The sequence below is a fragment of the Gilliamella sp. X-60 genome, from assembly GCF_057063585.1.
The window spans coordinates 57,672-98,635 of the sequence record NZ_JBXSQJ010000008.1 but is presented as its reverse complement, the minus strand read 5'-3'; the positions used below and the strand labels follow the sequence as shown (position 1 = coordinate 98,635).

Genomic DNA, 40,964 nt, shown 5'->3' with positions numbered 1-40,964 from the left:
AATTTGTGGTCGCTATGAACGGTGAATCAGAAGCCACTTTTAAAAAATACCGAGAGTTGGGATATGATGAGCATGAAAGAATGCAATTTGAGCTTATCCCTCTTAATCCCGATTACACAACAATGAGCACATTAAACCAACAAATCAGAATTGTTGGCACAATGGTTGAACATAGGATATTTAGACGTAAAAGATAATTGTTCTAAATAAAACATAGCTAACCGCTTTGGGATTTTTTATAAAAATTATATAACAAAAAAATTGTCTATAGCATAAATGCCGTTAAAAAAGAGCTTTTATTTAAAAATAATGAAATAAGTGACTGGATAAAAAATACAGTTCCAGATTCATTTATTGAAGATGAGATGTCTTCAATAAATTGTTACGGAATATTAATGAACTGGACTCAAAACCAGAAAATAAAGGAAAAAGCAAAAACTGACTTTGCTAATCTGGATAAAGCTGATGCATTCTTAATTGCTCACGCAATGAAAAACAACTATGTAATAGTAACAGATGAGAAGTTTGAAGAGAATGTAAAAAAACGAATAATAATACCTAATGTTGCTAATGCCCACAACGTAAAAACAATGACACTTTTTGACTTCTTAACCTTATATGCTGCACAAAAAAATTATTCAAAATAATAAATAACTTAAACCAACCATCCCACGCGTTTTTCACACCTAAAATCCCCCGCCAACCACTTCAAAACACGTCATTGATTAAAAAAACAAGAAAATTGATTATAGCCAAAATACATTTTACTTGTCTCGAATAAAACCAATCGTCGAGAGTTAATGGCTGAGCAACAGCGAATTATAGCGTTAGAAAAAGAAATTAAAGAACTGAAAATGGCGAATGGCATACTAAAAAAGGCGCATGTGTACTTCATCAACAATCCCAGTCGGTGAAGTACGCCTATATGAAAAATCATTTAACAGCCTATCCCATTAACAAAATATGTCCGTTGCTTGGCGCCAGTACGTCAGGTTATTATGCTTGGTTAAAGTGTAACTACCCCCTAAAATAGTACAGCAAAAAAATAGAAAATTTTCTATGATAAAAGTAAAAGAGGATCGAAACATGAAAAAGATGACAGAGCACCAAATCGTACCGATATTAAAAGAAGCAGAAGCAGGTATTTCTGTTAAAGAGTTTTGCCGAAAATATGGGATGGGCAATTCAATTTTTTATCAATGGCAGGAAAAATACGGTAGTATGGAAATTTCAGATATCAAACGCTTAAAAGAACTTGAGTCCGAAAATCGCAAAATTAAACAGATGGTTGCCGAGTTAAATTTAAAATCCCAGCTTCAGGAAGAAATCATAAAAAAGCGCTAATGCCCACCCAAGGAACGAAAAGCATGGGAAAAAGAGCTACAAGCCACTAAATCGATCTTAATTGCCATGAGCTGTGTATTGTGAGATTAAGTCGTTGTGCCTACTATTATCAGCCTGATATTTTGGATGATTCAATGATTACGCTAATATTAAGCGATATAGCGGAAAAACATTTACGCTGGGGTTTTCCTAAATGTTTTCGTCGTATTCGAAAACTCGACTATAAATGGAATCGTAAACGTGTTTATCGGGTGTATTGCGAATTAAAACTAAACATTAGAATAAAGCGTAAAAAGCGTATTCCCCCCTAACCCCTGAAAAGTTATTACTTCCTAATAAACAGGGTGAATGTGAATCAATAGATTTTATGAGTGACAGTAGTCAAAATCAACGCCGTTTTAGCACATTCAACGTATTGATGACTTTAACCGAAAAGCATTAGGCATTGGTATTACGGTCAGTTTGCCTGCGGGTAGAATCACTCGTTATCTGGGCCTGCTAGCTAAATATCACGGTTATCCGTTAAAAATACCGATTGATAATGGTTCAGAATTTACTGGAAAACGGCTACATTGAACGCTTTCGAACTGACGTGTTAATTTATATCTTTTTAACAATCTAGAGTAAGCAAGGAGAATGGCCGAAGAATGGCTAACGATCTATAATACTGAAAGACCGCATGAGGCATTAAATAATATGACGCCCTTTGAATATAAAACACAAAAACAAGTAGCATAATTTTCTACGTCAGTTGTGTACTAAAAATGGGGTATTTATGATGTCATTATCAAAGAGAAATGATGTCTATTATATCGACATCCGCACACCAAGCGGCGAACGAATTAGACGCTCTACTGGGGGTGAGTAATAAAAACCTCGCTCAGGAATATCATGACAAAGTAAAGCATAAGATGTGAGCAATAAGCCGACTTGATAAGCGTTTAGAACGTACATTTGACGAAGCTTTATTGTTACTGCTAAATGACGGAAAAGATCAAAACGATTATGCAAATAAAGTTCGTCATGCAAAATATTGGCGCGCTATTTTTGGTGGTAAAAACTTGTCATCGATTACCGGTGAAATGATAGATAATAATCTGCCAACACATAACGCGAAAAATAAAAAACCATTAGTACCAGCTGCAATAAACAAATATCGTAAAACGATATTGGGAGCGCTTAGTCTAGATCATAAAAACAACTGGATCAGCTCTATGCCGTATGTTGGAAAACAAAAAGAGCCAAATGTTAGGGTTAGATGGATCACAAAACAGCAAGCTCAAACATTGCTGAACAAGATATCAATTAATTGGTTGAGAGACGTTTGTTTATTTGCATTATTAACAGGTGCAAGGTGAACTGAAATTTTATCTATGACATGGGATAAGATAGATTTTCAAAACAAAATAGCAATAGTAAGTAATGATATTGCAAAAAACGGTAAGGCAAGAGCATTATTATTAAATAATGAAGCTATTGAGCTTTTAAAAAACAGAAGACTTATCAATAGCAAGTATATTTTTGTAAGTGCAAATAATAACCCATTAAAAGATATTGATCGACGAGCTTTTAATCGTGCTACGAAAATTTGCAATATTGATGATTTCCATTTTCACGATCTACGCCACACACGGGCGAGCTGGCACGTTCAAAGCGGAACACCTCTTTTTACATTGCAAGAATTGGGTGGTTGGGAAACGTTGGAAATGGTAAAAAAATATGCGCATTTAAACGCTGAGCATTTAAGCCATTTTTCAAATGCAGTCACAATTTGGTCACACAATCAAAATAAAGATAATCAAGCTTTGAGCTTGGCGGTTGCAAATGATTGATTATCCTAGATTTTAATGGCGTCCCCTACAGGATTCGAACCTGTGACCTACGGCTTAGAAGGCCGTTGCTCTATCCAGCTGAGCTAAGGAGACTTAGATAGGAATTATCGATTAGGGAAGTATTATATAAAGCTATTTTAATCCGTCAATGATTTTTAATGGTTTATTGCATTAGATTGATAAAATATCATCAATTTTGTTTTTTATTAGTTTGATATTGTTAATGAATTTAAACCTTATCATTAATTTAATTATCAACTCGATATGTATACCATTTTTTAATAACTTTTATCTTATTATTTATTAATAGTGTTATGTTTTAATAATTCGATTCTATTTTTTACGCTATTGCTGAGCTTTTTGGGCGGCTATTTAGCCTTGGCAATTTGCGCTTTTAGCATGGCTAGGCGGCTTTGTCCTTGTTGCATTTTTTTTTCGGGAGATAGTTCGTTACGTTGATCTTGCCAGACTAAGTCGTCTTGTGGCAGTTCTAATAAGAATCGACTTGGTTCAACTTGCATTGTTTCGCCAAATTGTTTACGTTGTCGGCTAAATGAAAATGTGAGCTCTTGTTGGGCTCGAGTGATGCCTACATAGGCTAGGCGGCGCTCTTCTTCAATATTGTCTTCATCAATACTGTTTTGATGTGGTAATAGTCCTTCGGACATGCCAACTAAATAGACGTAAGGAAACTCTAGCCCTTTTGAGGCATGTAGCGTCATAAGCTGAACTTGATCAAGCTCTTCTTCGGCTTCGTTACGTTCTAGCATGTCTCGTAAGGTGAATCTGGCAACAGCTTGTTCAAGTGTCATGGCTTCATCAATGTCATCGCCTTTTAACATGTCATTTAACCAGCTAACTAGCTGTTCGACATTGCGCATACGCATTTGCCCTGATGCAGGGGATGTGGATGTTTCATAAATCCAGCTTTCATAATTGATACCATGCAGCAGTTCATAAATCACGTCCATCGGTTCATGGTGCGATTTTTGAATAAGCGTATCAAACCAATGGATAAATACCTGTAACGATTCCATACGCTTACCAGAAAGCAGTTGTGTCAATCCCATATCATGACTTGCTTGATATAGGCTGACACCGCGGTAATTTGCCCACTCCCCTAGTTTTTGGATGGTTGCTGGGCCGATTTCTCGTTTGGGGGTATTGATAATGCGAATAAACGCATTATCATCATCAGTGTTAGTTAATAACCGCAAATACGCCATTAAGTCTTTAATTTCAACTCGCGCAAAAAACGATGTTCCGCCAGAGATTCGATAGGGTATGCGATATTGCATTAGCATCTTTTCAATTAGCCGAGCTTGATGATTACCGCGATATAAAATAGCATATTGACCATATTGACCGTTATGCGCAAAGCGATGACCAATAAGATCATTAATGACTTTTTCGGCTTCGTGCTCTTCACTATCAGCAGAAATGACTTTTAATGTTTCGCCATAACCTAATTCTGAAAACAGTTTTTTTTCAAAGATGTGTGGATTATTTTCGATTAAAATATTCGCCACTTTTAAAATTCGACCCGATGATCGATAATTTTGTTCTAGTTTGATGACTTCTAATGTTGGAAAATCTTGTTTAAGTAATACTAAATTTTGTGGCCTTGCACCTCGCCATGAGTAAATAGATTGGTCATCATCACCAACGACGGTAAATTTCGCTCGGTTGCCAACTAGTAATTTGATAAATTCGTATTGGCTAGTGTTGGTATCTTGATATTCGTCAACTAGCAAGTAACGAACTTTGTTTTGCCACTTTTCGCGGACTTGTTCGTTGTTTTTTAATAATAGCGTAGGTAGTAAGATGAGATCATCAAAATCTAAAATACTACACGCTTTTAGTTGTTTTTCGTAAAGTTGATAGCAATGTGCAAAGAGCTTTTCTTTGTTAGTTTGTGCCCTTGCCATGGCAGTGGTTGAGTCGATAATGTCGTTTTTCCAATTTGATATAGTGGCACGTAGTTGGTTGATAAGATCTTTGTCATTATCTAACCATTGTTGTGTGAGCTCTTTTAATAATGCTGTTTGGTCGTGATCGTCAAATAATGAAAAGTTCGACTTAATACCAAGGTGTTTATATTCTTTGCGAACGATATCTAATCCTAAGGTATGGAATGTCGATATTTTTAGCCCTCTGGCTTCTTGTTTGCTAAGCGATTGGGCTATGCGTTCTTTCATTTCACGTGCTGCTTTATTGGTGAAAGTGACGGCAATAATATGGCGTGGCAAATATTCTTTAACACGAATTAGATAAGCAATTTTGTTGATGATAACCCGAGTTTTTCCCGAACCTGCGCCCGCTAATACAAGGCAAGGTCCTGAAACATATTCAACGGCTTTTTGTTGACTTGAATTTAAACGCACAGAATAAAACCATTAAGAAAATTGTCGGCTAGTATATAACGATATACTAGCTATGTGCAATTAGCGCCATTATAAAGCGAATATGATTGCTTTTTTATAGAATATTATTCGATGAATGTTAAAGCCTGTTCCACTACCTCGACCCCAGCTCCTTTTTTATGGGCATTCTCACTAAGATAACGTCGCCATTGCCTTGCCCCTTTACGTCCATTAAATATACCTAAAGTATGGCGCATAATATGGTTAAGTTGTGCACCTTGCATTAGCTGCTGTTCGATATAAGGGTAAAGTTCACGAATGGCAGATAGAGGGTCGATGACGGAAGTATTTGTGCCAAAAATTTGCGTATCAATTTCAGTAAGTAATAGTGGGTTTTGATATGCTTCTCGTCCTATCATCACGCCATCAACATACTGTAAGTGATATTTTATTTCCTCAATCGTTTTAACACCACCATTAATGGCTATCGTTAAATCGGGATAATCTTGTTTGAGTTTATAAACACGATCATAGTCAAGCGGAGGGACTTCCCGATTTTCCTTTGGACTTAATCCCGATAACCACGCTTTGCGCGCATGTACAATAAATGTTTGGGTATAAGGCATAACCTTTTCAATAAATTGACACAAAAAAGCATAGCTATCTAAATCATCAATACCAATTCGGGTTTTTACTGTGACTGGGATATCCACCTGATCTTGCATTTGTGCAACACAGTCTGCAACTAAATCGGCTTTTCCCATTAAACAAGCACCAAACATACCATTTTGTACGCGATCGGATGGACAACCTACATTTAAATTTATTTCATCATAACCACGTTCTTGTGCTAATTTTGCGCATTGTGCTAATGCTTTAGGATCGCTACCACCTAGTTGCAAGCTAACTGGATGCTCTTCATGATTGAAAGCTAAATAATCACCTTTTCCAAATAAAATCGCGCCTGTGGTCACCATCTCGGTATAGAGCAATGCTTGTTTGGTTAAAATTCGATGAAAATAACGGCAATGCTTATCGGTCCAATCAAGCATAGGGGCAACGGAAAATTTATTTTTTGTTGAATTCATTGATACACCAATGTTTATAACTATTTTTATTGATTATCTTATAAGATTATTTTTGCCTATTTTGATATATTTTTCATTATCAGGTTCGCACGCCGATGGGACGAATAATTTAAGGCTATTAATTTATGGCTTATTATATCATAGATAAACATGTCCGTGCAGACGGAACACCTCGCTATCGCTGCACCGTTGAAATAAAAAAGCCAAGATCATTTATCGTGAGTCAAAGGTATTTAACGAGCAACAAATAGTAAAAACATGGGCGACAAACCAATTATCGAAAATAGAGCAATTCGGGACATTATTAAAAACAATATGCTATGTAAATTTTCATCAATAGTGATATTGCAAGTATGAAATCGGGGGTCTTTGCTCCTTTTTTAACTTTTCCCTTTTCTTTGCTTATGTTATTACTTGTTTCAACAGCAATACAGCGACTGTCGTCAAATATGCAATCCGGCCTGGTTTTTACATTTTAGTGTAATTTTATTTTGAAATATAAAAACAATTTAGTTGTTTTATAAGATAAAAGCTTTTATTGGAATATTTTAGTTTATGCTAGTATTGCTCAGGATTTCAATAAGCACCCAAAAACCCTTTTAATAAAAGGTCTGTACGTCCTATCGATTATAGGAACAATAGAAAAACGATTTGAACTAGAACCAGTATGCGAAAAACACCTAGACATTGATTAAAAAGCTGTTGCTCTACCAGCTACTCAAAAATAGAGCATCAATATAACAAACAAAAATGGATGCAAATCCAACAAATACAATTTCTTTTCAATTAACAAGATTATTAAAAATAACATATGCAATTTATTACGACTATGCAACAAATTTTTAGTGTTATTTTTATAATTGCGGACTCTTTTACCTGCCTAGGAATAATCTCTGCGATTATAGGTATTCCACAAATTATTGCTAGCGTCAAACTTTTCAAATCGGGAAGTGCATTTAGCTTAGCTGCAAATCTTCAAAAAAATTGATGTAGTCGATGCTCTTGAAAATCTATATGCTATTGGAAATATTTTATAATTACATTTATCGCTTCAATTATATTTCTTATTTTGCATATTTCCATTATTATCACTATCCTTTCTTGTTTAGGTAATGGCTATTATTAACAATTAAAATTGTAATTTTTTATGTATAAATAGTATAAATCAAAAAACCTCGTTTTTAAGCGAGGTTTTTGTTTTGATTAAGAATCAGAATCAAAATTATTATCTTCAGACTTAGTATCAATTGGGTCTGATATACCTTGTTTATTCATTTCTTCTAATGACTTAGATCCTGCTAACTCTGAATTTTTGATATCCTTTACAATGCCCATTTCATCAAAATATACAGCATAAGTTCTTTGGCTAACAGCATCATGCTGCGGTTGTTGACGAAAAACATAATACCAAACGTTATCACCAAAAACAGAAGTTAACATTGGCGATCCCATAATAAATACAACCTGCTCTTTACTTTGACCAACTTGTAATAGCTCAATGGCATCTTGTGTCACATAATTACCTTGGTTGATATCAGGTCTATATACCCAACGCTCAACAACCGAACAACCAGTTAATAAAACACTCGTTACAATTGCAAAGGCGGTAAATTTACGAAACAGCATCTAACTTTATCCATTAAAAAAATAATAGGCTATATTATCGCTGATATTTTGCCTGAGTGCTAGCCAAATTGATAAATTCTTTAACAATTAGCTAATAATCAAGTTATCATCAAGTAATAATGCGAATTATCACTTGACTTTTATCCTTGTATCCACCAACTTAATATAGTCATAATAGACGCTTTTTTTAAACAATTAAGGTACAAAATGAAACTAGAAACAATAGATCAAAAAGCAAGTTATGCTATTGGATTACAAATTGGGCAACAATTGAAAGAATCAGGCTTAAATAATTTAGAACTTAATGCGTTAAAACAAGCAATGGAAGATGTTTTAGCCGGTAATCCGCCTGCACTACCTTTGCAAGAACTACATGATGCACTACGTCATGTACACGAACAAGCAACAAAAGAAAAAGCCAAACAAGCAGAAAAAATTGCTCAAGCAGGTAAAGATTTTCTTGCTAAAAACCTTGATAAAGATGGCATTAAATCGACTGAATCTGGTTTACAGTATGAAATAATCCAACAAGGTGATGGCGCTTTACCTAAAGCAACAGATCGCGTCCAAGTCCATTATACAGGTAAATTGATTGATGGTACTGTATTTGATAGCTCAGTAGAGCGTGGACAACCGGCTGAGTTTCCTGTCAATGGCGTAATTCAAGGCTGGGTTGAAGCGCTACAACTGATGCCTGAAGGTTCAAAATGGCGTTTATATATTCCTCAAGAGTTAGCTTATGGTGCTCAAGGTGCTGGTGCATCAATTCCACCATACAGTGCATTAATTTTTGATGTTGAATTATTAAAAGTTTTGTAACCAAGAATGGACGCGACTTGGCGTCCATTTGTTTTAAGCTATTATCGTTTGGGAAGAAGATAGGTGCTAAATGCCGCTAGTAACAATAAAATACTTGCCGTACCAAACGCAACTAGATGAGTGTGTAAGTGATCGTAAGCCCATCCACCTAACCATGAACCAATCATCGCACCAATTTGATGCCCCAAATAGGTTAATCCAGAAAGTAATCCCACAATTTTTACTCCATAAATATCTGCTGTAATAGCTCCAGACATTGACAAAGCGCCAGCCCAAACCAAACCACCCACTGCTGCAATAGTAAAAAGCTGCCATTTAGTTGATGCTAAAACAAGAGCAATAAAACCTAAGCCTCGTATTAAATAAACCATCATCAAAATGTTTTTTCGTTGTACTATATCAGATAGATAACCCAAAACTAAGGTACTAAAAATAGCGACTAAACCAATTAAACCAATACCATTAGAACTGGTGATAGGATCAAATCCATGATCGATAAGCATTGGGACACCATGTGTCCCTAATAAATTCATACTGAAGCCACAGGTAAAAAGCCCAAAACTCAGTTGCCAAAATGGACGTGTTTTTAGTACATCTATAAGTTTGATACTAGGCTCTATTTTTTGATTGATAACAGGCTCTATCCTAGAATTTTCGATCTCAGATTGATTATCTTTCATAATAAACAAAGCAATAGGCAAGGCGATAATCATAAAAATCACAGCAAACGAAATTAGCGTTGTTTGCCATCCATAAATAGGAATGAAGAATGCAAAAACAGGTAACATCACTGCAATACCTGCCATACTTCCTGTTGATAAAATAAATAAGGCCAATCCTCTGCGTTTAATAAACCAACGCGCTACAATGGGCGTAAAGCTAACTGACCCCACAAAAGAAGTACCAAAAGATAATGCAATACCGAAAGATAGTAAAAAGCTCCAATAATCGGTTGAGTTAGCTGACCAAACTGTCGAAAGAATAATAATGATCGTGCCTAATATTAGGACAAAACGAGTGCTATATTTACCCACTAAATATCCGGCTATTGGCATTGCGATACCTGAAAAAAGCATACCTATAGCAATAATTCCAGAAAGGACGCTACGGCTAAAACCGAGATCATTTGCAATGGGAAGAAAAAAGACCCCCATACTCATTCTCAACCCACTAGAAAGCAAAGTGAGAAAAGATGCTGCAATAACGATATTCCAACCAAAATACCATGGAGATCGCATAATAACTCCTGATTATTTTTTATAGAAAACGGATCAAAAATTGTAGCATTAAAGTTTAGCTTATGTGTATAAGTTATTTATTTTCCGCTATAATATTTATTTATCTACATTCACAAAAAGTTAAGGAAAGTTATATGTCAACAAACATGATTCGTATCGCGATCACTGGCGCTGGTGGCAAAATGGGACGGCAACTTATCCAAGCTGTTTCGCAAATCGAAGGGGTTACCTTAGGTGCAGCATTTGAACGAGATGGTTCATCATTAATTGGTAGTGATGCTGGTGAACTTGCTGGGATCGGTACTTGTGGTATTACAGTCACCAATAATCTAGAACAAGCTAAAGACCAATTTGACGTATTAATTGATTTTACTAGACCTGAAGGCACCCTTGCACACTTAGCTTTTTGTGTTGAAAATAAAAAAATGATAATCATTGGCACAACTGGTTTTGATGAGGTAGGCAAACAAGCTATTGCTGATGCAGCTAAAAACATTGCTATTGTTTTTGCCGCAAATTTCAGTGTCGGTGTTAACTTAGTGCTAAAATTATTGGAAAAAGCCACCAAAATTATGGGCGATTATACTGATATCGAAATTATTGAAGCGCATCACCGTCACAAGGTTGATGCGCCGTCTGGTACAGCATTAGCCATGGGTGAAGCAATTGCAGAGGCTCTTGATTGTAACTTAAAAGATCGCGCTGTTTACTGTCGCGAAGGTCATACAGGTGAAAGGCCACAAGGCGCTATCGGCTTTGCAACTATCAGGGCCGGTGACATAGTAGGAGAACATACTGCTATCTTTGCCGATATTGGCGAACGTGTTGAAATTAGTCATAAAGCATCTAGCCGTATGACATTCGCTAATGGAGCTGTAAGAGCTTCACTCTGGCTTGCCAAACAACCCGTTGGTTTATACGACATGCGTGATGTTCTAAATCTCAATAATTTGTAATTTGAAAATGTCAGATGAAATTTGGATGCGCCGTGCATTAATGCTTGCTAATCGTGCCGAATCGATAGGAGAAATCCCGGTCGGTGCGGTGATTGTTGATGAAAATAATCAAATTATTGGTGAAGGTTTTAATCAATCCATTAGTAAGCATAATCCCACTGCTCACGCTGAAATAATAGCTATTGAACAAGCGGGTAAATTTTTGAATAACTATCGCATAATTAATACAACTTTATATGTCACTCTTGAACCTTGTATTATGTGTGCTGGCGCCATTATTCATAGCCGTATTAAACGTGTAGTATATGGTGCAAGTGATTACAAAACTGGCGCGGCAGGTTCTTTTATCGATATTCTTGCTCAGCAAGGTATAAACCATTATGCAGAAATTAAAGGCGGAGTACTAGCTAACGAATGTAGCGCTATTTTAAGTGAGTTTTTTAAAAAACGACGTTTACACAAAAAAATGATTAAAAATAGTTGTCAAAAAGTTTCAGGTAACTAGGTGTTTGAGTATAAAATATTAAAATCCATTCCCATGTTAGTTTAATAAAAAATGAGTTCGCTTATTCTTTTTATCAAGGAATATTGCTAGAATCTCATTTAATTTTTTAAAAGTTAATTTGAGTATTATTAATGAAAAAACACAAATTAGACATGATGATATCTACTGATGATATCCAAAAGCGCATAATCGAATTAGGTCAACAAATAAGTCAAGACTATAAAGATAGCCAAAATGAACTTATTTTAGTTGGCCTTTTGCGTGGCTCTTTCATTTTTATGGCCGATTTGAGCAGGGCAATTACGGTCGGACACGAAGTTGATTTTATGACAGCATCAAGCTATGGTAATGCTATTATTAGTAACCGTGATGTAAAAATATTAAAAGACTTAGACGAAGATATCCGTGATAAAGATGTATTGATTATCGAAGATATTATAGATACGGGAAATACACTCAGCAAAGTTATGGCTATTTTAAAATTGCGACATCCACGTAGTATTGAAATTTGTACACTACTAGATAAACCTTCACGGCGTGAAGTAAACGTTCCTGTTAAATATATCGGATTTTCCATTCCTGACGAGTTTGTTGTGGGTTATGGTATTGACTATGCTCAACACTACCGTCACTTACCCTATATTGGTCATGTCACTTTACTTGAATCTTAATATTATACGAGGTGTATGTGTCGCGATTTTCCTGTTCATTAGGTTTACTTTTAGCGATGGTAGCTACAGCAAGTTATGCTGATATGAAATTATCCATTAAGGGATTAACAGGAGAACTTGCTGATAATGTTGAGGCGCGTACTTCATTAATTACACCAGACAAAGTTAGTGATACCCCAAATTTTAAGCGTTATTTTGAAAGTGAAGCCCAAAAAGCACTACGCGCTTTAGGTTACTACTCCCCTACTTTTGAATATAACGCACAAAACCCTAAAGTGCTTGTTGTTAGTATATCGCCTGGCGAACCCGTATTAGTTGAGCAGCTCAATGTCAATATTACTGGGGACGGACAAAAAGATCCCGATTTTGAATATTTGCTAAAAAATAATTTACCCAAAATTGGCGATGTGTTAAATCATGGTATTTACGAATCATTTAAGAAAAGTCTGCAAAATTTATCATTAAAAAAAGGTTACTTTGATGCAAATATGCCTAAACATCAGTTAGCTGTCTTAATGTCTAAGCATCAAGCCTTCTGGAATATTGATTATACGACAGGTAGACGCTATCGATTGGGTAAAGTTACTTTTCATAATGCCAAAATCCGTGATGATTATTTAGCTAATATTGTGCCATTTAAAGAGGGTGAGGAATATACAGCCGAGCAGTTGTCATCATTAAATAGACGCCTTACCTCAACAAATTGGTTTAATTCGGTGGTGGTTGTCCCGGATTTTCCTCATTTAACAGAAGATAAAGTACTTCCCATCGATGTAGAAACTTCACCCCGTAAAAAAAATAATATGGATTTAGGATTAGGCTTTTCAACTGATAACGGTGTGCACGGTAAAATTGGTTGGAATAAACCTTGGATCAATAGCCGAGGACAAAGTTTTCAAAGTAACTTATCGCTATCTTCACCAGAACAACTGGTCACTATGAGTTACAAAATCCCGTTAAAAAAATCGCCTTTAGAGCAATATTACACTATCCAAGGTGGTTATAAAAAGATTGATAATAATGATACCTATTCGCGATCTTACACATTCGGAGCTTTACGCAACTGGGATAATTTTTATGGATGGCAAACAGCATTAGGTTTCAATGTGTTACAAGATGATTTTACCCAAGGTGATGCAAGTTTTAAAACATTTTTGTATTATCCTTCGCTTAGCTTATCAAGAATCCGTTCCGATGGTGAATTATTAGCGATGTGGGGCGATTCGCAGCGTTACTCTGTTGAAGCAGCTGGAAAGGAATTAGGTTCAGATATTAATTTTGTACGCTTTCAAGCACAGCAAACTTGGATTCGATCACTAAAAAAATCGCATCGATTTATAGCCCGCGGTAATTTTGGCATTATACAAGCAAACAATTTTGACCGAGTTCCACCTTCATTCAGATTTTTTGCCGGTGGTGAACGCAGTATTCGAGGTTACAGTTATCAATCTATTTCACCTAAGGATAAAAAAGACAAGTTAAAAGGTGCATCTAAACTCATTACCGGTTCGTTTGAATATCAATATAATTTATCTGGATCATGGTGGGGAGCTGCGTTTGTAGATACAGGCGAAGCTATAGACAAAGTTGATAAAACCAAATTTTATACTGGGACAGGATTGGGAATTCGTTGGACATCACCTGTTGGACCAATAAAAATTGATTTAGCAACACCGCTCAACAAAGACACTGGTTCTATTCACCTATACATTGGCCTAGGAAGCGAATTATAATATGACAACAAATTCTGTTAGAATAAAAAAAATTAAAAACCTGAAACGGATATATAAATGGAAAAAGCGAAGCGTTGCCATTTTATCTGTTTTCGTCTTTCTAATTGCCTTTGTTATTCTATTTATATACACAAGTATAGGGGTCAGACTAACCACTTATGTTTTAAATAAATTTTTACCTGAGTTAAAGATAACACAAGTTGAGGGAACCTTCCATAATCTGCATATTCAAGGTCTTTCGCTACAATTACCAGGTGTTAATGTTCAAGTCAATGATGCCTCACTTTCACTTACTGGACTTTGTTTATTAAAAACCGAAATCTGTATCAATCAATTTAATGCCAATGGTGTAAATGTTTCAATTAATACCGAACAAATAGATAGTTCACCTAGCGAAGAGCCCAGCACAGAAATACGTTTTGAACTTAAAACACCGTTACCTATAGATCTTAAAAATACCCACCTAACAGATATAAAAGTCACCGTTGATGATATGCAATTTGGTATGTCAGACTTTACTGGTAAAGCAACGTGGGTTAATAATCAAATTTATGTTTATCCGGCTGTAGCAACAGATTTAAGCGCTATTTTTGCGGATAATAAAATAACCAATGCACCCGTTAAAGCAACAGTTGAAGATATCTCGCTTAATGAAAAAATCAGCCAACTTTTTAATCAACCACTGATTGACTCATTACCTCAAGTTAATATTCCATTAAATATTAATGTGACAAGTTTAACCGGTAATAACTGGTTATTACATATGGGTGGGCAAGATTATCGATTCAATAACGTTGTCATTCAAACTAATATCGTTAATAGTCGTATCATTGTAAAACAAGTCGATACAGATGCTACCACCCCTTACGCAAGCGGACATGCTTCGGTTTCGGGCGAAATCACATTACATGACAATTGGCCAGTACTAGCGTTAGTGAAAGCAAGTACCGAACAAAACCAATTTGATGCACAGTTTTCAGGAAAATTGCTGGGTGAGTTGTTAGTCAATACAACCATGAACGGTTCAAATCAGATGAAACTAAGTGGACACATCAATTTTATTGAAAAATACCTACCTATCATGACCCAACTCGAAGGTAAGCATATTCAATGGCCAATGGAAGGGCAAGCGCAATATGAATTAAATGATTTTGATGCATCAATCAATGGTAATGTGCAGCAGTATCAAATGTCAGCTAAAGGTCATATAAAAGGAGAACAATTAGCCAATACTATGTTTGATATTGCTGGTACAGGCACCAATCAAGGTGCAATAATCGACCATGGCATAATTAAATTACCTCAAGGTGAAATTAATATAGCAGGAACTGCAAATTGGCAACAAGCCCTGCAATGGGATACTGATATAAAACTCAATAACGTTGATATCACCAAAGAATTACCAAATTATCCAATTCGATTAAACGGACAATTGAAAACAACCGGCTCGCTAGAGGGAGACGAATGGGCATTTAATTTGTCCAATTTACAGTTAAAAGGTAATATCAAACATGCCGATTTTTCGACATCAGGTAATCTATTTGTTAACTCTGAAAATAAAGCCACTGCAGATGATTTTGCGATTAAATGGGGGAAAAATCAGCTCAATTTAAATGGCTCAAGTGAAAGAGGCAGCTTACTTGCGAAGTTAAATTTCGAATCACTATCGCTATTGATTGAGGGCATGCAAGGATCAATTGCGGGCAATATTAAACTCAATGGCGCTGCTAGCAATACCACTATTGATACCAATTTGTTGGTTAACTCACTTTCTTTTGACACGATCAAAGTTGCTAAAGCCAATCTTGTTGGCAAAGTTGAATATAAAAATCAAGTCAGTGGTAACATCAAACTAACCGGTCAATCAATAGAATTGCCAAGCCAAACCATCAAAAAAGCAACTATTGATCTATCTGGCAGTGAAAGGCAGCATACTTTAACCGTTAATATTGATGGTGAGCCAGCATCATTAAAGACCTCACTAACCGGACAGCTTGATAAAGCACGCACAAAATGGAGTGCAACCATTCCACATGCCCTACTTAATTTAGGCAAGAACAATAATTGGCAACTCGCTAAATCTATGGATTTAGCTTATGATGTGAATAATCAAATTCCAACCATTAATTCCCATTGCTGGATAAATGGAAAATCAACTATTTGCCTTGATAAACAATTTTCGCTAACTAAAAACAGCGATACGAGTATTACTTTAAAAGAAATTAATCTATCTAAACTACCGATACCTAATGATGGTGAAACCAAACTTGCTGGTAATGTAAATGGTAAAGTCATCATCCAATTTAAAAATGACACTGAAATACCATCAATAAAAGCAAATATAACCAGCCATGATGTTTATATTCAACAAATGGTGACTTCGCAGTCGTTGCCACTGCCTTTCGATCTTTTTAAGATTGATGCAGAATTTAATGAACAACAAGCTAAATTAGATTGGATTTTTGGCCTAAATAAACTAGGAAAAATTAGCGGGAATATCGTTATAACAGATCCAATTAATCAAAAAGCATTAAGTGGCCAATTAAATATCGATCATTTGGCGTTAGCAATTATTAATCCGTTATTAGATAGCAAAGATTATGCCAAAGGAGCCATTAATGGTAAGGTTAAATTTTCTGGATCACTCAATGACCCATTGCTTACAGGTAACATTAACTTACAAAATAGTGAAATAAAATCAAGCCAATTACCAATTGATGTAAAATCAGCTAAGTTTGATGTCAATTTCACGGGTAAATCATCTACCTTAAAAGGTATTTTAGCTACACAAGCTGGCAATGTTAATATTAATGGTAATGCCAGCTGGAACACTTTTGATAAATGGCAAGCCTCGTTAACGGTTAATGGCGCTGCCATGGAAGTGTCTGTGCCACCAATGATTGCTATGACCATCGTCCCCGATATTAAAATCAGTGCAACACAAGATGAACTAGCATTATTAGGTAAAGTGAGCATTCCAAAAGGTAAAATAACGGTTGAATCACTTCCATCATCGAGTATTGATGTATCGCCAGATGAAGTAATGCTCGATATAAATCGAAAAGAAATTAATCCACAAAAATTTGGTATGAAAATCTTTAGCCATCTTGAAATTGCTATTGGTGATCAAGTTATGGTCGATGCTTTTGGATTAAAAGCCTCACTTAAAGGCAACTTGATTGCGGCACAAACCAATAAGGGGCTTGATCTGCATGGCGAGGTTTTGATTCCGACAGGCCGATTCCATGCTTATGGACAGGATTTGGTTATCCACAAAGGCATAATTACATTTTCAGGCTCGACAGATCAAGCCATGCTTGACATTGAAGCAATCCGTAATCCTGAATCTATGGATAATAGTAATATCATGGCGGGAATTCGGGTTACGGGATCCTCGGAATCGCCTAAAATTGAAGTGTTTTCAGATCCGGCCATGTCACAGCAAGAAGCCCTTTCCTACTTAATTCGGGGTCAAGGACTTGATAGTGCGGAACAAAGTGACAGTGACATGATGACCGCATTACTCGTTGGTATTGGCACAGCAAAAACCGGTAAATATATTGGCGATATCGGTAATGCATTTGGTATCAAAAATCTAACACTTGATACGCAAGGTGCAGGTAATAACTCTAAAGTTGTGGTGAGTGGTTACATATTACCTAACTTACAACTCAAGTATGGCGTAGGCATATTTGATTCACTGGCCACTTTTACTTTGCGTTACCGCCTAATGCCTAGTCTCTATTTAGATGCTACATCAAGCTTAGCACAAACATTAGATCTGATTTATCAATTTGATTTTTAAACCAAATAAAACTTATCCATCGTTTTACCTTGCCAATTACCTTGGCAAGGTTACACATCTTTATACCCAATTAACATTTCGCGTTTTACCCCAAATCCTTTGCGTTTGTGCACTTTGAATCCAGCATTCAGCAAATTTCGTCGCACAAATCCAGCCGCAGTAAACGTGGCAAAAGAACCATTTGTTGCCGTCAATGCATAACAATCTTTAAATAATGGTTCTGACCACATATCAGGATTTTTAGCTGGAGAAAATCCATCAAAAAACCAAGCATCAATCAATACATTTTGCTTCGCTAAAAAATCAGAAAAATGGCGAATATCATCATAACATATTGTTAAACTAACGTTGTCAAACTGGCAAGTAGACTCAATCAAACTAGCCTGAAGTTGTTTTGCTAACGAAAATAACATTTCATTTTTACAAATCACATTATCATGCACCTTTATAAGTTCATCTAATGATAATGGATACTTTTCGACACTGAAAAAAGCAAGATGTTTAAGTATATGATGCGGATGCTGACTTCTAAAATTTAAAAACGTTTGCCATAAAATCAAAAAACTTAGTCCCGAACCAAAACCTGTTTCACCAACAATAAATGTATTTTGCTTATGCTCTAAAAAACGCTGAGTTAAATCATTACTTTCAATAAATACGTACCTTGTTTCGTCAATAGCGCCTTCGGTATTAAAATATACATCATCAAAATGAACAGAAACAGGCATCTGATTTTCATTCCAAATAATCGTCGATTTATGCATAAATTTCCCTTTAACAACAGTATTTAACAAACTGTATATTAGTTTAGATTATGTATATAATACGTGAAGTTAACTTATGAGGTAAATTATGGTATTTCTCTTTCGCTTAATTAGTGTTGTTATTATTGGTATTGTCATTTGCGTGTTAGGCACTCTATTTTGCTTATTCAATCCAAGAAATCCTAAAAATGTGGCAAGATTTGCACATTTATTTAGTTTTTTCTTTAAACCAATATTCGGTGTGAAAGTTGATACTCGCCTCTCCCCTGATATTAGAAAAATGGGTAGCTGCGTCTATATTGCCAATCACCAAGATAACTATGATGTCGTTGTAGCAGGTGATGTGGTACAGCCTAAAACAGTCACGGTCGGTAAAAAAAGTCTGGCTTGGATTCCATTTTTTGGGCAACTTTATTACCTTACCGGCAATATTCTTATTGATCGTAATAATAAATCAAAAGCTCGCGATACAATTGAACAAGTTGTCAATGAAATCAAAAAACGTGGCATATCTATTTGGATGTTTCCAGAAGGTACTCGTAGCCGTGGACGTGGATTGTTACCGTTTAAAACAGGCGCATTTAAAGCCGCAATTGCAGCTGGTGTACCCATTGTGCCAATTTGTGTATCACAAACCAATGATATCAAGCTTAATCGTCTAAATAATGGGTATATTATTATTGAAATGCTAGATCCTATCGAAACAAAAGATCTGGGCAAAGAAGATGCCAGAGCCTTAATGGAACAGTGCTATAGCCAGATGGCAGCTAAAATAGCACAAATAAATGATGAAGCAAAACAGTTAAACAATCAAAAATAACTCATGAATAAACAAGATCGTAATTTTGATGACATCAGCAATAAATTTGCACAAAATATTTATGGCACAACCAAAGGCAAAATTCGCGAAGCGGTAGTATGGAAAGAACTAGAAAAAATTTTATCAACTTATCCAACCAATAAGCCACTAACCATACTTGATGCCGGCGGTGGGCAAGGCCAAATCGCCTGCAGACTTGCCAAGCTTGGACATCAAGTAACACTCTGTGATATTTCTGAACAAATGCTGGCAGTGGCAAAACAAAAAGCTCAAGCAGAAAAGGTAAATATAAATTGTCTTTGCTGCCCTATTCAACAGCTTGATAACTTAATTAGCCAACAGTTTGATTTAGTCATTTGTCATGCAGTTTTAGAATGGATAGCTGAGCCAATTGAATTAATAACATCATTAAAAAAACATCTAAACCCTGAGGGTTATTTATCGTTAATGTTTTATAACTATCATGCGCTTTTATTTAAAACCGTTACATTAGGCAATTTTGGTTACACGCAATCGGGTTTAGCTAAACGCAAAAAAAAGACACTTTCTCCTGATTTTCCAAGAGTTCCAACAGACGTATATCACTGGCTGACACAGTTAGATTTTACTATCTTACAAAAAACAGGGATTCGCATTTTTCATGATTATCTTACCAATAACTCCAAGGCCGAAACTCACTTTGAGCAGTTATTAGAACTTGAACAAAAGTATTGCCAAATTGAACCTTATCTTAATTTAGCAAGATATATATTAGTTACCGCAAAAAATAAAATAAACTCATAAATAAACCCGTACTCACCATGCATTTTTAAATGATTACTCGAAAATTTTGCCATAAATCGGTATGATAAGCAGATTAATTTTATTGGTTAAGGAAAATAAGCATGATTTTTGTAACTGGCGGTGCTGGATTTATTGGTAGTAATATTGTGAAAGGTCTAAATGATCTAGGACATAAAGACATTTTAGTTGTTGATGATTTAACCGACGGCACTAAATTTGCCAATTTGGCTGATCTAGATATTGCCGATTATATGGATAAAGACGAGTTTATCGCAGCTATTATTAGTCATGAAGATCTCGATATTGATGTTGTTTTTCACCAAGGTGCTTGTTCATCAACCACTGAATGGGATGGTAAATTTATGATGGAAAACAACTATGACTATTCAAAAGACTTACTGCATTACTGTTTAGACTTCAACATTCCATTTTTATATGCATCATCTGCCGCAACTTATGGTGGACGCAGTGATAACTTTATTGAAGATCGCGCTTACGAAAAACCTTTAAATGTTTATGGATATTCTAAGTTCTTATTCGACCAATACGTAAGACAACTATTACCCCAAGCTAATTCACCAGTTTGCGGATTCCGTTATTTTAATGTCTATGGACCTCGCGAATCGCACAAAGGTAGCATGGCAAGTGTTGCATTTCATTTAAATGAACAGATTAACAAAGGTGAAAAACCAAAACTCTTTGCTGGTAGTGAGAATTTTAAACGTGACTTTATTTATGTTGGTGATGTCGTTGCGGTCAATTTATGGTTCTGGAAAAACAAAATCTCGGGCATTTATAACTGTGGAACAGGTCGAGCAGAATCATTTCAAGCTGTTGCTGATGCGGTACTTAACTATCATAAAAAAGGCGAAATTGATTATATTCCTTTCCCTGAGCATCTAAAAGGGCGTTACCAAAGCTATACTCAAGCTGATATGACTAAATTTAGACAAACAACATGTCCAATCGAATTTAAAACTGTTGCTGAAGGAACTGCGGAATATATGAAATGGCTCAATGAACAATAAAGGGAATTAATTAAATGAAAACACTCATTATTGGTCCTTCATGGGTTGGCGATATGATGATGTCGCAAAGTTTGTATCGCACATTAAAACAACTTGATTCTAATAATCAAATTGATGTATTAGCACCGGCTTGGTGTCGAGCGCTGTTAAATAAAATGCCAGAAGTAAATCAAGCAATTGCAATGCCATTAGACCATGGTGAGTTTGCTTTAGCAAAACGTCGCGAAATAGGAAAATCACTGCGTGATAACCATTATGATCAGGCAATTGTGTTGCCTAATTCTTTCAAATCGGCAATGATCCCATTTTTCGCAAAAATTCCTAAGCGCACAGGCTGGAAAGGTGAAATTCGCTATGGATTATTAAATGACCTGCGAAAACTCGATAAACAGGCATTTCCGTTAATGGTTGAACGCTATATTGCCCTTGCATATCCCAAAGATAAAATTCATTCGTCTTCTGATTTACCACAACCCTTGTTATGGCCAAAACTCAATGTTGAACAAGACGAAATAATTCAAGCCCTTTTAACCTTTGCAATTACACAAGATGAACCATTAATTGGCTTTTGTCCAGGGGCTGAATTTGGGCCGGCAAAACGTTGGCCCGATTATCATTACGCCGCTCTTGCTGATATGCTAGTTCAACAACACGCCAAAGTTATTATTTTGGGTTCCAAAAATGATCGTATAGTGGGTGAACAAATCATTGCCAAAATGATACATCGCGATAAGTGCATTAATCTAGCCGGTCAAACCGAATTAGAGCAAGCAGTTAGTTTAATTGCAGCTTGTAAAGCCATTGTGACTAATGACTCAGGATTAATGCATATTGCTGCCGCTTTAGACAGACCTCTAGTTGCACTTTATGGACCAAGTAGCCCTGATTTTACCCCACCACTGTCTGATAAAGCCAAAGTTATCCGCCTAATTACCGGATACCATCGCGTCCGTAAAGGCGATGCCGAACAAGGTTATCATCAAAGTCTAATCGATATTAAACCCGATATTGTATTTGAAACCTTGATGAAACTTATCATACGTTGCCAAAAGAGTAATGAATAATGCGAGTATTAGTGATTAAAACGTCATCCATGGGGGATGTGCTCCATACTCTACCGGCATTAACGGATGCTACTAACAACTTACCTGATATCACTTTTGATTGGGTAGTAGAAGAAAATTTTGCCCAAATACCCAGCTGGCACTTTGCAGTAAATAAAGTGCTCCCTGTTGCAATAAGACGCTGGCGAAAAAATTGGTTTGCTAAATCAATTCGCCAAGAGCGACATGATTTTATTAATACTTTAAGACAACAACAATATGATGTGATTATTGATGCGCAAGGACTCATTAAAAGTGCATTTCTTATTACTCGTAAAGCTCAAGGCATTAAGCATGGTTTAGATCGAAACAGCATTAAAGAACCCATTGCCAGTTGGTTTTATGATGTAAAACACAATGTACCCAAACAGATGCATGCCATTGAGCGTATTAGATTACTGTTTGCGCAAAGTCTACAGTACAAGCTACCTAATTCAATGGGTGATTATGCCATTGCGCGCCACTTTTTATCTTCACTACCTAGCGATAATCAGCAGTATCTAATTTTTTTACATGCAACAACACGCGATGAAAAGCATTGGAATGAAGACGCTTGGCGAAAATTAATTAAATTAGTTGAACCGACAGGATTAAGAATAAAGCTACCTTGGGGGGCGCCACATGAACAAGCACGAGCAATTCGCTTAGCTCAAGGCTTTCAACATGTCGAAGTTCTTCCCAAACTTCCACTTTCTAACATAGCAAGGATTATTGCTGGAGCAAAAGCGGTTGTTTCGGTTGATACAGGATTAAGTCACTTAACTGCCGCATTGGATCGTCCTAACATTACTTTATTTGGCCAAACCGATCCAAATTTAATCGGTGGCTATGGAAAAAATCAATTCAGCATTATCTCAAAAGAGAAAAGCATGCAAACCATTCAAGCTGAGCAAGTTTATCAGCGCTTAACTAACTTTTTATAGGTGGAATCAAAAAATGAAGTTAATAAATCAATATAGCGCACTTATTTGTGAAAAATATGCGCAAATTGGCAGTAATGAACTAGGTTATATTGAAGATGCCTTAGGCGCTGTCATGCAAGTGTTGGACGACATTGTCCGTAACGATCATGTACCGCAAGAACTAAAAGAAAAAGCTGCTTATACAGCAGCTAATTTATTGATAAGCGACTTTGATGTTAAATAGCCGTTGGTAAATTAATAATAAATCTCGTAGATTGCTCATCAGATTCAGCATAAATAGAGCCTTTATGTGTTTCAACAATGGATTTAACGATCGCAAGCCCTATGCCTGTACCCGAACGATCTTTACCATTACGGTGACGTGATTCATCAACCCGATAAAACCGCTCAAAAAGATGTGGCAAATGTTTGCTATCAATTTTTTTACCCGGGTTAGCTATAATAATCCTAATGCGTTTCTCACTGACTTGGTTTAAAGTTATAGTGATAATTTGGTTTTCTGGTGTATAACGAATTGCATTGGATAAAATATTACTAATTGCTCGCCCTAACATCATCTTATCCCCTTGAATATGGGAACAATTACCTTCAAGATTAAAGATAATATTTTTCTCATCAGTAAGTGGTTCAAAATACTCACACATCATGGTGATCATATCATGTAAATCAATATCAATTAAATTAGGTACCAGTTGACGATTATCTGCTTGAGCTAAAAATAGCATATCAGAAATCATCTGCGACATTTTTTCGTATTCTTCTAAATTAGAATATAAAATCTCACGGTATTCATTCGTCGATCTAGCATTACTCAGCACAATTTGCGTTTGAGTTGTTAGATTGGTAATCGGTGTTCGCATCTCATGGGCAATATCTGCCGTAAAATTGCGTTGACGCTGAAACACATCCTCCATACGATTAAGCATATTATTAAATGCTTTGACTAAGCTAACGTATTTAATGGGAACCAGCGATGTAGGAATACGGTAATTCAAGCTTTTAAGATTAATTTTTTCGATCTTTTTAATCAATCGATTAATCGGTTTTTGGGTAAAATAGATACTAATAAAAGAACCAATTAATGCCAAAATACAAGCAATACCAATAAGTAATCCTAAACCATCGTGTAATCGCTGAATAAATTCAATATGTAAATCACGACCAACAGCAGCTATAGTTGTATATTGTTTACCATTTTCAATAACAACGCTTGATGCAGCAACTCGATATGATGCTTTATCTTGATTCCAAACATCAGTGCTATGATTTTTAATAATGGTGTCAAAATCAATCTGAGTTTTAGCAAATGCTAAATTTGGTCCACGTGTTCGGTAAACAATTTTACCTGCATCATCAATGATATAAACAAATAAACGATGATGCCCAGTTAGAATTAATAACAAATTCTGAATAAATTCATCACGATTATCGTCTGGAGAATAATACACAAGTTCACGTTCAATTGAGTCAATAACCGAATTTAGCTCAGAGACATTTTGTTGAATTGAAAGTTTTTCAAAAGAACGTTCAATAAAAAAACTAAAACAATAAAGCAAGCCACAAGTTAACAAACAAACAACAAGAGGCAAACGAAATGAGATTAACTTATTCGTTTTCATCCAAGACATCTAACTTATACCCCATTCCACGGACTGTATGAATTAATTTTGGCTCAAAATCAGCATCGATTTTATTACGTAATCGACGAATCGCAACATCAATTACGTTAGTATCACTATCAAAATTCATATCCCAAACTTGAGAAGCAATTAGCGAGCGTGGTAACACTTCGCCCGGATAACGTAAAAAATACTCTAATAATAAAAACTCTTTATTAGTTAAATCAATACGTTTATCACCACGTGTTACCGTCCGTTTAGGGAGATCCATGACCAGATCAGCAATACTCAATTGAGAATTATTAACTTGAGGCACATTACGTCGAAGCATTGATTTAACTCGTGCCAATAATTCAGCAAATGAAAAAGGTTTTACTAAATAATCATCTGCTCCTAAGTTAAGGCCTTTTACTTTATCTTCTACACGCCCCATAGCCGTGAGTAACATGATTTGGGTATCTTTGCCTGCTTCACGCAGCGACTGAACAATTTTCCAACCTACAATATCTGGCAACATGACATCCAAAATAATTAAATCATAATCCTCAGTCATTGCCTTATGATAACCATCAAGACCATTGTTTGCCAGATCAACAACAAATCCAGATTCAATTAAACCTTGGCGAAGATACTCGCCTGTTTTTTGCTCATCTTCAACTACTAACAATTTCATGTTTGAATACTTCCTTTGTTATTTGTCTGTTGTCGAAATTGCCTAATATCACAACAGAATAAATGATAGACGCCAAACCAAACATGATAGTTTAATGACTATTTTGTAATGATCATGTCATTAATAAGTTTGTTTGTCTTTGCTATAGTAGCTACACAATGATTCATGAGGCTAGACATTATTGTTTCATTGTTTTATTTCCTTTCATCCATTCCTTGCAATTTAATGCAGCCCTAGTTTACCTAGGGTTTTTTTTTATTATAAATCTATGTAACTATGTATGTATACTTGAAACAATAAGTAGTAAGGTATAAATATGAGGATATTTTAGCAAAAATATCCTATTTTGAATATTATATCCTGTTATTTTTTACACAACACAATACCTGTTTCGATATGTTCGGTATAAGGAAACTGATCAAACATAGCCAAATGTTGAATTGAATGTGTCTTGGTCAATAACTGCAAATTATCACGCAATGTATAAGGATTACACGAAATATAAATAATAGTTTTATAGGATGTCAATATATCAATGGTATTTAAATCCAATCCACCACGTGGTGGATCAACAAGTACTGTATCACACTGATAATCATCTAAATTAATTCCTTTTAAACGATTAAACTCGCGTTCTTTTTTAATTGCACTGGTAAATTCTTCGGCCGATAATCGTACAACAATAAGATTATCAATGTGGTTAACTGCAATATTATACTGAGCTGAATAAACCGATGCTTTAGCAATTTCGGTTGCCAACACTTTACGAAAGTTTTGCGCCAACGCTATTGAAAAGTTACCATTACCACAATAAAGCTCAAGTAAATCACCCGATGAGTTTTTAGTAACAGATACAGCCCACTGTAGCATTTTAATATTTACCGCAGCATTAGGTTGAGTAAAACTATTTTCAACTTGGCGATAAAGAAACGTCTTATCCATTACTGGCAAAGCTTCATCAATATAATCAACATCAATCACTATTTTTTGATTACTAGCTCGCCCGACAATACTGGCATCTATGCCCTGTTCAGCTAATTGCTCTTTTAATTTTTTTGCTTCAATGATCCACTCATCGCTTAATTTTTTGTGATACAAAAGCGTAATTAATAACTCACCACTTAATGTCGAAAAATAATCAATTTGAAATAATAAATGGCGAAGCAACTGATTATGTTGTAACAAAGGTAAAATCGCCTGCATGGCTTGATTAATGAGTTTAGTTGCGATGGGAAATTGATCAATCCTAACCCTTTTTTTTGTTTTTTTATCATACATAATATGATAAAGATCTTCGCCATCATGCCAGATTCTAAACTCAGCACGCATACGATAATGGCTAATAGGCGATGAATATACAGCTAATTCGGGAAGTGAAAAGTCTGATAATAATGCTTTTAAATTATCTATTTTTTTTTCTAATTGTCGATTATAGTTATCATTCGAGAAACATTCAGTCATAGTCATTATCTGATATTGATTATAGGCGTACTATTTAATATGGAATTTTAAGTTAATTTGCGTTAACTGACAAAATGGTTAAGCACCAAACTAATTAAATTAATTTCATTTCCACTGTGTAAACAAATAATCGTTGTGCATGATATAATAATACTCTTAATCTTACCACAAATAACCAGTGATGATAAGTTTTGCTGAAATAAAGCGTGTAATTATTAGACACACAAATAGACCGTTAAATCACAACAACTTGCATACAATTAACCCCCTCATAAGGAACGAATAATAATCCATCACACTTTTATTGATTGTAGTTATAACAATTGCCGTTATAATGTGCCCTATAATTTTAGATAACAAGAACACTATGACAGCATACACTTTTTCTGATTTAGAATTAGATGATATATTAATTCACAATCTTCAAGCACAAAATATAAATACTCCAACAGTTATCCAAGCGCAAACCATCCCCGTTGCTTTAGATGGCAAAGATATTTTAGGCTCCGCGCCTACGGGTACCGGTAAAACACTGGCTTTTTTAATTCCTGCTGTACAACATTTATTGGACTTTCCACGTCGTAAACCAGGTCCACCACGCATTTTGATTTTAACACCAACGCGTGAACTTGCTATGCAAATTGCCGAACAAGCAAAATTAGTAACCGAATCCACCCATTTAAGTATTGCAACTATTACTGGCGGTGTTGCTTATATGAATCACGCCGAGGTATTTAGTAAAAACCAAGATATCGTTATAGCAACAACAGGTCGATTATTACAATATATAAAAGAAGAGAATTTCGATTGTCGAGCTGTTGAAATGTTGATTTTAGATGAAGCGGATCGCATGCTAGATATGGGCTTTTCGCAAGATGTCGAAACCATATCAGCCGAAACTCGCTGGCGTAAACAAACTTTATTATTTTCAGCTACACTTGAAGGCGAAGGGCTGCATAATTTTGCCAGTCGTATTTTAAATGCACCAATTGAAATCAATGCCGATCCATCACGTAAAGAGCGAAAAAAGATCCTACAATTCTATTATCGTGCTGACGACTTACCTCATAAAGTGGCACTGCTTACTCACTTATTAAAACAACAAGAATTAAAAAAAACCATTGTATTTGTTCGTAAACGTGAACGTGTGCACGAATTAGTTAGCCTGCTGCATCAATCTGGCATCCACAGTTGCTATTTAGAAGGTGAAATGGTACAAGCAAAACGCAACGAAGCAATCAAAAGAATTAGCAATAACATTGTTAATGTACTGGTTGCAACTGATGTTGCAGCGCGTGGAATTGATATTGATGATATCACCCACGTTATTAATTTTGATGCCCCGAAAACTGCCGATGTTTATTTGCACCGTATTGGTCGCACTGCTCGCGCAGGGAAAAAAGGCACTGCAATAACACTAGTCGAAGCACATGATAACGAATTGTTGCAAAAAATTGAGCGCTACATTCAAGAACCGATCAAATTAAGAACAATTGACGAATTGCGGCCTAAAACAAAAGCGCCAAAACCAGCAACTAAGAAAAAGCCCTCACAAAAAGCCAAACAAAAAAGCACAAGCAAAAAACAAGAGCAGGCAAAAAAGAAAAAAGTAAAACAGCGCCATCGTGACACTAAAAATAAAGGCAAACCCAAAAAATCAATTACTAATATCAAATGATAATTGAATATTCAATAGCTAAAACTTATGATATCGATTGCTTATAACAACTTGGACAATAGGTTTTAATTGCTATAATGCTACGCAATATGCTTTACATTTATTTATTAAGGAGAACCACTATGACATTAGTCACCCGACAAGCCCCAGACTTTACATCAACCGCTGTTTTAGGCTCTGGTGAAATTGTTAACAACTTCAATTTATCACAACATATTCAAGGTAAATATGCCGTTATCTTCTTTTGGCCAATGAACTTTACTTTTGTTTGCCCATCAGAAATTATCGCATTTGATAACCGCCTAGAAGAATTTAAAAAACGAGGGGTTGAAGTCATCGGTGTTTCTATGGACTCAGAATATGTACATAATGCATGGCGCAATACACCTCAAGAAAAAGGCGGTATTGGTGAAGTCAAGTTCCCAATTATTGCGGATATCAAACATTCAATTATGCAAGCTTATGGCGTTGAACATCCAGAAGCTGGTGTTGCACTACGTGCTTCATTCTTTATTGATAAATCAGGAATTGTACGTCATGAAACAATCAATGATTTACCAATTGGTCGTAATATTGACGAAATGATCCGTATTGTTGATGCGTTCCAATTCCATGAAGAACACGGCGAAGTTTGCCCAGCACAATGGGAAAAAGGCAAAAAAGGTATGCAAGCAAATCCTAAAGGCGTTGCAAGTTTCTTAAAAGAGCATGCTAACGAAATTTAATTTCATTTTTATTCATTCATCCTTATCTTACTTACGCTTTGCGTTACCGGAGTTTATCTCCGGTTTTTTTATTTATTAATTCAGTCATAACTCATTATAAAGTAGAATGTAAACCCACAACACCTATGATAATAATGGCCAGCCCAAATAACCGAGGTGTGTTTTTAGGTTCATTAAATAGCAGCATATTAGCTAGCACCGCTCCCGATGTGCCAAGGCCAACCCAAACAGGGTACACAATGCTCAATTCAAGATAATGAAGTGAAAAGTAAAAAAGTATAAAAGAAACAAAAAACCCCCCCCAATACAAAACAAGTCTAAGCAGACTTTTTTGCTCTGCATATAGCTTAAGGCCAATTGCACCAATTACTTCAAAAACTGATGCAATTAATATCAACAGCCATCCCATGATTAAAATTGTCCTTATATTATAATATTAGCTATCAGCTCGTTTGAGTTGTACAACACCAATAATAATTAGTGCCACAAAAAAAAGCTGAATTAACTTAATTTCTTTGTCAAAAAGCAATATATCAATTACTGTTGCACCAACCGCACCAACGCCCGAAAATATAGCATAAACCGTGCCTGTAGGTATTGTCTTACAGGCATTGGTCAAGAATGTAAAATCAACAATAATAAGAGACACAATAATAACCCATTGCCAAAGCTCTGTTGCGATGCTAAACCCCAAAATCCAACACAATTCAAAAAAGCAGGTCAGCATCACAAATGCCCACTCTTTATTCACGCTAAACATAGCTACCTCGCTTTTGCTATTTTATCTTTTGCTGTACTATATTTTAAATATAATGCTTGATTATGCTCTATTGCCGATAAGCAATGGTTAAACAAAAGATGGTTCGCAAATAGAAAATTTGCCACCAAAAGATTTTAATTGCTATATATTTCTAACCACTAAATCAGAATGGTCTAATGTTTATGAAACATCGTCATGGTTTTTATTATTATTTTTCAATTAAGTAGATAATTTTATACTGATAAAATATAAATGACAAGGACCAAATAGTATAATTCAATATTCTATATGTTATACAAATTGGCTTACTGACTCCAATATATTATCGCATCGTATTTTTTTAGCAAGATATAAAAAAAATAGATGAATTATTAGAAAATAATAAAAATAGTTATACTTTTCGATTTTATTTAAAATTGTTATAGAATGCTAAAATAGCACTTTTAGACTATTTTTTGACTGAAAAATAGATTAAACGCTTTTCGCGCTTATTAAGTATCGCTAATTATAGGATATATCAAAAAGTTAAACATAATAAAATAAAGGGAAGATAGCATGTCAAAAAACTCAGATAATGAATTTAAAGTAGGTATAAAAGCTTACGTGTCACTAGTGGTAGCAATTTTGTTTTTTTCAGGCTTGTTTTTTAATGTAGAAGGTAAAGAATGGTTAGGCGCATTTGATTTTACTAGCTTAAGTGGTAAATTTGGCACCATGCTCCATCCCGAAAAGAACACCTTTGTAGGCGAAGGGGGTAACAGTGCAAGAGCTGGATTTATTTTTGCTTTATCGCTTATACCAACAGTTATGTTAGCGTTAGGTGTGTTAGAGATCTTTACCCATTACGGCACAATCCGTGCAGCACACAAATTGTTAACGCCATTATTAAAACCAATTTTAGGCGTTCCAGGCAAAACAGGACTTGCACTAATTACCGATCTACAAAGCACTGATGCAGGTGCGGTATTAACCAAAGAGTTATATGACGAAAAGAAAATTACCAAAAAAGATTTGATCATTATTAGTGCTTGGCAATATTCTGGTGCAGGTTTAATCAATAACTACTTTTCGATTGGTTCAGCATTATTTGCCTCAATGACTGTGGCAATTTTTATTCCTCTTGTTATTATGTTAGTGCTTAAATTTGTTGGCGCCATACTGGTCCGCTTGGTATTAAATTCAATTTATAAAAAGGATTTTATCAATGAGTAATTCACAAAAACAAACAAATAATCCTTTAGATATTTTTGTTATTGGTGCACGAAAAGGATTCAATATCGCCATTAACAATTTAATGCCAAACATCTTAATGGCATTTGTTATCACCGAAATTTTAAAACGTTTAGGTATAATGCAATTAATTGGAACTTATTGCGCACCAGTTATGGAAATTTTTGGCTTACCTGGCGAAGCCATTACCGTACTATTGACCGCATGGTTATCAGCATCAGCGGGGACTGGTGTTGCCGTTAACTTATTTACTAGCGGCACACTCAATACAACAGCAATAACCATTCTTACTCCTGCTATTTTCTTGATGGGCTCACAATTGCAATATATGGGGCGATTATTAGGCGTTGCCGATGTACCTAAAAAATACTGGCCGTTGCTTATGTTAACCAGTATTTTTAATGCACTTATTGCAATGATTATTATGCGATTTATTGCTTGATCAAGGAGATCTCAATGTCTAATGTATTAGAACATTATCAATATTTACATCAAATTCCTGAATTGGGATTTGAAGAACACAAAACATCGGCATATATTGCACAGCAGCTTGAACAAGTCGGTTATAAGGTAAGCCGTAATATCAATAATACAACTGGGATTGTTGCCCAATATGATAGCGGAAAACTAGGTCCAGTACTTGCTTTACGGGCTGATATGGATGCATTGGGTCATATCATTGATGGTAAGCATTGTGCAAGGCACACATGTGGTCATGACGGCCACTCATCAATATTATTAACTGCGGCACAAGAACTAATAAAAGAAAACAACATCAAAAAAGGACGATTAAAACTGATCTTCCAACCAGCTGAAGAGCTTGGTTCAGGCGCTTTAGCCATGATTGAAGGTGGCGTTATTGACGATGTTGACATGATTATCGGCTTACATTTACGCCCTAAAGATGAATGTCCTAAAGGCTTTGCCTCAGCAGCAATGTACTATTCGGCATCCACTACCGTTGAAGCCAATATTCATGGAATACCTGCGCATGGTGCTCGCCCACATTTAGGCATTAATGCGCTTGATGCAGCTGCACTTGCCATTCAGGCGGTTAACACCATTCACCTTGCACCAAGTTTAACTTATAGCGTCAAAGCAACACGTTGCATTTGTGATGCAGGTGTAACTAATGCCATTCCATCTGAAGCGTATGTATGTTGGGATCTAAGAACCTCAACAAACCCAGCTATGAATGAACTCAAAGCCAAAACTCTAAATGCAATAAAACTCAGTGCCGAATCTATCGGTGCGAAAGTGGATATTAATGTCACTAAAGAGATCCCAGCTGCTGAAATTGATAACGATGTCACCCAAATTATTGCCGAAGCAATTGTTGATGTACTTGGAAAAGCGGGTTTAAAAGATCCAATCTTTACTCCAGGTGGAGAAGATTTTTTCAACTATCCATGTCAACGCGATGTCAAAGCTGGCTTTTGGGGATTAGGTGCTGATTTAACCCCAGGATTACATCATCCAGAAATGAAGTTCGACACTTCAGCATTAGAGAACGGCGTCAAAATAACAAAAGCCTGTGCATTAAAAGTACTTGGTTGATTTCAACTCCTATCCGCCGATACTTTCGGCGGAAAATGACATAAATAGCAAACAATATTTTAATATTACTATGATTTTAAACAATTATTTAAAGTCACTTTTTTATTACTACACTGCTAACGATTTACGATACTCAACAATATCTTCAATGGTCACAACGGGCATATGATATTGTGTAGCAAACTTAACCACTTCTGGTGCTCTTGCCATAGTGCCATCATCATTGGTTAACTCACATAGTACTGCTGCAGGTTTTAAACCAGCTAATTTTACTAAATCAATCGACGCTTCAGTATGACCTCGACGAACTAATACACCACCTTCTTTAGCAACTAAAGGAAACACATGCCCCGGATGATTAAGATCGCTCGGCTTAGCATTGTCATTCACCGCAGCCTTAATAGTTGTAACGCGATCAGCAGCTGATACACCAGTTGTAACTCCATTAGCAGCTTCAATCGAAATAGTAAATGCTGTATTGTTTTTGCTGGTATTATTTGCCACCATCATTGGCAAATGTAACTCATCACAACGTTTTTGTGGCAAACATAAACAAACAATGCCACTCCCGTAACGAATCGTCAGCGCCATTTGCTGGCTAGTAATAGACTCGGCAGCCCAAATAATATCGCCTTCGTTTTCACGATCTTCATCGTCTAAAACCAGCACACCTTGACCGGCTTGAATTGATGCGATCGCTTTTTTGACACGTTCGATGGGGGTTCCAAACTCATTTAAATTAAACTGATTCATGGTAAATACCTATATATTTTCACTTGCTCATTTCATTATTTACTTAATCAACTCTAAATAACCGTTCAACCATTTAACGATAATCTATTTAGTCATTAAATTAATTAAGTACAAATAAATAAAATACCAGAATCAGGGCAGTGCTCGACTAGCATGGTTTTGCCTTTCAGCAAATATTGGAAAGATAAGCAACTCTCTTTTATCCAGACTTTAACTGTCGGCTTTGGAATTTCACCAAATCTGCTTGACCTTAACCCGTCAAAATTAACTGAACAATAAAAAAATCACCACAGTTAACAAAACAAATTAAGCGCTCGTGGGCTATACCACCGGTGGGGACTTACACCCCGCCCTGAGAATTTTGCCAAAAAGATTGACAAGTCACACTATAATACAAAATGATAAAAAAAACACGGAGATTTTAAAACGAAATATTGCCGCAAAACGCGGCAATAATATAAAGTGCGGTGTATATTAATGCATACGAGTTTCATTTATTCGACGTCGTTCAGCTTGACGCATCCATAACCATGAAATAAACCCGATAATACCAACTATCAATAAAATAATAGTTGCAAGCGCATTAACTTGCGGATCGACGCCTAATTTCACTTTTGAAAAGATCAACTTCGGTAATGTCATTGCTCCCGGCCCTGTTACGAAATTAGCAATCACCACATCATCAAGAGACAAAGTAAAGGCTAATAACCAACCAGAAACTAATGCCGGTGCAATCATTGGCAATGTAATAATAAAGAACACTTTCAATGGATTAGCACCTAAATCTAAAGCGGCTTCTTCAATTGATTTATCAAGTTCACGGAGCCTTGCACTAATCACCACTGTCACATAAGCCATGCAAAAGGTCGTATGCGCCATCCAAATAGTAATTGCGCCACGGTCTTTTGGCCACCCAAGAATTTGTCCCATACCGACAAATAAAAGCAATAATGCCAATCCTGTAATAATATCAGGCATAACAAGCGGTGCTGTTGTCATAAATGAAAACAGATTTGCCCCTTTAAATCGTTTAAAGCGAACAACAGCATAAGAAGCAAGCGTACCTAAAATTGTTGCAAAAGTTGCTGCACATGCGGCAATTGCTAAACTCAGGCCAACAGCTTTAAATAGCTCTTCATTATGCATTAGCTCAAAGTACCATTTAGTTGAAAATTCAGCCCACACCGTAACTAAGCGAGAACTATTAAATGAATAAACAATTAAAATAATCATTGGGATATATAAAAAAGAAAATACCACCAATAAAATAAGTCCTTTAAGGCATCGAAAAATGAGCGATAATGTCACAATCACTGTCACAATAAAACTAAAGATCAAACAGTTAACATATAAGCTCATATCGGTAAGCAGATTTAACCCAGCCGAACTAATCAGTATCGATAGTACTAACGAACCCAATAGCAATGAGATAAATACAATCACAGAAGATCGCAAAATAACAGGTAAATCATTCATCTATTTACCCTCCATTTGTCGGCTTTGAAACTTATTGAAATAGTAAATTGGCACTATTAAAATCAACAACATAACTGTCGCAACAGCAGATGCTGCTGGCCAATCAGTATCCCGAGAGAATATAGTCCAAATTTGCGTACCAATCATGATACTTTGAGATGGTCCTAATAATTCAGGTATCACATATTCACCAACGGCCGGAATAAACACCAGCATACCGCCTGCAATAATGCCATTTTTGGTAAGTGGCACAATAATTTTGAAAAAAGTCCTTATTGGCTTACAACCTAAATCTAATGCGGCTTCAATTAATGTCGAATCCACTTTACTTAATGAAGTATAAATAGGTAACACAACAAACGGTAAATAAGAATACACAATACCAATATAAACTGCCAAATAAGTCTTTATAATCACCAGCGGCTGATCAATAACCCCTAACCACATTAAAAAGTGATTTAACAAGCCTTCTTGATTTAAAATACCGATCCACGCATAAACTCGAATTAAAAATGACGTCCAAGACGGCAAAATAATCAACAATAATAGAATATTACGTGTAGATTGTTTACATTTTGAAATTGCCCATGCTAATGGATAACCAATTAAAATACATAATATGGTTGAAATAGCCGCAATTTTTAATGATTCTAAATAAGACTCAATATAAATATTATCAGTAACTAAGTTAATATAATAACCAAAGTTCAAAGCAATATTTAGCAACCCATCATCGAAACTAAACAAATCAGTATAAGGCGGAATCGAAAAGATTTTTTCAGAAAAACTAATTCTAAATACAATTAAAAATGGCAATAAAAAGAGCAAAAGCATCCATAAATAAGGAATGGCAATAACAATTAACCGCCCATAAAGAGTCATTAGATCGGCTTCTGAGCGCTGTTGTTGCATTTTTTTATAAGCAAAATAGATTGCCACAAGCCCCGCAGGAACAAATAATATACTACCAGCAATAATCAGCCGATAAGCAAACCTAGATGGTTTATAATTTACTAAATATAACCCCAAGCATGACAATAAAAAACTCAATGTCATTGCGGTAAATAACGCATCTAAAAATAAATTATCAAATGCCCCTGTTGTTGCAAAACGCCAATAAACATTGAGCAACACAAATGCATTTAACAACAATCCGAATACAATGGATCGCATTATGATATCCTCTTTTGTTTATTCAGTAAGCACAACACAACTATCTACTTCCCAACTTAAGTTAACTATGTCACCCCAAGTTGGCATGCCTTTGCGATAGCGATGTTCATTTTGTAGCTGCGCAATAATAATTTGCCCACTTGGTAATTTAACGTGATAAATCGACAGATCTCCAAGATAAGCGATTTCGACAATTTCACCAGTTGCAACGTTATAAGCATCTTCAGGGATTTCATCACATAATTTAATTTTTTCTGGACGCAGCGCGACTTGAGTCGGTACACCTTCAACTGCTGGCGAATCATAATCAACTTTTAATGGTCGCTTAATCATAGGACAGTTAATGATTAAACCATCTTCTTGTGTCTCTTGCAAAATACCGTCAAAAACATTTACCGAACCAATAAATTCGGCACTATAACGGCTATTTGGATGTTCATAAATTTCCTCAGGTTCACCAATTTGTACAAATTGACCTTTATTCATAATCGCAATGCGCCCCGCCATGGTCATGGCCTCTTCTTGATCATGAGTCACCATCACACACGTTGCGCCCACTTTTTCTAAAATGCTCACCACTTCAAGTTGCATTCGATCACGAAGTTGTTTATCAAGCGCCCCCATAGGCTCATCAAGTAACAATAATTTTGGACGTTTGGCTAAACTTCTGGCTAAAGCCACACGTTGGCGCTGACCACCTGATAGCTGGTGTGGTTTACGTTTGCCAAATTGTTCCATATGCACAAGTGCTAGCATTTCTTCAACGCGTTGTTTAATTTCATTATGATTTAATTTATCTTGCTTCAAACCAAAGGCTATATTTTGCTCAACCGACATATGAGGAAACAGAGCATACGATTGGAACATCATATTAATGGGACGATCATAAGGTGGGACTTGCGATAAGTCTTTACCATCAAGAATGATTTGCCCCGACGTAGGCTGTTCAAAACCCGCGAGCATTCGTAATAACGTAGATTTACCACTACCCGATGCCCCTAATAAGGCAAAAATTTCACCAGTATAGATAGTCAAATTGACATCATCAACGGCATAATAATCATCATTAAAAACTTTGGTTAAGTTTTTAATCTCCAATAACGGAGTTACCATCTTTTTTTTAGGCTGTACCTGATTTGTTGTTTTATTGTTCACTCTATTTTCCTCATAACAACAAGCCAAAAAAAACGAGACGGAAAGACTCAATAGCCCATCCGTCTAGAATTATCATTTTAATGCGATATACAAAATATCGATTATTTACCCGTTTTGAGTTTTGTCCATGTGCGGGTAATTACACGTTCAAGTTTAGGATCTTTAACTTGCAAAGTGAATAATTTTTCCATCACTTCTGGTTTTGGATAAACCGCTGGATCGTTTTTCACTTCTGGTTTTACAAATTTGTCATTTGCTTCTTTATTAGCGCTAGCAAAGTTCACGTCGTTAGTGACTTGAGCGGCAATTTCAGGTTTCATCACGAAATTTAAAAACTCGTGAGCTTCGCCAGGGTTGTCTGAATCTTTTGGAATCGCAAAGGTATCAAAAAAGACTAATGCGCCTTCTTTTGGGATTTGATAACCAATATGCACACCATTTTTCGCTTCGTTTGCTCTATCTCGTGATTGTAAAATATCGCCAGACCAACCTAAAATCACACAAATATCGCCATTTGCTAAATCGGTAATATATTGTGAAGAATGGAAGTAACGAATATTTGGTCTCACCTTTTCTAACAACTCATAAGCAGCACCAGTATAATCTTTAGCGTCAGTACTGTTTGGATCTTTACCTAAATATCGAAGTGCACTCGCAAAAATTTCGGTTGGCGCATCTAAAAATGCCACACCACAATCTTTGAGTTTTTCCATATTTTCAGGCTTAAAGACTAAATCCCAACTATCAACTGGCGCGTCTTCGCCCAAACGTTCTTTAACTTTATCAATGTTATAACCGATACCTGTTGTCATCCACACATAAGGGATGGCATATTTATTGTCGGGATCATGGGTTGCCATTAACTTCATTAAATTTGGATCAAGATTTTTCCAATTCGGTAACTTCCTTTTATCTAATGGTAAATAAACATCTGATTTAATTTGTTTAGCTAAAAAGCTATCAGAAGGAGAAACCACATCAAAACCAGAATGGCCCGCCATTAATTTACCTTCAAGGATTTCGTTTGAATCATACACATCATAAACAAGCTTGATGCCAGTCGCCTTTTCAAAATCCGAAATAGTATTAGAACCGATTTGCCCAGCCCAATTGTAAAAATGCACGACGCGATCTTTAGCAATAACAGATTGAGATAACGCTAGTGAAACACCAGCCACGATTGAAAGAATTGTTTTACGTTGAGTAAACATGCTCACCACTTCTCCTCTAGTTGTAGGGATATTACATGTCAGACACAAGCCCATTGCAAAGACACAACGGACCCCCAAATTTTGCCATCGACGATGATAACAATGATATAAATAACCAATATCATAATCGCCTAGCGAAACCGAGGTAATCAGGCAATCACAAGTCATTAATAAAATAAATGAACGAGTAGAGCTAACCTTGCATTACGAGGGATAAAATACCTTTTTTTTAAAAGATGTCCACTTAAAAAATCAAATATTAGAAATTTAGGTATTGAGCGGTTATATTTTAACCACTCAAGGAGTAAGTAATAGCCAATTAATAATAATTAACGAGATTATTCGGCGCTAGCTTGCATAATTTTAGCATTTGGTTGCCAAACGCGGTATTTAACTTGCAAATCATTTGGCACATAAAAAACTAACGGTACACTGCTGTTATAATTAAATAAACCTAAGTTATGGTTAATTGTCACAAATTGATTTTTATTAGTACCTTCAGGGCAAGCCATTAAGGTTGAAATATTACCAACCGTTTTTTCTACAACATAATAAGAATACCCCCAACCTTTAAGCTCTTCTTGCTTAACTACACCACCTAAATTATGAAAATTACAATCAACGTTCATATCTTTACCAATAATCACTTCGACTTTTGTATCGTTTTCATTAGCAATAGCAGGCAAATGGATAGCATAACGCGTAAAGCCAACTTGAGCTGCGGGGAATGGTGCTGTATCATTAGCATTTTGTGCAACAGGCTTCACTTTTGGGGAATTTGCACATGCGGTTAATGCCACACCTAATAATGTCAATAAAAGTAATTTTTTCATTTCAAATCTCCATTAAATAATTAATCATAAACACCATCATATTAATTTTGAATGATAATGCGTATAATAACGCAATCTAGATTAATAAATATGGTACAAAAATGCCAGCAGAAAAAAACACTACCGATCTACTCAAACTGATTTTAAACCTATTAATTATTGGCTTGCTAATCATTATTACCTATCGTGTTATTGAAGTTTTCTTATTCGGATTCTTCTGGGCGGTGATGGTGGTCATCGCTACTTGGCCATTAATGATAAAAATTCAACAAAAACTATTTAACAAACGCTGGTTATCACTCTTAGTAATGGCGTTAATATTATCGTTTGTTTGCATCATACCTTTTATATTAATTATTAGCTCGGTAGCGCAAAATGGCCACCATCTTATTGAATGGGCCAAAACATTATCCCATCAAAAACTACCTACCCTTGACTGGCTTGAAAGCATACCGGCCTTTGGTTCCGAGCTACACCAAAAATGGTTAAACCTGATTCAAACTGATGGTACCGATTTAGTGACAGCTATACAGCCTTATGTTGGCACTATGATAGGCTGGTTACTTGAACAAGCCACCAATATTGGCATATTCATCTTTCATGCTGGTGTGATGATTATTTTTAGCCTATTGCTCTTTTTAAAAGGTGAAAACATCACCAAATACGTCTATTTATTAGCCAATAGGCTATCAAAACAATATGGCGAAACCACCGTCACTCTAGCAGGGCAATCCATACGTGCAGTGGCACTTGGCGTTGTGGTTACCGCCATCACTTTAGCCTTGATTGGCGGATTAAGTTTTATATTAACTGGCATGCCGTTATCGGGCGTACTAACGCTAATCTTATTTATTTGCTGTGTGGCACAAATTGGTCCAGTAGTTGTTATGCTTGGGTGCATCCTTTGGCAATTTTGGGCGGGCAACACCGTTGCGGGCATCGTATTAATTGTTGTGGCAATTATCTTGACCACTTTAGATAGTGTAATGCGAGCTTACTTAATAAAAAAAGGCGCCAATTTACCATTTTTACTCATATTATTTGGGGTGATTGGGGGACTACTTGGCTTTGGCATAATGGGACTATTTATTGGACCTGTAGTACTAGCATTAACATACAAAATAATTCAAACATGGGTTGATGAACAATCTTAAACCATTTATCATCATCCAGTAATAAAGCATTAAGAGCATAAACACGTTGCTAAAGGCCTAATAAAAAGCCACTTAATCGAAAGCAACTTAGCCAAAAATGCACAT

At 35.9% G+C, this 40,964-nt stretch carries 40 protein-coding genes, 1 tRNA gene, 1 pseudogene and 1 riboswitch; of the genes and pseudogenes, 25 read left to right on the top strand and 17 right to left on the bottom strand.

The genetic code is table 11. The features are described 5' to 3' along the window. The 6 genes and pseudogenes from ACYIAM_RS06000 to ACYIAM_RS05975 form a co-directional block, all read left to right on the top strand. Positions 1 to 197, top strand: a 197-nt coding sequence (locus ACYIAM_RS06000) for a LexA family protein (protein WP_483747617.1), incomplete at its 5' end; no start/stop codon positions are given. A 63-nt stretch (positions 198 to 260) separates the two neighbouring features. After that, on the top strand, positions 261 to 647 hold the full coding sequence (locus ACYIAM_RS05995; RefSeq protein WP_483747621.1) for a DUF4411 family protein: 387 nt from the start codon (positions 261 to 263) through the stop codon (positions 645 to 647). 439 nt (positions 648 to 1,086) lie between these two features. Beyond that, entirely contained in the window at positions 1,087 to 1,344 is a 258-nt protein-coding gene (locus tag ACYIAM_RS05990) for a transposase (protein ID WP_483747616.1), read from the top strand. 134 nt (positions 1,345 to 1,478) lie between these two features. After that, a complete protein-coding gene (locus tag ACYIAM_RS05985) occupies positions 1,479 to 1,655 on the top strand; it encodes an IS3 family transposase (RefSeq protein ID WP_483747615.1) in 177 nt (58 codons plus the stop codon). A gap of 325 nt (positions 1,656 to 1,980) precedes the next feature. Then, positions 1,981 to 2,082, top strand: a complete 102-nt coding sequence (locus tag ACYIAM_RS05980) for an integrase core domain-containing protein (RefSeq protein WP_483747614.1) — start codon at positions 1,981 to 1,983, stop codon at positions 2,080 to 2,082. Between the two features lie 40 nt (positions 2,083 to 2,122). Beyond that, positions 2,123 to 3,176: pseudogene (locus ACYIAM_RS05975) on the top strand (tyrosine-type recombinase/integrase). A 16-nt stretch (positions 3,177 to 3,192) separates the two neighbouring features. On the opposite strand, the gene ACYIAM_RS05970 reads toward ACYIAM_RS05975, so the two are convergent. The 3 genes from ACYIAM_RS05970 to dusA form a co-directional block, all read right to left on the bottom strand. Next, a tRNA-Arg gene (locus ACYIAM_RS05970) sits at positions 3,193 to 3,269 on the bottom strand. 275 nt (positions 3,270 to 3,544) lie between these two features. After that, a complete protein-coding gene (gene rep, locus ACYIAM_RS05965; RefSeq protein ID WP_483747613.1) occupies positions 3,545 to 5,560 on the bottom strand; it encodes a DNA helicase Rep in 2,016 nt (671 codons plus the stop codon). 104 nt (positions 5,561 to 5,664) lie between these two features. Beyond that, entirely contained in the window at positions 5,665 to 6,627 is a 963-nt protein-coding gene (dusA, locus tag ACYIAM_RS05960; RefSeq protein ID WP_483747612.1) for a tRNA dihydrouridine(20/20a) synthase DusA, read from the bottom strand. Between the two features lie 811 nt (positions 6,628 to 7,438). On the opposite strand from dusA, the gene ACYIAM_RS05955 reads away from it, so the two are divergent. Then, a complete protein-coding gene (locus tag ACYIAM_RS05955; protein WP_483747611.1) occupies positions 7,439 to 7,615 on the top strand; it encodes a DUF5362 family protein in 177 nt (58 codons plus the stop codon). A gap of 215 nt (positions 7,616 to 7,830) precedes the next feature. Here ACYIAM_RS05955 and bamE read toward each other — a convergent pair whose 3' ends face one another. Further along, the gene (gene bamE / locus ACYIAM_RS05950) at positions 7,831 to 8,253 is read right to left on the bottom strand and encodes an outer membrane protein assembly factor BamE (protein WP_483747610.1); all 423 of its coding nucleotides are present in this window, start codon (positions 8,251 to 8,253) and stop codon (positions 7,831 to 7,833) included. A gap of 207 nt (positions 8,254 to 8,460) precedes the next feature. Between bamE and bamJ the strand changes: the two genes are divergently transcribed. Further along, entirely contained in the window at positions 8,461 to 9,072 is a 612-nt protein-coding gene (gene bamJ, locus ACYIAM_RS05945; protein ID WP_483747609.1) for a BamJ family beta-barrel-assembly machinery protein, read from the top strand. Positions 9,073 to 9,113: 41 nt separating this feature from the next. On the opposite strand, the gene ACYIAM_RS05940 is transcribed toward bamJ, so the two are convergent. Next, complete coding sequence (locus tag ACYIAM_RS05940) at positions 9,114 to 10,310, bottom strand: MFS transporter (RefSeq protein WP_483747608.1); 1,197 nt, start codon at positions 10,308 to 10,310, stop codon at positions 9,114 to 9,116. 134 nt (positions 10,311 to 10,444) lie between these two features. Here ACYIAM_RS05940 and dapB point away from each other — a divergent pair, with 134 nt between their 5' ends. From dapB to tamB, 5 genes are all read left to right on the top strand, one after another. Next, positions 10,445 to 11,266, top strand: coding sequence for a 4-hydroxy-tetrahydrodipicolinate reductase (gene dapB, locus ACYIAM_RS05935; protein WP_483747607.1), 822 nt, complete (start codon positions 10,445 to 10,447; stop codon positions 11,264 to 11,266). A gap of 7 nt (positions 11,267 to 11,273) precedes the next feature. Then, entirely contained in the window at positions 11,274 to 11,771 is a 498-nt protein-coding gene (tadA, locus tag ACYIAM_RS05930) for a tRNA adenosine(34) deaminase TadA (protein WP_065639190.1), read from the top strand. 131 nt (positions 11,772 to 11,902) lie between these two features. Continuing rightward, positions 11,903 to 12,442, top strand: a complete 540-nt coding sequence (gene hpt, locus ACYIAM_RS05925; RefSeq protein WP_483747606.1) for a hypoxanthine phosphoribosyltransferase — start codon at positions 11,903 to 11,905, stop codon at positions 12,440 to 12,442. Between the two features lie 56 nt (positions 12,443 to 12,498). Continuing rightward, on the top strand, positions 12,499 to 14,175 hold the full coding sequence (gene tamA, locus ACYIAM_RS05920) for an autotransporter assembly complex protein TamA (RefSeq protein WP_483747620.1): 1,677 nt from the start codon (positions 12,499 to 12,501) through the stop codon (positions 14,173 to 14,175). 1 nt (position 14,176) lies between these two features. Beyond that, the gene (tamB, locus tag ACYIAM_RS05915; protein ID WP_483747605.1) at positions 14,177 to 17,980 is read left to right on the top strand and encodes an autotransporter assembly complex protein TamB; all 3,804 of its coding nucleotides are present in this window, start codon (positions 14,177 to 14,179) and stop codon (positions 17,978 to 17,980) included. Positions 17,981 to 18,030: 50 nt separating this feature from the next. Here the strand turns inward: tamB and mnmC2 are convergent, their stop codons facing one another. Then, complete coding sequence (gene mnmC2 / locus ACYIAM_RS05910; protein WP_483747604.1) at positions 18,031 to 18,744, bottom strand: tRNA (5-methylaminomethyl-2-thiouridine)(34)-methyltransferase MnmC2; 714 nt, start codon at positions 18,742 to 18,744, stop codon at positions 18,031 to 18,033. An 88-nt stretch (positions 18,745 to 18,832) separates the two neighbouring features. Between mnmC2 and ACYIAM_RS05905 the strand changes: the two genes are divergently transcribed. The 6 genes from ACYIAM_RS05905 to ACYIAM_RS05880 all read left to right on the top strand — a co-directional run bounded on the left by ACYIAM_RS05905 (position 18,833) and on the right by ACYIAM_RS05880 (position 23,624). Beyond that, complete coding sequence (locus ACYIAM_RS05905; protein WP_483747603.1) at positions 18,833 to 19,564, top strand: 1-acylglycerol-3-phosphate O-acyltransferase; 732 nt, start codon at positions 18,833 to 18,835, stop codon at positions 19,562 to 19,564. A 3-nt stretch (positions 19,565 to 19,567) separates the two neighbouring features. Continuing rightward, complete coding sequence (locus tag ACYIAM_RS05900; RefSeq protein WP_174796112.1) at positions 19,568 to 20,347, top strand: methyltransferase domain-containing protein; 780 nt, start codon at positions 19,568 to 19,570, stop codon at positions 20,345 to 20,347. Between the two features lie 101 nt (positions 20,348 to 20,448). Next, the gene (rfaD, locus tag ACYIAM_RS05895) at positions 20,449 to 21,375 is read left to right on the top strand and encodes an ADP-glyceromanno-heptose 6-epimerase (RefSeq protein WP_483747602.1); all 927 of its coding nucleotides are present in this window, start codon (positions 20,449 to 20,451) and stop codon (positions 21,373 to 21,375) included. A 14-nt stretch (positions 21,376 to 21,389) separates the two neighbouring features. After that, positions 21,390 to 22,439, top strand: a complete 1,050-nt coding sequence (gene rfaF, locus ACYIAM_RS05890) for an ADP-heptose--LPS heptosyltransferase RfaF (RefSeq protein ID WP_483747601.1) — start codon at positions 21,390 to 21,392, stop codon at positions 22,437 to 22,439. Further along, positions 22,439 to 23,401: a lipopolysaccharide heptosyltransferase RfaC gene (rfaC, locus tag ACYIAM_RS05885; RefSeq protein WP_174796109.1), complete on the top strand. Its 963-nt coding sequence runs from the start codon at positions 22,439 to 22,441 to the stop codon at positions 23,399 to 23,401. Before rfaF ends, rfaC begins: the two co-directional genes overlap by 1 nt. A gap of 22 nt (positions 23,402 to 23,423) precedes the next feature. After that, entirely contained in the window at positions 23,424 to 23,624 is a 201-nt protein-coding gene (locus ACYIAM_RS05880) for a YaeP family protein (protein ID WP_174796156.1), read from the top strand. Here the strand turns inward: ACYIAM_RS05880 and ACYIAM_RS05875 are convergent. The 3 genes from ACYIAM_RS05875 to trmA form a co-directional block, all read right to left on the bottom strand. Continuing rightward, the gene (locus ACYIAM_RS05875) at positions 23,617 to 25,029 is read right to left on the bottom strand and encodes a heavy metal sensor histidine kinase (protein WP_174796108.1); all 1,413 of its coding nucleotides are present in this window, start codon (positions 25,027 to 25,029) and stop codon (positions 23,617 to 23,619) included. The genes ACYIAM_RS05880 and ACYIAM_RS05875 overlap by 8 nt on opposite strands. Then, positions 25,007 to 25,693 carry a heavy metal response regulator transcription factor gene (locus ACYIAM_RS05870; protein WP_065639201.1) on the bottom strand — a complete coding sequence of 229 codons (687 nt, stop codon included), beginning with the start codon at positions 25,691 to 25,693 and terminating at the stop codon, positions 25,007 to 25,009. The genes ACYIAM_RS05875 and ACYIAM_RS05870 overlap by 23 nt, the downstream gene beginning before the upstream one ends. A gap of 363 nt (positions 25,694 to 26,056) precedes the next feature. After that, positions 26,057 to 27,154, bottom strand: coding sequence for a tRNA (uridine(54)-C5)-methyltransferase TrmA (gene trmA, locus ACYIAM_RS05865; RefSeq protein ID WP_483747600.1), 1,098 nt, complete (start codon positions 27,152 to 27,154; stop codon positions 26,057 to 26,059). A 367-nt stretch (positions 27,155 to 27,521) separates the two neighbouring features. On the opposite strand from trmA, the gene srmB reads away from it, so the two are divergent. Both srmB and ACYIAM_RS05855 read left to right on the top strand, forming a co-directional pair. Next, complete coding sequence (gene srmB / locus ACYIAM_RS05860; protein ID WP_483747599.1) at positions 27,522 to 28,832, top strand: ATP-dependent RNA helicase SrmB; 1,311 nt, start codon at positions 27,522 to 27,524, stop codon at positions 28,830 to 28,832. 122 nt (positions 28,833 to 28,954) lie between these two features. Beyond that, a complete protein-coding gene (locus ACYIAM_RS05855) occupies positions 28,955 to 29,557 on the top strand; it encodes a peroxiredoxin C (protein ID WP_483747598.1) in 603 nt (200 codons plus the stop codon). Positions 29,558 to 29,651: 94 nt separating this feature from the next. On the opposite strand, the gene ACYIAM_RS05850 is transcribed toward ACYIAM_RS05855, so the two are convergent. Both ACYIAM_RS05850 and ACYIAM_RS05845 read right to left on the bottom strand, forming a co-directional pair. Beyond that, positions 29,652 to 29,966, bottom strand: a complete 315-nt coding sequence (locus ACYIAM_RS05850; RefSeq protein WP_065639205.1) for a DMT family transporter — start codon at positions 29,964 to 29,966, stop codon at positions 29,652 to 29,654. A 27-nt stretch (positions 29,967 to 29,993) separates the two neighbouring features. Next, positions 29,994 to 30,317, bottom strand: a complete 324-nt coding sequence (locus ACYIAM_RS05845; protein ID WP_194240578.1) for a DMT family transporter — start codon at positions 30,315 to 30,317, stop codon at positions 29,994 to 29,996. A gap of 555 nt (positions 30,318 to 30,872) precedes the next feature. Here ACYIAM_RS05845 and ACYIAM_RS05840 point away from each other — a divergent pair. Genes ACYIAM_RS05840 through ACYIAM_RS05830 form a run of 3 tightly spaced genes read left to right on the top strand, consistent with a single transcriptional unit; the run spans position 30,873 to position 33,104 of the window. Beyond that, positions 30,873 to 31,529, top strand: a complete 657-nt coding sequence (locus ACYIAM_RS05840; RefSeq protein ID WP_483747597.1) for a nucleoside recognition domain-containing protein — start codon at positions 30,873 to 30,875, stop codon at positions 31,527 to 31,529. After that, positions 31,522 to 31,989 (top strand): YjiG family protein, encoded by a 468-nt coding sequence (locus ACYIAM_RS05835; RefSeq protein WP_065639207.1) that lies wholly within the window; start codon positions 31,522 to 31,524, stop codon positions 31,987 to 31,989. The genes ACYIAM_RS05840 and ACYIAM_RS05835 overlap by 8 nt, the downstream gene beginning before the upstream one ends. Positions 31,990 to 32,003: 14 nt before the next feature. Further along, a complete protein-coding gene (locus ACYIAM_RS05830) occupies positions 32,004 to 33,104 on the top strand; it encodes an amidohydrolase (RefSeq protein ID WP_174796103.1) in 1,101 nt (366 codons plus the stop codon). 108 nt (positions 33,105 to 33,212) lie between these two features. On the opposite strand, the gene ribB is transcribed toward ACYIAM_RS05830, so the two are convergent. The 6 genes from ribB to eco form a co-directional block, all read right to left on the bottom strand. Beyond that, positions 33,213 to 33,857 (bottom strand): 3,4-dihydroxy-2-butanone-4-phosphate synthase, encoded by a 645-nt coding sequence (gene ribB / locus ACYIAM_RS05825; RefSeq protein WP_483747596.1) that lies wholly within the window; start codon positions 33,855 to 33,857, stop codon positions 33,213 to 33,215. A 187-nt stretch (positions 33,858 to 34,044) separates the two neighbouring features. Then, a riboswitch (FMN riboswitch) is annotated at positions 34,045 to 34,221 on the bottom strand. 110 nt (positions 34,222 to 34,331) lie between these two features. Beyond that, positions 34,332 to 35,333 (bottom strand): ABC transporter permease subunit, encoded by a 1,002-nt coding sequence (locus ACYIAM_RS05820; protein WP_483747595.1) that lies wholly within the window; start codon positions 35,331 to 35,333, stop codon positions 34,332 to 34,334. After that, the gene (locus ACYIAM_RS05815) at positions 35,334 to 36,245 is read right to left on the bottom strand and encodes an ABC transporter permease subunit (protein ID WP_174796154.1); all 912 of its coding nucleotides are present in this window, start codon (positions 36,243 to 36,245) and stop codon (positions 35,334 to 35,336) included. Between the two features lie 279 nt (positions 36,246 to 36,524). Further along, positions 36,525 to 37,661: a putrescine ABC transporter ATP-binding subunit PotG gene (gene potG / locus ACYIAM_RS05810; protein ID WP_483747594.1), complete on the bottom strand. Its 1,137-nt coding sequence runs from the start codon at positions 37,659 to 37,661 to the stop codon at positions 36,525 to 36,527. 101 nt (positions 37,662 to 37,762) lie between these two features. Then, the gene (locus tag ACYIAM_RS05805) at positions 37,763 to 38,872 is read right to left on the bottom strand and encodes an extracellular solute-binding protein (RefSeq protein ID WP_174796101.1); all 1,110 of its coding nucleotides are present in this window, start codon (positions 38,870 to 38,872) and stop codon (positions 37,763 to 37,765) included. Between the two features lie 338 nt (positions 38,873 to 39,210). After that, on the bottom strand, positions 39,211 to 39,705 hold the full coding sequence (gene eco / locus ACYIAM_RS05800; RefSeq protein WP_174796100.1) for a serine protease inhibitor ecotin: 495 nt from the start codon (positions 39,703 to 39,705) through the stop codon (positions 39,211 to 39,213). Positions 39,706 to 39,806: 101 nt separating this feature from the next. Here eco and ydiK point away from each other — a divergent pair, with 101 nt between their 5' ends. Continuing rightward, complete coding sequence (gene ydiK / locus ACYIAM_RS05795; RefSeq protein ID WP_483747593.1) at positions 39,807 to 40,859, top strand: AI-2E family transporter YdiK; 1,053 nt, start codon at positions 39,807 to 39,809, stop codon at positions 40,857 to 40,859. Positions 40,860 to 40,964 lie beyond the last annotated feature (105 nt).

Bases quoted from the DNA above. Each gene is read 5' to 3' on its own strand.
- ACYIAM_RS05990 (WP_483747616.1), top strand. From the start codon at position 1,087: ATGAAAAAGATGACAGAGCACCAAATCGTACCGATATTAAAAGAAGCA.
- ACYIAM_RS05985 (WP_483747615.1), top strand. From the start codon at position 1,479: ATGATTACGCTAATATTAAGCGATATAGCGGAAAAACATTTACGCTGG.
- ACYIAM_RS05980 (WP_483747614.1), top strand. From the start codon at position 1,981: ATGGCCGAAGAATGGCTAACGATCTATAATACTGAAAGACCGCATGAG.
- dusA (WP_483747612.1), bottom strand. From the start codon at position 6,627: ATGAATTCAACAAAAAATAAATTTTCCGTTGCCCCTATGCTTGATTGG.
- ACYIAM_RS05955 (WP_483747611.1), top strand. From the start codon at position 7,439: ATGCAATTTATTACGACTATGCAACAAATTTTTAGTGTTATTTTTATA.
- bamE (WP_483747610.1), bottom strand. From the start codon at position 8,253: ATGCTGTTTCGTAAATTTACCGCCTTTGCAATTGTAACGAGTGTTTTA.
- bamJ (WP_483747609.1), top strand. From the start codon at position 8,461: ATGAAACTAGAAACAATAGATCAAAAAGCAAGTTATGCTATTGGATTA.
- ACYIAM_RS05940 (WP_483747608.1), bottom strand. From the start codon at position 10,310: ATGCGATCTCCATGGTATTTTGGTTGGAATATCGTTATTGCAGCATCT.
- dapB (WP_483747607.1), top strand. From the start codon at position 10,445: ATGTCAACAAACATGATTCGTATCGCGATCACTGGCGCTGGTGGCAAA.
- tadA (WP_065639190.1), top strand. From the start codon at position 11,274: ATGTCAGATGAAATTTGGATGCGCCGTGCATTAATGCTTGCTAATCGT.
- hpt (WP_483747606.1), top strand. From the start codon at position 11,903: ATGAAAAAACACAAATTAGACATGATGATATCTACTGATGATATCCAA.
- tamA (WP_483747620.1), top strand. From the start codon at position 12,499: ATGGTAGCTACAGCAAGTTATGCTGATATGAAATTATCCATTAAGGGA.
- tamB (WP_483747605.1), top strand. From the start codon at position 14,177: ATGACAACAAATTCTGTTAGAATAAAAAAAATTAAAAACCTGAAACGG.
- mnmC2 (WP_483747604.1), bottom strand. From the start codon at position 18,744: ATGCATAAATCGACGATTATTTGGAATGAAAATCAGATGCCTGTTTCT.
- ACYIAM_RS05905 (WP_483747603.1), top strand. From the start codon at position 18,833: ATGGTATTTCTCTTTCGCTTAATTAGTGTTGTTATTATTGGTATTGTC.
- ACYIAM_RS05900 (WP_174796112.1), top strand. From the start codon at position 19,568: ATGAATAAACAAGATCGTAATTTTGATGACATCAGCAATAAATTTGCA.
- rfaD (WP_483747602.1), top strand. From the start codon at position 20,449: ATGATTTTTGTAACTGGCGGTGCTGGATTTATTGGTAGTAATATTGTG.
- rfaF (WP_483747601.1), top strand. From the start codon at position 21,390: ATGAAAACACTCATTATTGGTCCTTCATGGGTTGGCGATATGATGATG.
- rfaC (WP_174796109.1), top strand. From the start codon at position 22,439: ATGCGAGTATTAGTGATTAAAACGTCATCCATGGGGGATGTGCTCCAT.
- ACYIAM_RS05875 (WP_174796108.1), bottom strand. From the start codon at position 25,029: ATGTCTTGGATGAAAACGAATAAGTTAATCTCATTTCGTTTGCCTCTT.
- ACYIAM_RS05870 (WP_065639201.1), bottom strand. From the start codon at position 25,693: ATGAAATTGTTAGTAGTTGAAGATGAGCAAAAAACAGGCGAGTATCTT.
- trmA (WP_483747600.1), bottom strand. From the start codon at position 27,154: ATGACTGAATGTTTCTCGAATGATAACTATAATCGACAATTAGAAAAA.
- srmB (WP_483747599.1), top strand. From the start codon at position 27,522: ATGACAGCATACACTTTTTCTGATTTAGAATTAGATGATATATTAATT.
- ACYIAM_RS05855 (WP_483747598.1), top strand. From the start codon at position 28,955: ATGACATTAGTCACCCGACAAGCCCCAGACTTTACATCAACCGCTGTT.
- ACYIAM_RS05850 (WP_065639205.1), bottom strand. From the start codon at position 29,966: ATGGGATGGCTGTTGATATTAATTGCATCAGTTTTTGAAGTAATTGGT.
- ACYIAM_RS05845 (WP_194240578.1), bottom strand. From the start codon at position 30,317: ATGTTTAGCGTGAATAAAGAGTGGGCATTTGTGATGCTGACCTGCTTT.
- ACYIAM_RS05840 (WP_483747597.1), top strand. From the start codon at position 30,873: ATGTCAAAAAACTCAGATAATGAATTTAAAGTAGGTATAAAAGCTTAC.
- ACYIAM_RS05835 (WP_065639207.1), top strand. From the start codon at position 31,522: ATGAGTAATTCACAAAAACAAACAAATAATCCTTTAGATATTTTTGTT.
- ACYIAM_RS05830 (WP_174796103.1), top strand. From the start codon at position 32,004: ATGTCTAATGTATTAGAACATTATCAATATTTACATCAAATTCCTGAA.
- ribB (WP_483747596.1), bottom strand. From the start codon at position 33,857: ATGAATCAGTTTAATTTAAATGAGTTTGGAACCCCCATCGAACGTGTC.
- ACYIAM_RS05820 (WP_483747595.1), bottom strand. From the start codon at position 35,333: ATGAATGATTTACCTGTTATTTTGCGATCTTCTGTGATTGTATTTATC.
- ACYIAM_RS05815 (WP_174796154.1), bottom strand. From the start codon at position 36,245: ATGCAACAACAGCGCTCAGAAGCCGATCTAATGACTCTTTATGGGCGG.
- ACYIAM_RS05805 (WP_174796101.1), bottom strand. From the start codon at position 38,872: ATGTTTACTCAACGTAAAACAATTCTTTCAATCGTGGCTGGTGTTTCA.
- eco (WP_174796100.1), bottom strand. From the start codon at position 39,705: ATGAAAAAATTACTTTTATTGACATTATTAGGTGTGGCATTAACCGCA.
- ydiK (WP_483747593.1), top strand. From the start codon at position 39,807: ATGCCAGCAGAAAAAAACACTACCGATCTACTCAAACTGATTTTAAAC.